This is a genomic window from Pseudomonas sp. NPDC088444, from assembly GCF_044900175.1.
Taxonomy (GTDB): domain Bacteria; phylum Pseudomonadota; class Gammaproteobacteria; order Pseudomonadales; family Pseudomonadaceae; genus Aquipseudomonas.
Map to the genome: position 1 here is coordinate 114,590 of NZ_JBJDNK010000012.1, position 56,798 is coordinate 171,387.

General features: G+C 60.8%; 51 protein-coding genes, 3 pseudogenes and 1 riboswitch (1 of these 55 cut by a window edge). Of the genes and pseudogenes, 33 read left to right on the forward strand and 21 right to left on the reverse strand.

The annotated features are described in order from the left end of the window. Positions 1-867, reverse strand: the 5' portion of a protein-coding gene (locus tag ACI2KB_RS22945; protein WP_404638257.1) for a LysR substrate-binding domain-containing protein. It extends 30 nt beyond the left edge of the window; only the first 867 of its 897 coding nucleotides appear in the window; its start codon is at positions 865-867; its stop codon lies off the left edge, out of view. A gap of 103 nt (positions 868-970) precedes the next feature. Here ACI2KB_RS22945 and ACI2KB_RS22950 point away from each other — a divergent pair, with 103 nt between their 5' ends. From ACI2KB_RS22950 to ACI2KB_RS22965, 4 genes are all read left to right on the forward strand, one after another. Further along, positions 971-1,786: a 2OG-Fe(II) oxygenase gene (locus ACI2KB_RS22950; RefSeq protein ID WP_404638259.1), complete on the forward strand. Its 816-nt coding sequence runs from the start codon at positions 971-973 to the stop codon at positions 1,784-1,786. Between the two features lie 75 nt (positions 1,787-1,861). Next, positions 1,862-2,719: a transporter substrate-binding domain-containing protein gene (locus tag ACI2KB_RS22955; RefSeq protein WP_404638261.1), complete on the forward strand. Its 858-nt coding sequence runs from the start codon at positions 1,862-1,864 to the stop codon at positions 2,717-2,719. A 294-nt stretch (positions 2,720-3,013) separates the two neighbouring features. Then, the gene (gene proP, locus ACI2KB_RS22960) at positions 3,014-4,516 is read left to right on the forward strand and encodes a glycine betaine/L-proline transporter ProP (protein ID WP_404638263.1); all 1,503 of its coding nucleotides are present in this window, start codon (positions 3,014-3,016) and stop codon (positions 4,514-4,516) included. A 340-nt stretch (positions 4,517-4,856) separates the two neighbouring features. After that, positions 4,857-5,348: a GNAT family N-acetyltransferase gene (locus ACI2KB_RS22965; RefSeq protein ID WP_404638265.1), complete on the forward strand. Its 492-nt coding sequence runs from the start codon at positions 4,857-4,859 to the stop codon at positions 5,346-5,348. 12 nt (positions 5,349-5,360) lie between these two features. On the opposite strand, the gene ACI2KB_RS22970 is transcribed toward ACI2KB_RS22965, so the two are convergent. After that, positions 5,361-6,068 (reverse strand): tRNA (adenine(22)-N(1))-methyltransferase, encoded by a 708-nt coding sequence (locus ACI2KB_RS22970; protein WP_404638267.1) that lies wholly within the window; start codon positions 6,066-6,068, stop codon positions 5,361-5,363. A 203-nt stretch (positions 6,069-6,271) separates the two neighbouring features. Between ACI2KB_RS22970 and ACI2KB_RS22975 the strand changes: the two genes are divergently transcribed. From ACI2KB_RS22975 to ACI2KB_RS23010, 8 genes and pseudogenes are all read left to right on the forward strand, one after another. Further along, positions 6,272-6,418: a FecR/PupR family sigma factor regulator gene (locus tag ACI2KB_RS22975; protein ID WP_404638383.1), complete on the forward strand. Its 147-nt coding sequence runs from the start codon at positions 6,272-6,274 to the stop codon at positions 6,416-6,418. Beyond that, positions 6,391-6,519 (forward strand): annotated as a pseudogene (locus ACI2KB_RS22980) (GNAT family N-acetyltransferase); the annotation flags it as partial. The gene ACI2KB_RS22975 and the pseudogene ACI2KB_RS22980, both read left to right, overlap by 28 nt. Positions 6,520-6,638: 119 nt before the next feature. Next, entirely contained in the window at positions 6,639-6,962 is a 324-nt protein-coding gene (locus tag ACI2KB_RS22985; RefSeq protein ID WP_404638269.1) for a hypothetical protein, read from the forward strand. Positions 6,963-7,409: 447 nt separating this feature from the next. Then, positions 7,410-8,813, forward strand: coding sequence for a sodium:solute symporter family protein (locus ACI2KB_RS22990; RefSeq protein WP_404638271.1), 1,404 nt, complete (start codon positions 7,410-7,412; stop codon positions 8,811-8,813). A gap of 66 nt (positions 8,814-8,879) precedes the next feature. Beyond that, positions 8,880-9,833: a 2-hydroxyacid dehydrogenase gene (locus ACI2KB_RS22995; RefSeq protein ID WP_404638273.1), complete on the forward strand. Its 954-nt coding sequence runs from the start codon at positions 8,880-8,882 to the stop codon at positions 9,831-9,833. A gap of 287 nt (positions 9,834-10,120) precedes the next feature. Further along, positions 10,121-10,765, forward strand: coding sequence for an HAD family hydrolase (locus tag ACI2KB_RS23000; RefSeq protein WP_404638275.1), 645 nt, complete (start codon positions 10,121-10,123; stop codon positions 10,763-10,765). 82 nt (positions 10,766-10,847) lie between these two features. Continuing rightward, on the forward strand, positions 10,848-12,068 hold the full coding sequence (locus ACI2KB_RS23005) for a putative DNA modification/repair radical SAM protein (protein WP_404638277.1): 1,221 nt from the start codon (positions 10,848-10,850) through the stop codon (positions 12,066-12,068). Next, on the forward strand, positions 12,065-12,928 hold the full coding sequence (locus tag ACI2KB_RS23010; RefSeq protein WP_404638279.1) for a TIGR03915 family putative DNA repair protein: 864 nt from the start codon (positions 12,065-12,067) through the stop codon (positions 12,926-12,928). The genes ACI2KB_RS23005 and ACI2KB_RS23010 overlap by 4 nt, the downstream gene beginning before the upstream one ends. A 13-nt stretch (positions 12,929-12,941) precedes the next feature. On the opposite strand, the gene ACI2KB_RS23015 is transcribed toward ACI2KB_RS23010, so the two are convergent. Beyond that, positions 12,942-13,982 (reverse strand): alpha/beta hydrolase family protein, encoded by a 1,041-nt coding sequence (locus ACI2KB_RS23015; RefSeq protein ID WP_404638281.1) that lies wholly within the window; start codon positions 13,980-13,982, stop codon positions 12,942-12,944. Between the two features lie 409 nt (positions 13,983-14,391). Continuing rightward, the gene (locus ACI2KB_RS23020) at positions 14,392-14,997 is read right to left on the reverse strand and encodes an FMN-dependent NADH-azoreductase (RefSeq protein WP_404638283.1); all 606 of its coding nucleotides are present in this window, start codon (positions 14,995-14,997) and stop codon (positions 14,392-14,394) included. A 333-nt stretch (positions 14,998-15,330) separates the two neighbouring features. Here ACI2KB_RS23020 and ACI2KB_RS23025 point away from each other — a divergent pair, with 333 nt between their 5' ends. Beyond that, complete coding sequence (locus ACI2KB_RS23025; RefSeq protein ID WP_404638285.1) at positions 15,331-16,254, forward strand: LysR substrate-binding domain-containing protein; 924 nt, start codon at positions 15,331-15,333, stop codon at positions 16,252-16,254. On the opposite strand, the gene ACI2KB_RS23030 is transcribed toward ACI2KB_RS23025, so the two are convergent. After that, the gene (locus tag ACI2KB_RS23030) at positions 16,251-17,354 is read right to left on the reverse strand and encodes a hypothetical protein (RefSeq protein ID WP_404638287.1); all 1,104 of its coding nucleotides are present in this window, start codon (positions 17,352-17,354) and stop codon (positions 16,251-16,253) included. The genes ACI2KB_RS23025 and ACI2KB_RS23030 overlap by 4 nt on opposite strands. Positions 17,355-17,565: 211 nt before the next feature. Between ACI2KB_RS23030 and ACI2KB_RS23035 the strand changes: the two genes are divergently transcribed. Beyond that, positions 17,566-17,910, forward strand: coding sequence for an MmcQ/YjbR family DNA-binding protein (locus tag ACI2KB_RS23035; RefSeq protein WP_404638289.1), 345 nt, complete (start codon positions 17,566-17,568; stop codon positions 17,908-17,910). A 41-nt stretch (positions 17,911-17,951) separates the two neighbouring features. On the opposite strand, the gene ACI2KB_RS23040 is transcribed toward ACI2KB_RS23035, so the two are convergent. Both ACI2KB_RS23040 and ACI2KB_RS23045 read right to left on the reverse strand, forming a co-directional pair. Further along, a complete protein-coding gene (locus tag ACI2KB_RS23040; RefSeq protein ID WP_404638291.1) occupies positions 17,952-18,404 on the reverse strand; it encodes a DUF1294 domain-containing protein in 453 nt (150 codons plus the stop codon). 4 nt (positions 18,405-18,408) lie between these two features. After that, the gene (locus ACI2KB_RS23045; RefSeq protein WP_404638293.1) at positions 18,409-19,239 is read right to left on the reverse strand and encodes an undecaprenyl-diphosphate phosphatase; all 831 of its coding nucleotides are present in this window, start codon (positions 19,237-19,239) and stop codon (positions 18,409-18,411) included. Positions 19,240-19,564: 325 nt separating this feature from the next. On the opposite strand from ACI2KB_RS23045, the gene pnuC reads away from it, so the two are divergent. Continuing rightward, the gene (pnuC, locus tag ACI2KB_RS23050) at positions 19,565-20,128 is read left to right on the forward strand and encodes a nicotinamide riboside transporter PnuC (RefSeq protein WP_404638295.1); all 564 of its coding nucleotides are present in this window, start codon (positions 19,565-19,567) and stop codon (positions 20,126-20,128) included. 6 nt (positions 20,129-20,134) lie between these two features. After that, positions 20,135-20,671: an AAA family ATPase gene (locus ACI2KB_RS23055; protein WP_404638297.1), complete on the forward strand. Its 537-nt coding sequence runs from the start codon at positions 20,135-20,137 to the stop codon at positions 20,669-20,671. Positions 20,672-20,820: 149 nt separating this feature from the next. On the opposite strand, the gene ACI2KB_RS23060 is transcribed toward ACI2KB_RS23055, so the two are convergent. Beyond that, entirely contained in the window at positions 20,821-22,140 is a 1,320-nt protein-coding gene (locus tag ACI2KB_RS23060; RefSeq protein ID WP_404638299.1) for a sigma 54-interacting transcriptional regulator, read from the reverse strand. A 390-nt stretch (positions 22,141-22,530) separates the two neighbouring features. Between ACI2KB_RS23060 and ACI2KB_RS23065 the strand changes: the two genes are divergently transcribed. Beyond that, entirely contained in the window at positions 22,531-22,797 is a 267-nt protein-coding gene (locus tag ACI2KB_RS23065) for a hypothetical protein (RefSeq protein ID WP_404638301.1), read from the forward strand. A 50-nt stretch (positions 22,798-22,847) separates the two neighbouring features. Here the strand turns inward: ACI2KB_RS23065 and ACI2KB_RS23070 are convergent, their stop codons facing one another. From ACI2KB_RS23070 to ACI2KB_RS23095, 6 genes and pseudogenes are all read right to left on the reverse strand, one after another. Continuing rightward, positions 22,848-23,396, reverse strand: a complete 549-nt coding sequence (locus ACI2KB_RS23070) for a VWA domain-containing protein (RefSeq protein WP_404638303.1) — start codon at positions 23,394-23,396, stop codon at positions 22,848-22,850. 110 nt (positions 23,397-23,506) lie between these two features. Beyond that, positions 23,507-24,514 (reverse strand): ATP-binding protein, encoded by a 1,008-nt coding sequence (locus ACI2KB_RS23075; RefSeq protein ID WP_404638305.1) that lies wholly within the window; start codon positions 24,512-24,514, stop codon positions 23,507-23,509. An 87-nt stretch (positions 24,515-24,601) separates the two neighbouring features. Next, on the reverse strand, positions 24,602-28,366 hold the full coding sequence (gene cobN, locus ACI2KB_RS23080; RefSeq protein ID WP_404638307.1) for a cobaltochelatase subunit CobN: 3,765 nt from the start codon (positions 28,364-28,366) through the stop codon (positions 24,602-24,604). 3 nt (positions 28,367-28,369) lie between these two features. After that, positions 28,370-29,434 (reverse strand): cobalamin biosynthesis protein CobW, encoded by a 1,065-nt coding sequence (gene cobW, locus ACI2KB_RS23085; RefSeq protein ID WP_404638309.1) that lies wholly within the window; start codon positions 29,432-29,434, stop codon positions 28,370-28,372. Positions 29,435-29,554: 120 nt separating this feature from the next. After that, positions 29,555-29,776, reverse strand: a riboswitch (cobalamin riboswitch). Positions 29,777-29,827: 51 nt separating this feature from the next. Then, complete coding sequence (locus ACI2KB_RS23090) at positions 29,828-30,238, reverse strand: response regulator (RefSeq protein WP_404638385.1); 411 nt, start codon at positions 30,236-30,238, stop codon at positions 29,828-29,830. After that, positions 30,233-31,525 (reverse strand): annotated as a pseudogene (locus tag ACI2KB_RS23095) (ATP-binding protein); the annotation flags it as partial. The gene ACI2KB_RS23090 and the pseudogene ACI2KB_RS23095, both read right to left, overlap by 6 nt. Before the next feature lie 468 nt (positions 31,526-31,993). Here ACI2KB_RS23095 and ACI2KB_RS23100 point away from each other — a divergent pair. Then, positions 31,994-32,821: a formate/nitrite transporter family protein gene (locus tag ACI2KB_RS23100; protein WP_404638311.1), complete on the forward strand. Its 828-nt coding sequence runs from the start codon at positions 31,994-31,996 to the stop codon at positions 32,819-32,821. Between the two features lie 76 nt (positions 32,822-32,897). Next, a complete protein-coding gene (gene moaA, locus ACI2KB_RS23105; protein WP_404638313.1) occupies positions 32,898-33,896 on the forward strand; it encodes a GTP 3',8-cyclase MoaA in 999 nt (332 codons plus the stop codon). Positions 33,897-33,974: 78 nt separating this feature from the next. On the opposite strand, the gene ACI2KB_RS23110 is transcribed toward moaA, so the two are convergent. Then, entirely contained in the window at positions 33,975-35,663 is a 1,689-nt protein-coding gene (locus ACI2KB_RS23110) for a NahK/ErcS family hybrid sensor histidine kinase/response regulator (RefSeq protein ID WP_404638315.1), read from the reverse strand. After that, positions 35,647-36,810 carry an alcohol dehydrogenase-like regulatory protein ErcA gene (gene ercA, locus ACI2KB_RS23115; RefSeq protein WP_404638317.1) on the reverse strand — a complete coding sequence of 388 codons (1,164 nt, stop codon included), beginning with the start codon at positions 36,808-36,810 and terminating at the stop codon, positions 35,647-35,649. Before ercA ends, ACI2KB_RS23110 begins: the two co-directional genes overlap by 17 nt. A gap of 380 nt (positions 36,811-37,190) precedes the next feature. Between ercA and purU the strand changes: the two genes are divergently transcribed. The 7 genes from purU to ACI2KB_RS23150 all read left to right on the forward strand — a co-directional run bounded on the left by purU (position 37,191) and on the right by ACI2KB_RS23150 (position 45,388). After that, a complete protein-coding gene (gene purU, locus ACI2KB_RS23120) occupies positions 37,191-38,057 on the forward strand; it encodes a formyltetrahydrofolate deformylase (RefSeq protein ID WP_404638319.1) in 867 nt (288 codons plus the stop codon). Continuing rightward, complete coding sequence (folD, locus tag ACI2KB_RS23125; protein WP_404638321.1) at positions 38,054-38,965, forward strand: bifunctional methylenetetrahydrofolate dehydrogenase/methenyltetrahydrofolate cyclohydrolase FolD; 912 nt, start codon at positions 38,054-38,056, stop codon at positions 38,963-38,965. The genes purU and folD overlap by 4 nt, the downstream gene beginning before the upstream one ends. Beyond that, positions 38,947-40,188, forward strand: coding sequence for an FAD-dependent oxidoreductase (locus tag ACI2KB_RS23130; protein WP_404638323.1), 1,242 nt, complete (start codon positions 38,947-38,949; stop codon positions 40,186-40,188). Before folD ends, ACI2KB_RS23130 begins: the two co-directional genes overlap by 19 nt. A gap of 12 nt (positions 40,189-40,200) precedes the next feature. Further along, a complete protein-coding gene (locus ACI2KB_RS23135) occupies positions 40,201-40,503 on the forward strand; it encodes a sarcosine oxidase subunit delta (RefSeq protein ID WP_404638324.1) in 303 nt (100 codons plus the stop codon). Then, on the forward strand, positions 40,500-43,397 hold the full coding sequence (locus tag ACI2KB_RS23140) for a 2Fe-2S iron-sulfur cluster-binding protein (protein WP_404638326.1): 2,898 nt from the start codon (positions 40,500-40,502) through the stop codon (positions 43,395-43,397). Before ACI2KB_RS23135 ends, ACI2KB_RS23140 begins: the two co-directional genes overlap by 4 nt. 1 nt (position 43,398) lies before the next feature. After that, the gene (locus ACI2KB_RS23145) at positions 43,399-43,974 is read left to right on the forward strand and encodes a sarcosine oxidase subunit gamma (RefSeq protein WP_404638328.1); all 576 of its coding nucleotides are present in this window, start codon (positions 43,399-43,401) and stop codon (positions 43,972-43,974) included. 634 nt (positions 43,975-44,608) lie between these two features. Continuing rightward, positions 44,609-45,388, forward strand: a complete 780-nt coding sequence (locus tag ACI2KB_RS23150) for an IclR family transcriptional regulator (protein ID WP_404638330.1) — start codon at positions 44,609-44,611, stop codon at positions 45,386-45,388. A gap of 15 nt (positions 45,389-45,403) precedes the next feature. On the opposite strand, the gene ACI2KB_RS23155 is transcribed toward ACI2KB_RS23150, so the two are convergent. The 5 genes and pseudogenes from ACI2KB_RS23155 to ACI2KB_RS23175 all read right to left on the reverse strand — a co-directional run bounded on the left by ACI2KB_RS23155 (position 45,404) and on the right by ACI2KB_RS23175 (position 48,891). Beyond that, positions 45,404-45,943: a methylated-DNA--[protein]-cysteine S-methyltransferase gene (locus tag ACI2KB_RS23155; protein ID WP_404638332.1), complete on the reverse strand. Its 540-nt coding sequence runs from the start codon at positions 45,941-45,943 to the stop codon at positions 45,404-45,406. A gap of 109 nt (positions 45,944-46,052) precedes the next feature. Beyond that, a pseudogene (locus ACI2KB_RS23160) lies at positions 46,053-46,653 on the reverse strand (putative adenosine monophosphate-protein transferase Fic). Then, positions 46,653-46,820 carry a YhfG family protein gene (locus ACI2KB_RS23165; protein ID WP_404638334.1) on the reverse strand — a complete coding sequence of 56 codons (168 nt, stop codon included), beginning with the start codon at positions 46,818-46,820 and terminating at the stop codon, positions 46,653-46,655. Before ACI2KB_RS23165 ends, ACI2KB_RS23160 begins: the two are co-directional and overlap by 1 nt. A 45-nt stretch (positions 46,821-46,865) precedes the next feature. Then, complete coding sequence (locus tag ACI2KB_RS23170; RefSeq protein WP_404638336.1) at positions 46,866-47,546, reverse strand: hypothetical protein; 681 nt, start codon at positions 47,544-47,546, stop codon at positions 46,866-46,868. A 208-nt stretch (positions 47,547-47,754) separates the two neighbouring features. Continuing rightward, a complete protein-coding gene (locus ACI2KB_RS23175) occupies positions 47,755-48,891 on the reverse strand; it encodes an MFS transporter (RefSeq protein ID WP_404638338.1) in 1,137 nt (378 codons plus the stop codon). Positions 48,892-49,264: 373 nt separating this feature from the next. Between ACI2KB_RS23175 and ACI2KB_RS23180 the strand changes: the two genes are divergently transcribed. The 7 genes from ACI2KB_RS23180 (at position 49,265) to ACI2KB_RS23210 (ending at position 56,684) form a co-directional block, all read left to right on the forward strand. Next, complete coding sequence (locus ACI2KB_RS23180) at positions 49,265-50,248, forward strand: aliphatic sulfonate ABC transporter substrate-binding protein (protein ID WP_404638340.1); 984 nt, start codon at positions 49,265-49,267, stop codon at positions 50,246-50,248. Then, a complete protein-coding gene (locus ACI2KB_RS23185) occupies positions 50,245-51,069 on the forward strand; it encodes an ABC transporter permease (RefSeq protein ID WP_404638342.1) in 825 nt (274 codons plus the stop codon). The genes ACI2KB_RS23180 and ACI2KB_RS23185 overlap by 4 nt, the downstream gene beginning before the upstream one ends. 333 nt (positions 51,070-51,402) lie before the next feature. After that, positions 51,403-52,419, forward strand: a complete 1,017-nt coding sequence (locus ACI2KB_RS23190; RefSeq protein WP_404638344.1) for a LacI family DNA-binding transcriptional regulator — start codon at positions 51,403-51,405, stop codon at positions 52,417-52,419. A 105-nt stretch (positions 52,420-52,524) separates the two neighbouring features. Then, a complete protein-coding gene (locus tag ACI2KB_RS23195) occupies positions 52,525-53,322 on the forward strand; it encodes an AP endonuclease (protein ID WP_404638346.1) in 798 nt (265 codons plus the stop codon). Continuing rightward, on the forward strand, positions 53,315-54,295 hold the full coding sequence (locus ACI2KB_RS23200; RefSeq protein ID WP_404638348.1) for a sugar kinase: 981 nt from the start codon (positions 53,315-53,317) through the stop codon (positions 54,293-54,295). The genes ACI2KB_RS23195 and ACI2KB_RS23200 overlap by 8 nt, the downstream gene beginning before the upstream one ends. Positions 54,296-54,369: 74 nt before the next feature. Continuing rightward, positions 54,370-55,686 (forward strand): MFS transporter, encoded by a 1,317-nt coding sequence (locus tag ACI2KB_RS23205; RefSeq protein WP_404638350.1) that lies wholly within the window; start codon positions 54,370-54,372, stop codon positions 55,684-55,686. A 14-nt stretch (positions 55,687-55,700) separates the two neighbouring features. Beyond that, the gene (locus tag ACI2KB_RS23210) at positions 55,701-56,684 is read left to right on the forward strand and encodes a 2-hydroxyacid dehydrogenase (protein WP_404638352.1); all 984 of its coding nucleotides are present in this window, start codon (positions 55,701-55,703) and stop codon (positions 56,682-56,684) included. Positions 56,685-56,798: the final 114 nt, after the last annotated feature.

The following is a 56,798-nucleotide window of genomic DNA, read 5'->3' on the forward strand; positions in this document are numbered from 1 at the left end:
TTGCACGTTGGCACGCTTGCGCTTTTCGGCGGGTACAAAGGCGCAATAGGGATGCCCGAGGGGCAAGGACCTCGACGACAGGACGATCAGCCGCCCCGCCGCCAGATCGGGTTGAGCAATGAGTTTCTGCCCCAGCGCAATCCCGCAGCCTTGCCGCGCCAGGGTGATCGACAGGCTGGACAAACCGGAGCGCCGTCCCAGTGCAGGGTCCGGTGGCGCTTGCCCCACTTCGCTGGCGTACCAGTCGCTCCAGGTCGGGTGGGACGCATAGTTCGCACCCCATTGCGTGTGAATGAACAGGCTTTGGTGAATCCGCGACAGATCAAAATCGCCGTTGCCGTGGCGATACCACAGTTCGGGTGCGCACAACGGCACCACATGATCGTGGGCCAACGGGATCGCCTCCAGCGCGGGATAGTGGTAATCGCCGTAGCTGACGCGAATGTCGATGTCGTGCCGGGCCAGATCCACCGGGTCATCTTCGACACGCACGTCCACTGACAACTGCGGATGGCTCTCCAGCAACAGCGCCAGCTTCGGCGTCAGCCACACTTCGGCGAGAGAAAACGGCACGCTGACGATCAATCGCGTGCGCATCTCGCCCTCCAGCAACCGAACGGTCATGGCGGCAAGCTCACCAAGGGCGCGCGACGTCTGCGCAAAGACCGCCAGCCCGGCGTCGGTCAAGGACAGACGATTGCCGTTGCGCACGAACAGCTTCTTGCCGAAGTATTCCTCCAGATGGCGCACCTGCTGACTGACCGCCGCCGCAGACACCCCTAACTCCTTTCCAGCCGCCGCAAAGCTCGACAGGCGTGCAGCGACTTCGAAGGTTCGCACGGCATTCAGCGGCGGTAACGTGTTCACGGCAACCTTCCTTAAGTTTTGCTGTGGGGAGGCTAACAATTTTTGCCGTTGTTGCGAAGGTTTACGCAGGTTAGGTTAATTCCACACCTAACAGGAGGCCAACATGGGCACCGTCATCAACCTGCAGCGCTATCCACTGGACCGACCTGACAGCGCTGAATGGCACGCGCTGGTAGAGGCGTCTCGCGCGGAACTGGCGCGCAATGGCATGTTCAGTCTTGAAGGCTTTATCCAGGCAGACGATGTCGCACAAGCCGCGCGACAGATTCAACCGACCATGGATGCCGAATCCCACACTCACAAGCGTTCTCACAACATCTACTTCAAGCCGGACATTCCGGAACTCCCTGCCGGGCACCCCGCCCTGGCGAAGGTTGAAACGGTCAGCCACACCCTGTGTGCCGACCAGTTGAAGGACAGCCTGGTGACCGCGGTCTACGAGTACCCGCCGCTGGTGGCCTTTCTCAGCGCGGTGATGGACAAGCCCGCGCTGTATGTGATGGCCGACCCGTTGGCGCGGGTCAATGTGATGAGCTATCGCGAGGGCGAGACCCTGAACTGGCATTTCGACCGTTCGGAATTCACCACCACCTTGATGCTGCAATCGCCTGAAGCGGGCGGCGAGTTCGAATACCGCACAGACCTGCGCAGCACCGACGATCCCAATTACGACGGCGTGGCCGAACTGTTGCGCGGAAACGACCCCAAGGTGCAGAAACTGCGCCTGAGCGCTGGCACTCTGAATGTGTTTCGTGGGAAAAATACTGCGCACCGGGTGACACCGGTACAGGGTCAGCGGGAGCGCATGGTCGCGGTGTTTTCGTACTACGAGAAACCGGGCGTGGTCTTTTCGACCGAAGAACAGACCGGTTTTTATGGGCGCGCCGTGGCCCTGAGCACTGAAGAAACAGCGGCGTAAAACATAACAATAACGCTCGGCTTTTGACCTAGTTTGACCCTGCCAGTCCTTCCAAAACATGAATTGGGGAAACACATGGGCCACACCTGTAACGTCACAAAAAAAATCATCGCCTGTGCGGCACTGGGCAGTCTGCTGACCTTCGGCAGCACCGCATTCGCCAAAGAGTGGACGTCGGTTCGGGTCGCCACCGAAGGCGCTTACGAGCCGTGGAACATCACCCTCCCGGGCGGTGAAATTTCCGGCTTCGAGCCTGAATTGCTCAAGGATATCTGCGCGCGGATCAAGCTGGAGTGCAAGCTTCAGGCTCAGGATTGGGATGGCATGATCGAAGGCCTCAACCGGGGCAAATTCGACGTGCTGATGGACGCCATCGTGATCACCCCGGAGCGTGAGCAGGTCGTCGCGTTTTCCATTCCTTACGCCAACACGCAAGCGGTGTTCGCCAGCGCCGACCCTGCGCTGATCAAGAGCATGCCCAGCAATGAAGTAATCAAACTCAGCGGCGATCCTGTGGCTGACAAAGCGGCTATCGACAAGATGAAGGCGCTGGTCAAGGGCAAGATTCTGGGGATTCAGTCGGGCACGGCCTACACCGACTTCGTGAAGAAGAACTTCGGTGACATCGCGGATATCCGCGAGTACAAAAAATCCGGTGAGCACTTGCTGGACCTGACCTCAGGCCGCATCGACTTCGCTTTTGACGACGTGACGTTCTTCACCTCCGCACTGGAAAGCCCCGATAACAAGGCCGTGCAGATGATCGGACCGAAAATCGGCGGGCAGATCTGGGGGCCGGGTGAGGCGCTGGCGTTCCGCAAGGACGATAACGACCTGCGCGAAAAATTCAACGGCGCGCTTCAGGCGGCACTGGAAGACGGCACTGTGAAGCGTCTGTCGGAGAAGTGGTTCAAGGCCGATATCCGGCCTTGATGACTATCGACTGGCCAGGCGACTCAGTTCGCCAGGCCCGCCACATATTCCTGCCTGACACTGATGCCTTGTGGGAGCGAATCATTCGCGATAGCGGTTGTTCGGCCAGCAGATCTTCATCGACTGTACTGGCCGATCACGAATGAATTCGCTACCACAGGACTGTGCTCGAACACTAAAACCGAGCTGCCACTGAATTTTTTCGTGTCGTTTTGTATCTGATCGAAAAGAACGATGCCATCACACCGACAGCATCGACGTCATGCACCACCGATCAGCAATCGAGTGACCCGAATGAAATCAGGCAAGAAAAAAGTCCAGCCCATCGGGCTGAAAGACATCACCATCGTTGACGACGCGAAGATGCGCAAAGCGATCACCGCTGCGGCGCTGGGCAATGCGATGGAGTGGTTCGACTTCGGCGTGTACGGCTTCGTCGCCTACGTGCTGGGTAAGGTATTTTTCCCGGACGCCAGCCCCGGCGTGCAAATGATCGCTGCACTGGCGACCTTCTCGGTGCCCTTCCTCATCCGTCCCTTGGGCGGTGTATTTTTCGGCGCGCTGGGAGACAAATACGGCCGACAGAAAGTCCTCGCCGCCACCATCGTGATCATGTCCCTGAGCACCACGGCCATCGGTCTGATCCCCTCCTACGCGTCCATTGGTATCTGGGCGCCGATTCTGTTGTTGTTGGCAAAAATGGCTCAAGGCTTTTCGGTCGGAGGCGAGTACACGGGCGCTTCGATTTTTGTCGCCGAATACGCACCTGACCGCAAACGCGGCTTTCTCGGCAGTTGGCTGGACTTCGGCTCCATCGCAGGTTTCGTCCTCGGCGCGGGCATTGTGGTACTGATTTCGGCAGTGATTGGCGAAGACAAGTTTCAGGAGTGGGGCTGGCGCCTGCCGTTTTTCCTGGCCCTGCCGCTGGGCATGCTCGGGCTGTACTTACGTAACGCGCTTGAGGAAACGCCTGCCTTCCAGCAGCACGTGGACAAACTCGAACAGGGCGACCGCGAAGGCCTGTCCGGCGGACCGAAAGTCTCGTTCAGGGAAGTCGCCACACAGCATTGGCGCAGCCTGATCACGTGTATTGGAATCGTGGTCGCGACCAATGTTACGTATTACATGTTGCTCACGTACATGCCGAGCTACCTGTCCCATAACCTGCACTACAGCGAGAACCACGGCGTGCTGATCATCATCGCGATCATGGTCGGCATGCTGTTCGTGCAGCCTCTGATCGGGTTCATCAGCGACAAGATCGGCCGCAAACCCTTCATCATCGTTGGCAGCATCGCGCTGTTCATTCTGTCGATTCCGGCGTTTCTGCTGATCACCAGCGGCAAGATCGGGTTGATCTTTGCAGGCCTGCTGATCCTCGCCGTGGTGCTCAACTTTTTCATTGGAGTGATGGCTTCCACCCTGCCCGCGATGTTTCCGACCCACATTCGCTACAGCGCGCTGGCCAGCGCCTTCAACGTCTCAGTGCTGATCGCCGGTTTGACGCCGACCCTTGCGGCATGGCTGGTGGAAACCACCGACAACCTGTACATGCCCGCGTATTACCTGATGGTCATCGCGGTGATCGGCCTGGTGACCGGCGTGACCATGAAGGAAACCGCCAACAGGCCTTTGCGCGGTGCCGCGCCAGCGGCTTCGGACATCGCAGAGGCCCGCGAACTGCTGCAAGAGCACCACGACAACATCGAACAGAAAATAGAAGATATCGACGCGCAGATTGCCGAGCTGGAAGCCAAGCGCAAAGAGCTGGCGCAGCAGCACCCGCGTATCGACTGATGCACCGTCGCACGGGCCGCTTCATCCGGGTGTGCCCTGCGTCCCGTCGGGTTGGCGGCCAGGCATGCTGCGAAGGTTTCCGGGGGCTCGCGCTCGATCTGACCCCACACCCCGTCTTCGAAATCACATTGCCCGGCGACACCACGTTGACGCGAATACGGTCGCGGCATTGGGCATCAGCGGCCCGGCGGAGCGTCTCCCGGTTTCACAGATGCCACGACGCGCCTCGTCCGTCATGCGCAAGCTGTTCGATGTCGCCAGGTGCTGAGCGGCTGTAAAAATCCAGCACAGCACCGAAGAGTTTTCTATCATGCGCTCCTGCCCACTCAACGAGACCGCCATGAATGCCCCCCTCTTCCGCACGGCTACCCTGGCCGACGTCGACCGCTGTTTCGAAATTGAAACCACCGCCTACGAAGGCGACGAGGCGGCCACCCGGGAAAAGATCGCCACCCGCATCGCGCAGTACCCCCAAGGCTTCCTGATCATGGCGCTGGAAGGCGAAGTGATTGGCTTCATCAACGGCGGCTGTGCCCATGAGGTGGTCATGTCCGACGAGGCGTTCAAGGAGCTGGTGGGTCATGACAGTGATGCGCCGAATGTGGTCATCATGTCGGTGGTCATCGACCCGGCGCATCAGGGCAAGGGCTACGCCAGCCTGATGATGCGCACCTTCATCGAACGCATGCGTGCGATGCACAAGCGCACCATTCATCTGATGTGCAAGGACCGCCATGTCGAGCTGTATGCGCGCATGGGCTATGAGTACGTGAAGCCTTCCGAGTCAGACCATGGCGGCATGGCGTGGCATGAGATGGTCATGACGCTCTGAAGCCGTTTGGCCTTATCGAGCAGCAGCGCCCAGCATGGCACTGATCGATTCGGCTTCTTGGACAATCGCCCGCACCTTGTCTGGCGGCACCGGCTGACGGGCGCGGGCGAAATCCTCCAGCGTCTGCTGCCTGCGCTTGAGCAGGCGCTGCCATTTGAGCAAAAACGCCGGGCTGCGAGACTTCAGAAGCAGCGGGCCGAAGTACAGTTCCTCGGCACTGTAGGTCACAGGCCCCGAACGTTCGGCAACGATGAGGTCGTAGTCGAAACGGTGCTCGTGCAGCACCTCCTCATGGACAATCCGATACCCCTGATCCATCAGCCATTGGCGCAACGGCGGCTCACCTCCGTTGGCCTGAAAAATCAACGCTTCCTGCCCGCTCAAACGCTCTCGCCCACGGTTGAGAATGTCGCGAATAGTCTCGCCGCCCATGCCGCACATCGTGATCGCGTCGATGCGATCACGCGGCTCGATGGCCGTCAGACCGTCGGCATGGCGCACAACGATTGACGTTTCAAAGCTGTTTTCGCGAACCGTGCGCAGTGCTGCATTGAACGGCGTCAGCGCCACCTCGCCTGCCACGGCAAATTCAATCAGCCCACGACGCATCAACGCCACCGGCAGGTAGGCGTGGTCGGAGCCGATGTCGGCAAGGCGCGCCCCCGCAGGGACGCGCGCGGCGACGCGCTCCAGGCGTGCGGATAAGGTGTGTTCGTTCAACGGCGATCTCTGACTGAAGGTCCGGCAAGGCGGCCGGACCGGGGCGCGGAGTTTGGGTAACTTCCCGTGCTCGCGCAACCCTGCGATATCGACACGGTATTGATAATAATTATCAACAACTATAGAGTCCCGCGCCTCCACCCTCTCGACGGACCTGTCATCAGACCCTTTTCTTTCAGGCAGCGCACCACCAGGATGAGGCTCTGGACTGGTTGCTGCGCTTGCAGCAGGCACCGGGGGACATGGCAGTGCGCAACGCATTCGAACAGGGGCGCGATACCGATGAAGCCAACGCCAAGGCCTTTCGCAAGGCTGAGCAGTCGCCATTCGCCGTTACACCCATGAGGTGATGACCGAGAACCTCGGGATCGACGGCACGCTTGGCTATCAGGAAACCCACCGCGCGACCCAGGATGGGTTCGCCCGGGTGTTCATGCGCAAGGCGTTGTGAAGCCTCGTTTGTAAAGTTGACCCTTTACTCAACTTTTACGGAACGCAGACCTTTCTTTACATCGATTCGGTGTTTCATAGATCCATGGCGAACCCAAACACATCGCCTGAGGAGACACCATGATTTCGAAGATGACAAAAGCCTTGATCCTGTCCGGTTGCCTGGTCGCTGCGGGTGCCGCATCAGCCAGTGACCGCGACGTCGTTGTGCCAGTCATCGCCGGGGCCGCAGTGGGTGCGGTATTGGCCACGGTGATCAGCGGCGCGGGCCACGATCACCACCGCCCTGAGTATCGGGATTATCGACCACAACCGCGTTATCAGCCGGTGTATCAGCCCGTCGCTTACGTGCCGGTCCGTCCTCGCCACTACGCACCACCGCCTCCTCCACCACATGGCTATTACGACCGTGGTTGGGGCCATCGTGGAGAAGGTCGCTGGTAACCGCTCAGGCAGTGCCTCACAGACCGCCGTCCGCAATGACGGCGGTTTTTTTGCGCCTGAAAAGTCAACACGCCCCGCCTGAAATACGAAGGATTGACCAGCGGCCCTTGATTCATGTGCGCGCAAGCGTACGATTGCACTGCGTTGTACGATGACGTATAACGAATGCTTCGTATTGAGTTGCCCACCAGCATTAATCACGAGCCTCTAATAAAAATGAAAAGACACACACCCCTCTCTTCTGCACCCTCAATCCAGCCTGATAACGCCTGCGCCCCGCGCTCTCACGGTTTCTCTCCGGGCAACTGACCGCGCCCATCGGCCTCATCTCGCCGGGCAACACCTCGCCCAAGCTTTTTGTGTCGTCATACAACGACCGCTCGCCGACCGGGCATCGGTTGCCCGAATCAGCCTTTCACGCCTCCCAGTAACGGGAACGGAGAGAACATGGACCCAAGAATAACAATCATCCTGTGCCTGACCGCAGGCTACTTCGTTGTCATGTCGTACATCGGTTATGCCGTTCGCAAACACGCCAAAAGTAGTGAAGGCTTCACCAGCGGCGGCCGCAGTTTTCCGCCCTTTCTGATCGGCGCCCTGCTGCTGTCTGAATTCATCGGCAGTTCGGTGAGCATCGGCACGGCGCAGAAAGGTTTTGAAGCCGGGATTTCCGCCGCGTGGAACCTGGTTGCCCTGTCGCTAGGCTTCCTGTTGCTCGCGCTGGTGCTGGCGAAGAAATACCGTGAGACCGGCCTGAACACGATTTCCGGCATCCTCGCGCAGAACTACGGCCAAGGCACCCGCTATGCGGCCTCAGTGCTGACCATCTGCGCCCTGAGCATTGTGTCGGTCGCGCTGTACGCCAGCGGCGGCGCCGTTCTGGCAGCGGTACTGAACATCGACAAGACCGTCGCAATCCTGCTGGTCGGCGTGGTCACGGTGTTTTACGTCAGCATCGGCGGCATGCGTTCGGTGGTCTACACCAACTTCGTGCACGCGGCGATCAAGTACATCGGCATTGTGCTGGCCTTGGCATTCGCCTTGAACGCCACGGGCGGCATCGGCGCCATGCAGGCCAAGCTGCCCGCCAACATGTTCGACACCACCGGTGTGGGCTGGGGCCAGATTTTCGCCTGGATGATCGGCGGCATCGGCTCGATCTTCGCCACTCAGTACGTGATTCAGGCGCTGGTAAGCACCCCGGACCACAAGACGGCCAAACGCGCCTGTTTCTACGTATCGTCGCTGATGATCCCGTTCGGCATCATGGCGGCCCTGATCGGCATGGCCAGCGCTTATCTTTACCCCGGCATCAAATCCATCGACGCCTTCCCTGCGCTGATCGCTCACATGCCCACCTTCTCGGCCAGCATTGTGGTCATCGGCCTGGCCGGCGCGCTATTCGGTGGCATCTCGGCCAACACCATGGCCTCCGCCACGCTGGTGCTGAAGGACTTCTACGACCCCTTCTTCAACAAGGAAAAGAACGACCGCAAGTCGGTGATCTTCATCCGTACAGCCATCGTCGTCATCGGCTTCCTGCCGCTGATTCTGGCGCTGTTCGCCGACAAGATCCTGCTGATTGCCTTCCTCGGCAAGGCGCTGCGCGCCACCCTCGCAGTGATCGTGCTGATGTGCTTCTACGCACCGAAATTCGGCACCGGTCGCGGCGCGCTGGCGGGCGTGATTCTGTCGGTCATCTCCACCATCGGCTGGTTCCTGGCGGGTAACCCTTACGGCATCGACAGCTCGTACTTCGCGCTGTTCGCGCCCCTGCTGACCATGGCCATCGCCGAACTGCTCAAATCCGGGCGTTCCGAAGCCCAACCTGTGTTAAACAAGAACGGCTGACACGTCATTCGCGGCTGAAATCAAGGCGTGGTCCGATTGGCAGGGCCGCGCCGCAAGGAGGAAACAATGAGCGACAAGAAAGCCGAAGTGCTGGTCTGGGGCCCGATGCATGCCGCCCTGACCGAAAACCTGAATCGCGACTTCACCGTGCACAATCGCTGGGAAATCAAGGATATCGCCGCCTGGGCTGCCGAGCATGGCGCTAACGTGCGCGGCGTGGTCACCAGCGGCGTCTATGGCACCGACAACGCCGTACTGGATCGCCTGCCGAACCTGCAAGTGGTCAACAGCTTCGGCGTCGGCTATGACGCCGTCGACACCGCCTATCTCGCCCGGCGCGGCATCAAGCTGAGCAATACCCCCGACGTGCTGAACAACGCCGTGGCCGAAACCGCCATGGCCTTGATGCTGTGCGTCTCCCGCCGTATCAGCGAAGCCGAGCGCTTCGTCCGCGCCGGACAATGGGGCACCGGCAAATTCCCGCTGGGCAACGACCTGTGCGGCAAGACCTGCGGCATCGTCGGCCTGGGCAAAATCGGCAAAACCATCGCCAAACGCGTTGCAGCCTTCGACATGGACATCGCCTATTACCGTCGTGGCCAGGCGTATTCCGACGTTTCTTACACTCACTATGGCGACCTGATCGAACTGGCCAAGGCGTCGGACTACCTGATCGTCATCGTGCCAGGCGGCGCCGACACCCAGCACCTGATCAACCGTGACGTTCTCAAGGCGCTGGGGCCAAAGGGCTATCTGATCAACGTCGCTCGCGGCTCTGTGGTCGACGAACAGGCGCTGGTCTCCTCACTGCTGGAATCGGAAATCGCCGGAGCCGGGCTGGACGTGTTTGAAGACGAGCCGAATGTGCCCGCTGAACTGACTCGACTGGACAATGTGGTGTTGACGCCGCACATCGGCAGCGGCACGCATGAAACCCGTCAGGCGATGGCGGATCTGGTGTTTGCCAACGTCAGTCGGTTCTTTGATGAAGGTGGGTTGGTGACACCGGTTTCACTTTAAAGCTCGAACGCTCAGGCTGTGGCTGACTGCGACTGACTTGCCGATGGTGTTGGCTGGCCGATCGCTTTCGCCAGCAAGCCGGCTCCTACAACGATAGCGCCGGGTCCAGACCTCAGGTTCGACGCCTGACCTGTGGGAGCCGGCTTGCTGGCGAATACGATCTGTCATTCAGTCCATCTGTGACTGGTCCACCGCACTGACCACAGGTCAGCAACCTCCCCTCCCCGCCAACTTTTCGGGATAATGCCGGTCCAACCGCCCCGAACACGAGCACGGGAGAATCCTGTTTGAACATCGCTGGCGTCATTTTTGACTGCGACGGCACTCTGGTGGACAGCGAACGTCTCGCTGCCGGACTGCTGCGCGACATTTTGCAAGAACATCAGGTCATGCTGACCGTCGACGAGGTATTGGCACGCTTTCGTGGCGTACAGTTTGCGCTGTGCATGGAAGGCCTGTGCCGCGACTACCCGTGGTTGCCCAACATCGAGATCGTCAACAGTTTTCGGGCTCGCACGCTGCCGTTGCTTCAGGAGAAGCTGGAAGAAATGCCCGGTGCGGTGGAGTTCGTTCGAGGGCTGTCGCTGCCCAAGTGCGTGGCCTCCAACGGCCCACGCAGCAAGATCGAGACGTGCCTGAGCACAGTGGGTTTGCTGGATGTGTTTCACGGCCTGATCGTCAGCGCCTATGAAGTCGACGCGTGGAAGCCCTCTCCTGTTCTCATCGAACACGCAGCGGACCTGCTGGGCCTCAAACCCGATGAGTGTCTGTTGGTAGAGGACAGCATTCCGGGGGTTCAGGCGGGTCTCAGTGCGGGTGCTCAGGTGGCAGGTTATGGCGATACGGATTTTTCCGAGTTCGTCGATCACGCCAATTTTCATCCGGTGAAAAACTACGGCGAGCTGAGAGAACTGGTTCAGAGGATCAGTTAACGCCGCTGTCATCCATTCAATTGGCCCTTGTTCATCACGACCGAACTCGATACTGTATATAAAAACAGTATCGAGAAATGTCATGCAGCTGATCGACAAGCTGAGCATCCTCGCCGACGCGGCCAAGTACGACGCCTCCTGCGCCAGCAGCGCGGCCCCCAAGCGCAGCTCCGAAGGCAAATCCGGCATTGGCTCCAGTAACGGCATGGGTATTTGCCACAGCTATACGCCGGACGGACGCTGCGTTTCGCTGCTCAAGGTGCTGTTGACCAACTTCTGCCTGTACGACTGCCAGTATTGCGTCAACCGCCGCTCCAGCGACGTGCCGCGGGCGCGTTTCAGCCCTGAAGAAGTGGTCACCCTGACCCTGGATTTCTACCGCCGCAATTGTGTCAGCGGGCTGTTTCTCAGTTCCGGGATCATTCGTTCAGCGGACTACACCATGGAACAACTGGTCCGAGTCGCCAGGCTGTTGCGCGAAGAGCATGAATTCCGCGGTTATATCCACCTCAAGACCATTCCCGAAGCGGATCCGGCGCTGATCGAAGAGGCCGGGCGTTATGCCGACCGGCTAAGTGTGAACATCGAACTGCCCACCCAGACCGGCCTGCAAACGCTGGCCCCAGAGAAAGAAATGGGGTCGATCAAACAGGCGATGAAGACCATCTACACCGGCCAGCAAACCGTGCTCAACGAGCCAAGAGCACCGCGCTTCACCCCGGCCGGTCAAAGCACACAGATGATCGTCGGCGCCGATGACACCGACGACAGCACCCTGCTGCACACCGCCGAGTCGCTGTACGGCGACTTTCGCCTCAAGCGCGTCTATTACTCGGCCTTCAGCCCCATTCCTAACAGTCCCAAGAGCGTGCCGCTGGCCGCGCCGCCGTTGCTGCGTGAACATCGGTTGTATCAGGCGGACTTTCTGCTGCGTGGGTATGGCTACAGCGCCCATGAACTGCTGTCGGGACCAGGGCATCTGGCGCTGGACATCGACCCGAAACTGGCCTGGGCGCTGGAACATCGCGACACCTTCCCGCTGGATCTTAACCGTGCGGAACCGGCGATGATCGCGCGCATTCCCGGAATCGGCATTCGCACCACGCAACGGCTGGTGGAATTGCGTCGTCAACGACGCATTCGCTATGAAGACCTGACCCGCCTGCGTTGTGTACTGAGCAAAGCCAAACCGTTCATCATCACCAGCGACTATCACCCACGTCAGGCGGAAACCTCCAGCGTGCATCTGCGCGAACAACTGCGGGACAAGCCTCAACCGCAACAGATGGCGTTGTGGGCATGATTACGCTCGATTGCGATGACCTTTTTGACACCTGGCGGCAACAGGCCCGATGGCTGCTGAGCCATCAGGTCAACCCGGATCAAGTCAGCTGGAGTGTGCGCGAAGACGCCGACTTGTTCGACAACGACGATCAATACCCGGCGCAGATGGGCCCATTCCAGGCGCGCGTGCCGCTGGCGTTACTGGAATTGCTGCAAAACGCCGCTCAGTATTGCGGCGCGCAACGCTGGAGCCTGCTGTATGAAGTACTGTGGCGGGTCAGCCATGGTGACCGCACGGCCATGTTGGCGGGGGACAAACTGGGCAGCGAGCTGCACCGACGCTTGAAACAGGTCAGCCGCGAAGCCCACCACTTGCATGCTTTTCTGCGCTTCATTGCCCTGCCCGTCGACCCCAACCCCAAAGATCTGGCGGTCAAGGCGGCATTGCTGGACATGCAGACGCTGCCCGAGTACGTCGCGTGGCACGAACCGGCTCACCACATCCTGCGCACCGCCAGCGAGCATTTTATCGGGCGTCTGGGGCGCCATCGCTGGATGATCGCCACGCCTGACGATGGCGTGTTTTACGACGGCCAGCAGCTCATTCACAAACGTCAGTGCCCGGAAGCGTGGAAAGCGCTGGCCCGCAATGCCGATGACCCGCATGGCGAACTGTGGCTGACCTACTACAGCCACATTTTCAACCCGGCGCGGCTCAATCCCAAGGTCATGCAGGGGCATTTGCCGACACGGTTCTGGAAAAACCTGCCGGAAGGCCCGCTGATCCCGGCGTTGATCAGCGAGGCACGCACGGGCAAGCAGCGGGATGGCCAGGCCCGGCAGATTGCCGAGCGGCGGGGCAAGGTGATTCGCAGGTAATTCAGCGCACGGTTTACTGGCGATGCAACGCCGTCTGCATGCCTGCGGTGTTCATTGGAGAGCCCAGCGCGGTGCCGAAAAACTCAACGGCGTCGTTGCTGAGGTTGCGGTGAATGTCTTCGCGGTCCACACCCATGGCGTCAGTACACAAGCCCGGCGTGGTCGCCCGTTGCATGTCATCGCACGGCGCCATGAACACGAAGTGCCCGGCTCCGGCGAGTAATTTGAAGTCAGTCACTTCCGGCAGCTTGCTTGCCAGCGCCTCGGCGTTCTTGTCGATGGCGAGGATTTCATCGCCGTCGCCGCTGTAGAGCAGCACCGGCACATGGATGTCTGACAGGGTATGGCGGCCGAACATCAGGCCTAGCGGCGCCATCAGCATCAGCGCACCGACCCGAGGGTCTGCTTGCGCATGCAGGTCGTCCCGGTCAGCCAGCAACTCGCCTTGAGTCTTGCAGGCATCGATATCCTGTGGTCGTTGCAGGCAGTAGTTGCGCAGCCGCTGCAGATCAGGCTTGGCGCCTGCGAGAATCAACGCGGTCTCGCCGCCTGCCGAGTAGCCAATCACACCGACGCGCCGGGCACTGATGTAGGGCGACAGCATCGGATCGAGCAAGGCGGCACTGATCGCTTCGGAAATCTGCATCGGGCGCCCGTAAAGATTGCTCAGGCTGCCGAGACGGCTGTGGTCCAGGTAGTTGTCGCCGGGATGGAACACCGCCACGACAACGAAGCCGCGACGAGCGAGGGAAGTGGCAATATCATGCTGCGCCAAAGGCGTACCGGTGTTGCCGTGGGACAGCATCAACATCGGGAAACGGCCCATGGCGACGGTTGCATCTTCGGTGGCCTCGATCGGGTAGCCCTGAACGCGGGTGATCTTGTCCGGGTCCGTGGAAGGATAGAAGGCATAGGCATGCATGGGCCGCGAATCCAGCGGATCGAGGAACGTCAGCTCGTGAAAACCCACGTTCCAGTTCTGCCGTTCGCTGGCCTGCACCGAAATCAGGCTGCTTAACAGGCCAATCATCATCACTGCACAAAGACGCATCATTGCAATGCCCCTCACCCTTCCGATCCCTGCCTGCCCGTTCGGCCCCCATTGGCCTGAACGCCTTGTAAACCGTTGCCTGTGGCTATCTGACAACCCTTCATCGATAACATTCACAGCGCCACTTAGATCATTAGTGCACAAGACGGGCCAAACTCGAACACATCGGGAAAACTGGCCGAGCATCAAGCGACACTGGCTGAATCAGCGGCCATTTTACTGCCCTTCGCCAAAGGTTACGCGCAAAGTAACCGCAAAGCCTGTCGGCTGACTGAACACGTGTGAATCAATGCCCCGGAAAGCACGAAAGCCCCGTCACCTTTCGGCGCAAGGCCTTGGGTGACGGGGCTTTCGGTGTCACGGATCGCTACTGCTCACGCCACTCAACGGCTGGCAGGTGCGCCCGTTCGGCTCAGGCGAACAGGGTTTCTTCAATGTGCTTTTTCGCGGCACTCATCGCGTTGGTGCGAGGCTCGTCACCGTAGGCCAGGCCGTGGGCGAATACGAATTGCAGATCGGTCACGCCGATGAAACCGAACAGCACTTTGAGCAGGTCTTCGTGGCCGACGCTGGTCGGTTGGCCCTGATGCAAGCCACCGGCGGTGGAAACGATGATCACCTTCTTGCCTTTGCACAGGCCTTCAGGACCGGCTTCGGTGTAGCGGAAAGTGCGGCCAGCAACGGTGATGCGGTCGATCCAGGCTTTCAACTGGCTTGGAATGGTGAAGTTGTACATCGGCGCGCCGATCACCACCACGTCCGAGGACAGAAACTCTTGCAGGGTGGCTTCGTTGGTTTCCACTTCCAGTGTCTGTGCAGCATCGCGGCCTTCAGCCGGGGTGCCAGCGGCGGCCAGAGTGGCGCCGGAGAAGTGGCTCAGCGCATCGCTCGCCAGGTCGCGGTAAACCACTTCGGTGCCCGGTTGGGTGGCGACGAAAGACTGAACCACGCTGCGGCTCAGTTGGCGCGAAGCAGAGTGGTCGCCGAGAATGCTGGAGTCGATGTGCAAAAGTTTCATAACGTGCTTCCCAAGTGAGAATCGCCACAGGGCGATCAGATGGGGATCATCCTACCGTTCCAACCAATAACTGATTAGTCGGCAAAAATGCGATGCTTTGTCCTATCAGCAGGACAATCCAGTCTGCGCAGCCATGACACCTCATCGCAATGCATGGGCATCGATGCCCAGACGGATCATCTTGTTATAGAAACCTCCCCGCGAAACATTGAGAATCTGCGCGGAAATGCGCACGAAGCGCTTGGATCGCACGCTGCTCACGCTAGCACCGCTTTTTGTCCATAATGGCGAGCCCCCCTATATTGACGTCACAGCGCTCTGGAATCCTGACCCGTGTCGAATGGCGACCCTCGAAACCTCAATGACCTGTTTTATTTCGCCAAAGTGGTCGAATCCGGCGGATTCGCTGCAGCAGGGCGTCTGCTGGGCATTCCCAAATCCCGGCTGTCCCGGCGTATCGCGGAGCTAGAAGAGCGCCTTGACACGCGACTGCTGCAACGTACTACGCGCAAGCTCCAACTCACGAGCCTCGGCGAGCGCTATTTGCGCCACTGCCAAGCCATGCTGCTGGAGGCGGATCTGGCAGACGAGATGGTGGCCAGCGCCGCCAGCGTGCCTCGTGGCCCGTTGCGCGTCAGCAGCCCCGTCGGCCTGGCCAGCCAGTTTCTGACCCCGCTGGTGAGCGAGTTTCTGCTGAAATACCCGCAGGTCGAGCTGGATCTGCTGCTGGTGAACCGCCGCGTCGACCTGATCAACGAAGGCATCGATGTCGCATTGCGGGTACGGGAGGCGGAAGACGAAGAACCCAACCTGATCACCCGACGCTTGCGTGAGGCCCGTACCGAAGTGGTGGCCTCTCCGGACTTCGCCGCGACGCTTGATTTGAAGCATCCGCGGGACTTGACCACGCTGCCCTTCCTCGGCGCGCTGGACCCGGACCGTTTAGCGCGAACCCGCCTGTATAACAACAACGGACAACGCTTTGAACTGGCCATGCCTGCACGGCTGGGGGTCGAGGATTTCGGCATGCGCAAGCACGCCGCGCTGGCCGGCCTGGGATTTACCGTGCTGCCCATGATGTACTGCGAAAGCGAGCTGGCAAACGGCACGCTAGTACAGCTGTTGCCGGACTGGCACTGCCCGCCCGCCTGGCTGCAGGCCGTTTACCCTCATCGGCGTGGCGTATTGCCCGCCGTCAGGGCATGGCTGGAACATCTGGAACACGCGTTCAACCAATGCGGTGACCGCCCGCTCTAGGAAGAGGATAGCGACACATTGGAGAGATCCAGCGGCGCAGCCCCGGTAAAGTGCCGATACAGCACCACTGAGCGCAGCATCAGGGCGACACGACGCTCGTAGGCACTGGGTGCGCATTTGGCGTACGCGTCCAGCTCGCGCCGGATCCGCCCTTCACTGTCGGTGACGACAGCCTGGGCGGCCCGGTCGGCGCAGGCAGGCAAGGAATTGCGAAGCCGCACGTTGATCAACAGCTCTTCCGCCATGCCCTCACCCGCAGGCACGACGGCCAGGCTTTTTTCCCAGTAAGTCTGTAACCAGGAGGCGAACAGCCAGCGCTGGCCAGCCTTGTTGCGCAACGCGACGCGAATCCAGGTCCTGAAGGTCTGCCAGTCCAGCGAGGTCAGCAACGGGTTACGGTATTTCTCGCAATAACCGACATTGTGCGAGTTGTTGAAGTGTTTGAAGGGTGCCCCTTCCAGATCGACATTGATTGCCATCGGCGCACAGAGGCCCGCCGCACGCAATTGGCCATAAATGCTATCGTTCCCCGGATACAGCGCCCGATCGGTCAGGCGCTGAAACGCAGCCTTGTGCTCAGTGGGCACCAGACCGCTGTTCAGTACATAGGCCATGAATGCAAACAGTTCATCGTTATCGATGTGCGCGATCCCTACGCCACCGACCCCATAGCTCATCAGGTGCTTGCCCGTGTTTGCGCTGGTCTGGGCCTTCCAGTCGCTGCGCGCCGGATCGTCAGGCAGGCCCTGCGGGTTGTCGATCCCCCACTGTGCGACCCCCAACGTCAAGGCCAGCAGGCCCAAACCGAGTTGCGCGTTCCGGTCTTGAGGATGGTCGCGAAAGGCGAGCATCAGGTCTTTGACGAACCCGGCATCAAGGGACTCGCCCTGCGTATCGTCATCGGCAGTCGCCGACCAACGCCCTCGCTCAAGGATGTAATCGAAAGCCGCGTCAGGGAGTGCCAGTTCCGCGGCACCCGCCTGCGGTAAAAGATTCACCCATTGCGCGCCTCGCCAGCTCAAACCGACAGCGGTCTCTGCCGCCCATGGCAGGCCCAGCGCTGCGCCGCCGAGAAGAATATCGCGTCGTGTCAGAGGCATCGCCTGTCTCCGGAATTCCTACTCTGTAGCGCCCCCTACACACGACATCAGTTGGCTCATCCGGGTGTATAGCAGAAGCTTCGAAGGAAAAATACCGGGCTGTGCCATTCAAATGAGGGCAGCAGAGCAACACAGCGGGCCGGACAAGCGACAACGTCAGGTTTCTGTTAAAACGTCTCCACCAGCTGAACCTTATTCAACAGGATGCCGTATGGATATCGAGGACGTAGCGCGGTTTTGTCTGGCGCTGCCGGGAGCAAGGGAAGATTACAAATGGGGTGGTGTGCGAGTGTTTTCCATCTGCGAGACCAAGATGTTCGCCGTCATGGGTCTGGCGGGCAATGACCTGTCATTCAAGGTGGGGCCAGAGCTGTTTCTCGGTTACGTCGACCGCCCCGGCATACGCCCTGCCCCGTATCTGGCGCGGGCACACTGGATTACCCTCAGCGTGCCCTTCGCCATGGGGGACGAAGAGTTGCGCGGCCTGCTGACCCGCTCGCATCAACTGGTGGTGAGCAAACTGCCTAAAATCCGTCAGGTGGCGCTCAAGTTATGAGCGCACCCTCGATTTAACACAGGCGCATCTTCAGACACGCCTTAATAGAAGTGCCGCGCGAGAAAGTTGCCGCCCAACAGCACCCGGTCCAGCCAATACAACTCGTGCAATGACACGATCAGCCAGAACATCAGTTGATAGGACACTTTGCGGGTCTTGTGGCGAAACACTTGTTGCGCCAACAGCGCGCCGGGCCAGCCACCCAATACTTCCAGCCCGTGCAGCAGCTTTTCGGGCGTACGCGCCCCCTGCAAACGCGCCTGCTTCTTATCGTGGCCGTACAGCCCGAATGCGAGCAGGCTCATCACCGGGTACACCGTCAGCGCCAGCCATGAGCCGCCGCGCAGCGCATAAGCGATGACGCCGTACACCGGCAAGGCGCACAGCACGATCAGCACCGCCAGCTTGAATTTGAGAAACCGCACCGAGGTTTTCTCGCTGCGGCTTTGGGCACTGCCCTTGCGGTCAGGGCTATGGTTGAAACGTTGATTCATCGCCTCAGGCCTGCACGCTGGACCAGTCGACCCAACCGAAGCACCAAGTGGCCAGAATCAGCAGGCCGAAGGCAATACGGTACCAGGCGAACACGGCGTAGCTGTGGGTAGCGATGAATTTAAGCAGGCCGCGCACCGCAATCATCGCGAAGATGAATGAGGTGATGAACCCCACTGCAAACACCGGGAAGTCCCCCGGCTGAAACAGATCGCGGTATTTGTAGCCCGAATAGACGGACGCGGCGACCATCGTCGGCATCGCGAGAAAGAACGAAAATTCGGTGGCCGCCTTGCGCGACAGGCCGAACAGCAAGCCGCCGATGATGGTCGAGCCAGAGCGCGAAGTGCCGGGAATCATCGCCAGGCATTGGGCGAAGCCAACCTTCAGCGCATCGCGCCAGGTCATTTCATCGACGGTTTCGGCATGAATCTCGTGCTCACGGCGCTCGGCCCACAGCATGATGAAACCGCCAATGACCAACGCCGCTGCAACCGTGATCGGATTGAACAGGTATTGGTGAATCAGATCGGAAAACATCACCCCCAACACCACCGCAGGCAAAACCCCGATGATCAGGTTCAGGGTAAAGCGCCGGGCCTGGGGCTGGGTCGTCAGTCCAGTGGTGACGCTGAGGATCTTGTTCCGGAACTCCCACATCACCGCCAGGATCGCACCCAACTGAATGATGATGTTGAACGCCATCGCCCGTTCACCACCAAAGCCGATGAGGTCGGCCACAATGATCTGGTGTCCGGTGCTGGAAATCGGCAAAAACTCCGTCAAACCCTCGACGATACCCAGTATCAACGCCTGTGCGGCGGTCCAAAGATCCATCATTCCCCCAAATGGAACCCGCTCATGGCAAGGCTCTCTTGATATGTTTCGAGCACTGTTCGGCGCACGATAAACCGTTGGATGTAAAAAACGCATGAACAGTCAAGACGACGTGCAGTAGCACGCAAGGGCGGCGATCCTACCAGACCGTCACAACGAACGCTCTAGCACGGCCCCGGCCTCGCTGTCTTTGACCTTCGCGCCCCTCAGTGCGGCCACATTCGCCGCTGGCAGGTCTGCGCCCGTCCTCGAATCCTCTCGCCACAACCGTGCATAAACCGCATACAATCGCCGCCCCAATACGTATCCCTTCACAGGAGTTTTCATGTCCGGCCTCGAACTGTTCGCCGCTGCACTCGGTGTGATTGCCGTCTGGCTGACGGTCAAGCAGAACCCGTGGTGCTGGCCGATCGGGCTGGTGATGGTGTTGCTCTACACCTGGATCTTCTTTGACGTAAAACTCTACTCGGACATGCTGCTGCAGGTTGTCTATGCGGTGTTGCAATTGTATGGCTGGTGGCAATGGACACGCCGTGGCGAGGTCGTCGACGGACGCCAGGTCACCTCGTTGAAGGGTGGCGCTCTGGCGCTGAGCCTGGTAATCGGCGCCATCGTCAGCCTGGCGTTGGGGGCAGCCATGGCCCATTTCACCGACGCTGCACAACCGTGGCTCGATGCCGCCCTGACCGGCTTCAGCCTCGTCGCACAGGTGTGGATGGCACAGAAACGCGTGCAGTGCTGGCCGCTGTGGATTGTGCTGGACGTCATCTTCGTGGGGCTCTTCCTTTATAAAGCCCTGTACCTGACAGCGGCCTTGTATGCATTGTTCACGCTGCTGGCCGTGCAAGGCTGGCGTGACTGGCGTGCAGACCCGGCACTGGCGCGCTGATCCCACATGAAAATTCTGGTGTTGGCAGGCCCCGAATCCAGCGGCAAGAGCTGGCTGGCCGAGCAGATTCAAACGCGCTTCGGCGGCGAACTGGTGAGCGAATACGTCCGGCATTTCATGGATCAGGAACAACGCGATACCTGCTATGCCGACATTCCGGTCATTGCACGGGGTCAACTGGCATGGGAAGACGAAGGCAGGTCCCATGCCCCCGAACTGCTGATTCTCGATACTCATCTGCTGAGCAACATCCTGTGGAGCCAGACGCTGTTCACCGACTGCCCGCCGTGGCTGGAAACCGAACTGCTCGCCCGCCATTACGACCTGCATCTCCTGCTCTCGCCGGACGGGGTCGACTGGGTTAGTGATGGCCAGCGATGCCAGCCCTTGCTGGCCGAACGTCAAGCATTCTTCAACGCCAGCCGGAACTGGCTGCAACGGCATCATCAGGTCTTTGAAGTGATCGACGGAAACTGGAGCTACCGCAGGGTCCGGGCATTTGAGGCGGTGGCGCGGTTGTTGGCTAGCCACACAACCTCATGATTGCTCTTGGGGGAGCCGGCTTGCTGGCGAATCCGGAAGATCAGTTAGCCAATCGTTGAATGACAGCCCCTTCCGCCAGCAAGCCGGCTCCCACAGAGATACGCGCTCAACTGGAACATTCGGCGCACGGAAAAACCCGCATAAGACGACTAGCGTATCTGATGCTTGTGCAACAACCGATAGAACGTCGGCCGTGAAATACCCAGTACCTTGGCCGCGACACTGAGATTGTCACTGTGCCGAGTCAACACATCGCACAGCGCCTGACGCTCGGCGCGGCACTTGTACTCATCCAGCGTGCCCATGCTGGAGCTGATCTCTTCTTCGCCCAACAACCCCAGATCGAACGCCTCGATTTGCCTGCCTTCGGCCAGTACCAGACCACGGCGCACGCGATTTTCCAGCTCGCGCACGTTACCCGGCCAGTCATGCTTGCCCATGGCCACCAGTGCATCCTGACTGAAATTGCGCGGACGACGCCCGGTTTCCTGGCTGTAGAAATGCGCGAAATGATTGGCCAGCAACGCCAGATCACCGTGCCGCTCGCGCAATGGAGCGGTTCCCACTTGCAGCACATTGAGGCGGTAGTACAGGTCCTCGCGAAAACGCTTTTTGCGAATGGCCGACTCCAGGTCGATATGGGTCGCAGCCAGAATGCGCACATCCACGGGCACTCGCCCCTGCGCCGTTTCGACGTGCCGGTCCTGAAGGAAACGCAGCAAGTTGGCCTGGACGTCCAGCGGCAGGTCACCGATTTCGTCGAGGAACAGCGTGCCCCCGTTGGCGGCCTCGATGCGCCCGGGCTTGCGTGGCTGGGCATCATTGAGGCTGTCGTCATCGTAACCAAACAGCTCGGCCTGCAATTGCTGCTCCGGGATGGCACTGCAATTGATCGACACGAACGGTTGGTTCCGCCGTTGGGATTGCTGGTGCAGAGTGCGCGCCACCAGCTCCTTGCCGGTGCCTGTTTCACCCCGGATCAGCACCGGAGACTCCGTGGGCGCCAGCTTGGTCAACAAGCGGCGCAATTCACGAATGGGTCGGCTCTCGCCCAGCATCTCGTGTTCAGGCCCGTTGCCATAACTGGCCCCTTGAGCGCGCAGTCGCGCCATGCCGTACGCCCGACCCAAGGTGACCTGCACGCGGGCGACGTCGAACGGCAAGGTGTGAAAATCGAAAAACCACTCACAGACGAAATCCCCGATCAGCTCCCGGCGCAGATCCTCAACGGTCAGCACGGCGATCCATTCGGTGTTGCTGCGAGTGATCAAATCCTTGATGAGTTGCGGCTGCTCAAAATGCTGAGGCATCAGACGAATCAAACCAACGTCACAGGAATGAGACACTGCAACGTCCAGCGCGCAGCTGTCGACCTCCCAGCCCGCGATGCGCAGGCCGGGAATCAAACGCAGACATTCTTCGCACGGTTCGACAATTAACAGGCGACGGATCGATGCCAGTTCATGCATATGGAGTTCCTTGGCGCCAGGATTCGAAGAGTATTTCGCAGGGAAAATAGTTTTAGAAACAGTGTCTTGGCGACTCTGGTTGTTACATTAGCAAATATTTGACACGCGCTTGGACCGTTTCACTATAAGCCTAAGATCGAAACGTGCTTAGACCTGCCAAAAACGCATTAAAGAGGGAATCAAGCGGATGAATCAGCGCTGTAACACGTATTTGCGCCGCAACAGTGCAGTCATGGCGTGTCACGAAAGGCAGCGAAGATGTAAATAAATTGAAAAAAGTTGAAATCTCTTGTGACTTATCCCCCGGCGCAGGTCATCAGTACACGTATCCAACCGCTCGGGAAGCCCGCCGACGGGGATTGAATTGATACGGGCACTTGAGGACATTCCATGAACGCCCCTTTGCGCTTTAACGATGCTTTGCTGATCGCCGGTCACGCCTTCGAACCCTTCCAGTGCGTGGCATGGTCCCCACAGGATGGCAATGGCGAACTGAGCCTGACCGTGGTCGATCGCACCAGCACGCGTATTGGCCGCAAACAGATCCCGAGCAGCGCCTACTCCGATCCGAAGCAACTGGCTCATGCGCTGGAACAGGCCCGGGCTGAAATCAGTGACGAAGGCTACCGTCTGGAACCCTGGACCATGCCTGCCTGAGTTGCCCTCTGCCTCGACGCGTCGTCCCTGCACCCGGCCGGGACGCGTCGTCAGAGCAGGTCGTCGATGTGCCGGTACTCGGCCTTGAGCTGATTGGCAACCTGCAACGCCCTGCCCAGCCTGATCGGCCCCCGCTCGATGTCGATCACCACGCTGAGGCTGCCCATCGGTTCGAGGGAGGGAACCTCCCTGACCCGGCCATCGGTGACGATCACCACGCGCTGCGTCTCACCGGGATATCGCGTGCGACGTTTGCCCAGCCACTGACTGGCCTGTTCGATGGCCTCGAACAACGGTGTTCCCCCACCAGCACCCAACGCTTCCAGCCAAGGCTGCAAGGCCGTCCCGGCTTTCAACCCCTGATGTTGCCAACGCGCTGCGCCGCCACTGGCCGTCAACAATGCCAATCGGGCACGCTGACGATAGGCATCGTCGAACAACTGCGCCAGCAGCCCTTTCGCCTGACTGAGCGCCTGATGACGCCGCGTTGACGCCGATGCATCGACGATGACCAGCCACAGCGTCTGCTCACGTCGGGTGCGGGGCTGCCGGACCAGATCGGCACGACGCTGCGGGCGACCGAGCAACAGCGTTGGCAACCACGCGATCGCACCCTCGACGCCAGAACGGCACGCACCACTTTTACCGCCGCGGAGTCTGCCCGGTCGGGGGCTGGCATCCGCCTCCTTCGGCTGGCGGGGGCGGATGCCTAGGGCTTTTTTGGCCAGACCGGCACTTCGCGACGAACGCCCGTACTTACGGCCTGCGCAGGCATCTCTCCCCAATGGCCCTCGCCCGGCGCCGACGATGAGGCCGGTGACGCTGACGGGCTCTGCGCAGGCGACGACGCGGGTGGCTGGGGCGCCTGCTCACGACGGCGGTGACGCAGGGCGAATTCGGCCACCGCATCGATATCGTCAAGGGCAATGGCCGACGCTCCGCGCCACGCGGCATGGGCGCGTGCAGCCCGCAGCCACACCAGATCCGCTCGCAGACCGTCGACACCCGCCGCAAAGCAGCGCTCAGTGATGATCGCCAGGCTCGTGTCATCCAGCGCAATACCCGACAACGCCCCCCGTGCGGTCTCGCAACGGGCCTTCAAGGCCTGCTGCTCGCCCGCCCACTGCTGACAGAACGCCTCGGGGGCCGCGTCGAAATCCAGCCGACGGCGAATGATCTGGCCACGTTCATGCGGCAACGTTTGCCCGCTCAACGCCACGTTCAGTCCGAAACGGTCCAGCAACTGCGGACGCAGTTCGCCTTCTTCGGGGTTCATGGTGCCAATCAGCACGAAACGCGCCGGATGGCGATGGGAGATACCGTCGCGCTCCACCTGATTGACTCCACTGGCCGCCACGTCCAGCAACAGGTCGACCAGATGGTCCGGCAGCAAGTTGACTTCGTCGACGTACAGCACGCCGCCATCGGCCTTGGCCAATACCCCCGGCGAAAACCGCGCACGGCCTTCGCCCAGCGCGGCATCCAGATCCAGCGTGCCGACCAGCCGTTCTTCGGTGGCCCCCAGTGGCAGCGTGACGAACGGCCCGCTGGCCAGCAGATCCGCCAGCCCTCGCGCCAGCGTGGACTTGGCCATGCCACGCGGTCCTTCGATCAGCACTCCGCCAATCTTCGGGTCGATGGCGGTCAGGCACAGCGCGAGTTTCAAGGCGTCTGCGCCAACGACTGCGGCAAGGGGGAAATGTGGGGTGTCGGTCATGGTTGGACTCGGTTGATGCATCATCAATCTGGGCTCACGCAGTACGCCTCTGCCTAAGCGGGCAGAATCGAACGAAGCGGCGCGATCTCATGTTTCTTCTATATCCAGCAGCAGGTTCTCCAGCGCCTGCCGGTACTCACCCGGCTCCTGCCACAACCCCCGCTGCTGCGCTTCGAGCATACGTTCGGTCATGTCCCGCAGGGCCTCGGGGTTGTGATGCTGGATGAACTCACGGGTTGAAGGGTCGAGCAAATAGGCGTCGGCCAGTAACGCGTACTGATGATCGTCAATCAGCTCGGTGGTCGCGTCGAAGCCAAACAGAAAGTCTACCGTCGCAGCCATTTCGAACGCGCCTTTATAGCCGTGGCGCTTGGCCCCTTCGATCCACTTCGGATTCGCCGCCCGCGAACGGACTACGCGGTTCAGCTCTTCCTTCAGGCTGCGCACCTTCGGTAAGTCGGGCTGGCTGTGGTCGCCATGGTAGCTGGCCACCTTCTCGCGGCCCAGGCTTTCCGCCGCCGCGAGCATGCCGCCCTGAAACTGGTAATAGTCGTTGGAATCCAGCAGATCGTGCTCGTGGTTGTCCTGATTCTGCATCACGGCCTGCACCTGGCTTAGACGCTTGGCGAAGTCCCGCCGAGCGGGCGTGCCTTCGTCCGCGGCGCCATAGGCATACCCCCCCCAATTCAAGTAGACCTCGGCCAGATCCTCGCGGCTTTGCCACAACCGTCCGTCGATCGCACCCTGCACCCCCGCACCGTACGCCCCCGGTTTGGCACCGAAGATCCGCCAGCCCGCCTGTCTGGCCGCTTGTTCGGCGCTCAGCCCCTCGCGCGCGTATTGCTCGCGCTCCTGACGCACGCGGGCGGCCAGTGGGTTCATGTCATCGGGTTCATCCAGTGCCGCCACCGCTTGTACAGCGGCGTCGAAAAGAAGAATCAGGTTGGCGAAGGCATCCCGGAAGAAACCGGACACCCGCAGCGTGACATCGACCCTGGGCCGGTCCAGCAGGCTCAGCGGCAGAATCTCGAAATCGTCGACCCGCTGGCTGCCCGTGGCCCACACCGGACGCACGCCCATCAACGCCATCGCTTGCGCGATGTCATCGCCACCGGTGCGCATGGTGGCGGTGCCCCAGACCGACAGGCCCAGCTGGCGCAGGTCATCACCGTGATCCTGCAAGTGCCGCTCCAGCAACAGGTTGGCCGACTGGAAGCCAATGCGCCAGGCGGTCATGGTCGGCAGGTTGCGCACGTCCACCGAGAAGAAATTGCGCCCCGTCGGCAGCACGTCCAGACGCCCGCGACTCGGCGCGCCGCTCGGCCCCGCCGGGACGAAGCGCCCCTTCAATGCATCCAGCAGGCCCTGCATTTCGGCTGGTCCACAACCGTCCAGCCGGGGCGCCACGCTGTCTTTAATGGCCGCGACGATGAACGCCAAGTCAGCGTTTTCAAGGGAATCGACATCATGCGTGCCATCGAGCACGCGCTCGATCAAACGAGCGGCGTACAACTCCAGTCGCTCGCGGGCATCCCCCAGCGTGCGCCAGGGATCCGCGCTGACGTCGCGTAAAACCTGCGGCTGATCGCCCTGCCACGGATCGCCCAGATTGCAGTCCAGCGGGTCGAAATCCAGCGCCAGCGCCTGAGCCAGCGCTCGCAACAGGCTCGCATTGGCGCCACGCCCATCCCCTCGGGGCACCCGCAAAATCGCCAGCAAGGTGTCGATGCGCAAGCGCCCGCTGGGGGATTCACCAAATACGTGCAGGCCATCGCGAATCTGCGATTCTTTCAGGTCGCACAAATAGGTATCGAGACGGGGCAACCAGATCGCCGCGTCAGTGTCGCTGTCGAGGTTTTCATCCAGCGCCAGTTCGCGGTCGATGTGGGTCTCGCGCACCAACGCCAGAATGTCCCGTTGCAGCTCGCGAGCACGCCGAGGATCCAGCAACTGCGCCTCGTAATACTCGTCGGCCAGCAGCTCCAGATTGCGCAGCGGACCGTAGGTTTCGGCCCGAGTCAGCGGCGGCATCAAGTGATCGATGATCACCGCCTGCGTACGACGCTTGGCCTGCGCACCCTCGCCCGGATCGTTGACGATGAACGGGTAGACGTTCGGCAGCGGGCCAAGGATCGCGTCCGGCCAGCACTGCTCGGACAAACCGACGCCCTTGCCCGGCAGCCACTCCAGGTTGCCGTGCTTGCCGACATGAATCAGCGCATGGGCGCCGTAGCAGCGACGCAGCCAGAAATAGAACGCCAGATAGCCATGGGGCGGCACCAGATCCGGGTCGTGGTACACCGCGCTGTGATCGACGTGATACCCCCGCGCCGGTTGAATGCCGACGAAGGTCAGGCCAAAGCGCAGCCCGGCGATCATCATCCGGCCATTGCGGCACATTGGATCGTTATGCGGCAAACCCCAGCGCTCGATCACCGCATTGCGATTGGCTTCTGGCAACGCGTCAAACGCCGCGAGGTACTCGTCCATCGCCAGGCTTTGGTGGCACGGGCGTTGATCGAGGCTGTCGGGATCATTGGTGACACCGCCGAGCAAGCCGTGAATCAACGCCGTGCCGCTTTCCGGCAGCCCCTCGACGGGGTAGCCCTCATCCTGCAACGACCTGAGAATGTTCAGGGCCGCCGCCGGGGTGTCGAGCCCTACGCCATTGCCGATGCGGCCATCACGGGTCGGGTAGTTGGCCAGAATCAGCGCCACACGCTTGTCGGCATTGGCCGTGCGCGCCAGCAGCACCCAGCGCCGCGCCAACTCGGCGACGAAATCCATGCGCTCGGGCTGGGCGCGGTAGCACACCACGTCGGACTGGCTGCGCTCGCTGCGCCAAGCCAGGTCCTTGAAGCTGATCGGCCGACTGATGATGCGCCCGTCCAGCTCGGGCAGCGCGATGTGCATCGCCAGGTCGCGCGCGCCCAATCCTTGTTCGCTGGCCTGCCAGCCCGGTTCGTTGTCCTGGGCACAGATCGCCTGGATCACCGGGATATTTCGACGAAACGGTCGTAAATGCGGTGCCTCGGGCGTCGACTGGGCAAAACCGGTGGTGTTCAGGATGATTTCGCAGTCGACCTCATCCATCCAGTCCTGCACGGCATCGAGACAGGCAGGCTCTTTGAGGCTGGCGACAGCGATGGGTAACGGATTCAGCCCTTGGGCCATCAGTCGTTCGCAGAACACGTCGATGAACGCGGTGTTGGCCGCCTGCAAGTGCGAGCGATAGAAGAGCACAGCGGCCACGGGTTGACTGGCGTGCCATTCAACCTGCCAGTCGCTGAGCGATGCATTGCCCTTGCGCGGGTGATAGATCGCCACGCGGGGCAACGCCTGCGGCTCGCCCCAGGGGTACTCGCGCCCTAGCCACCGACTGGCCAGACAATTGAAAAGCTGCAAGGCGTTGTGCTTGCCGCCTTGGCGAAGGTAATGCCAGAGGCGCTCGCGGTCTTGCGCAGGTTCGGTGCTCAGGTCGCTGAGTTCAGGGTCCGGACGGTCATCACCGGGCACCAGAATCAGCTTGATGCCACGCGCGGCCAGTTCCACCAGGCGCTCCACGCCGTAGCGCCAATAACCGATCCCGCCGTGCAGCGAAATCAGAATGATCTTGGCATGACGCAGCACCTCGTCGACGTACAAATCGACCGAAGCGTGGTTCTGCACCTGCATGGGGTTGGCCAGGCGCAGACTGGGGTAATCGTCCGGCAACTGCTGCGCGGTCTCCGCGAGCAGCGCCAGATGGGAGTCACCGCTGCACAAAATAACCAGATCGGCAGGGGTCTGACCGAGGTCCGCGATGCTGTCGTCGGGGACGAAGCCACCGGGCTGGGTGCGCAGCAAATGCATGGGTTAACCCTGAATGGCTTCGCGCAGTTGGGCTTCGAGCACGGCGGCGTCCAGGTCCTGGCCGATCAGCACCAGACGGCTTTCGCGGGCCTCGTCGGCCTTCCAGGCGCGGTCGAAGTGCTTGTCGAAGCGCGTGCCGACGCCTTGCACCAACAGGCGCATTGGCTTGCCCGGAATCGCCACGAAGCCTTTGACCCGCAAAATGCCGTGCTGCACCACCGCCTGAGTCAGCGCATCAAGCAACAAGGCTTCGTCGGCTTGCGGCAGGGAGATGGAAATCGAATCGAAGGCGTCATGATCGTGATCGTCGTGGTCATCGCCATCGTGATGGTCGTGATGAGTCTTGCGACCATCGATGTGCACTTCGGACTCTGCACCCAGGCCCAGCAATACGCTCAACGGCAACTGCCCTTTGCTGGCCTCGATGACTTTCACCGCAGGTGGCAGTTCTTCCGCGACCTCGGCACGCACAGCAGCCAGTGCATCGGCGTCCAGCATGTCGGCTTTGTTGAGGATGACCAGGTCGGCGCTGGCCAGTTGGTCGGCGAACAGCTCATGCAATGGCGACTCGTGGTCCAGGTTTGGGTCGAGCTTGCGCTGGGCGTCCACTTGATCCGGGAAAGCTGCGAATGTACCGGCCACGACGGCCGGGCTGTCGACCACCGTGATCACCGCGTCGACGGTGCAGGCGTTGCGGATTTCCGGCCACTGGAAGGCTTGAACCAGCGGCTTTGGCAGGGCCAGACCGGAGGTTTCGATGAGGATGTGATCCAGATCGCCGCGACGGGCGACCAGTTCCTGCATCACCGGGAAGAACTCTTCCTGAACGGTGCAGCACAGGCAACCGTTGGCCAACTCGTACACGCGACCGGTGGCCTCTTCCTCGGTGCAACCGATGGTGCATTGCTTGAGGATTTCGCCGTCGATGCCCAACTCGCCGAACTCGTTGACGATCACCGCGATGCGACGCCCTTCGGCGTTGTCGAGCATGTGGCGCAGCAGCGTGGTCTTGCCCGAGCCGAGAAAGCCGGTGACGATGGTGACGGGAAGTTTGGCCAGTGATTTCATGGTTGCCCTCAGGCGCAGCGGCGGGCAAACAGGACGAGAACTGCAAGGCCGTCGCAGTCGACAGGCAAGCCGTTCGATTCGCCACCGGATCACCCCGCCCGGTTGTAATGAGAATACGTGGACGTGACGTCCGTTCGAGGCAGGTCTCCTGGCTCACGGTGGCGAATCGGCTGGCGGTTGCCAGTGATCACGCATTCATCGCGCCTTCCCGCTCGCGCAGTGGCTGTGCAATGAACATGACCGTTTACAGTTGCGGGGGCAGCTGTGGCTTGTACCACATTCCCTTCTTAGCGCCGACGCCTTGACAGAGCGGATCGGCGAACCTCAAGTGCGCAAGGCTACGCAGTGGCTTGACGAAGGTCAATGCGCAAGCGGAGCGAACCCGGCGCACCGCTAGTGCAATAACGCTTCAATCCCTTCGACCAGGCATTGCAGACTCACGGGCTTGTGCAGCACCACGGCGTCCGCTTGGCATTCAGCGCGCACCGATTCCAGGTCCGCATGGCCGGTGAGCAGCAAAATGGGCAGACCGGGCCTGATTTCCCGCAACACCCGAGACAACGCCACCCCGCTGAAATCTCCCATCGCGCAATCGCTGACCACGATATCCGGCGCGCGCTGGCGAATGGATTCGATCGCCTCAAAGCCACTGGACACCGACGCCACTGAATAACCTGCGTCGACCAACAGATGGGTCATGACCTCGCGCAAAGAAGCGTCATCGTCGACCAACAGCACGTTCGCACGGCTGGCCGGGATTTCGGCGCTGGCTTGCCCGGACGTCTGCACGATTGACTCATTCACGCCATCGCGAACCCTCAGCAGCAGGGTCACGGTGGTGCCACCGGCCATACCGCAATGGAGGGAAACGGTGCCACCCGCCTGCGCGGCAAAGGCTGACACCTGCGACAACCCCAGCCCGGTGCCCTTCCCCGCCTGTTTGGTTGTGAAGAAAGGTTCGAAGACCTGCCGGGCGATGGCTTCCGGAATGCCTGGCCCGTCATCTTCGACCGTCAATTGCAGGTACAGCCCATCGGCCAACGACTCATGCTCGGTCAGGGCCACCAGCGAAGTCGCCACACGAATGCTGCCCGCACCGCTCATCGCATCTCGCGCGTTGACCAGCAGATTGAGCACTGCGGCCTCCAGTTGCGTGGCATCGCACAAAACCAGCGCCGGCGCAGGCTCCAGTGCGAAGCGAAGGCTGACGTCCGGACTCAGGACACGGCCGAACAGCTCTTCGAGGTTGCGCAGTTGAGCGCTGACATCCAGCAACCTTAACGCCGATGAGTCCTCCCGCGTGAATGCCAGCAGTTGTGCGATCAGCGAAGCGCCCTTGCTCACCGCCTGAAGGCCCACCGAGGCCCAGCGGCGGACATCCGCGGGTTTTTCCGCCTTGCGTTCGACGAATTGCAGGCTGGCACTGATCGCCTGCAGCAGATTGTTGAAATCATGGGCGATGCCGCTGGTGAGCTGACCGATGGACGAAATCCGCTGGCTTTGACGCAGTCCGGCATGGACGTGCTGGTCATCGCCCAGCGCGTCGATAACCTTGCGACTCAAGCTGCGGGTCTGCTCGTCTTTCAAAAGGCTGAACTCACGCAACTGCATCAGCGCCGAGGTTTGCCGGGCCAGGGCTTTCAACGCAGACACCTGCCGAGCGTCCAGTGTGCGGGGCATCCTGTCGATGACGCACACGGTGCCCAACACGAACCCTTGATCCGTCACGATGGGCGCCCCGGCATAGAACCGTATGAACGGCTCGCCCAGCACCAACGGATTGTGGGTGAAGCGTTCATCCTGAGTGGCGTCCTCGACGATCAGCAATTGGTCGGGCTCAAGAATCGCGTGGGCACAGAACGCTTGGTCGCGGTGGGTTTCGCGCACTGGCAGGCCAACGCACGCCTTGAACCACTGGCGCTCTCGGTCGATCAGCGAGACGAGCGCGATGGGCGTGGCGCAAATCGTCGACGCCAGCGCAACGATGTCGTCGAAAGCCCGCTCCGGAAGGCTGTCCAGAATATGCAGACTCTCCAGTGCCTGGATACGTCGGGCTTCGTCAAGCGGTAGCGGCGCGGGGCGATGGGTCATGGGTTCACGCTGATCGGGGAAGTCTGGCGGGCGGCGGTACGGGATATCCGATCAATATTCGAGCAGCGGGTTCCGTACCGGATCGCATCATGCCCATTCGCCGCCAGTGCTGGCAAACCGGAGAAGTTCGGGGTCGATCCGTCGGCCACTCAGTGATTGATTCGACAGGCGCCATCGGTCGCGGAAAAAACAGCGCGCCCCTTTCGATAGAGCGCATCGATGAATTCATCGGAACAAGCGATTGGACGCTCTAGCATCGGATCGGTAGCTTGCTCATCAACTGAGTACGTCTTTTTCGACGTTTCTGCGATGCGACCTGAAGTCGCACACCAACACCCTCAAATGGATTGGCGCCGTGCCCGCTGGCACGTTCGCGCATCAAGACCGGACGCTTGACCCCATCATTAATCGTTGCCTGACATGCGACCTCGTGTCGTGTTGTCGGCCATTGCGTGCGAGTTTGAAAACATGTCCATCAATACGCCCCAACAGATCGCCGAGATCACCATCGAAGCCGGGGTCAAGAAATCGCACTTGCCGATCGCCTCGATCCTGGTGCTGGGTTTCCTGGCCGGTGCCTTTATCGCATTGGGTTTTCTGCTGGACATCCACGTCAGCACCATGATTCCAGGTTCGTGGGCCTCGTTCGGCAACCTGCTGGGCGCGGCCGTGTTCCCGATTGGTCTGATCCTGACCATCCTGGCGGGCGGTGAATTGCTCACCGGCAACATGATGAGCCTGCCCACTGCGTTGTTCGCCGGGCGCATCACGCTGGGTGCTGTCGCCCGCAACTGGGCACTGGTGACCTTTGCCAACCTGATGGGCGCGCTGTTCATCGCCTACTTCTTTGGCCACGTGCTGGGCCTCACCGAAGGCGCCTATCTGGCCAAGACCGTGGCCATCGCCAAAGCCAAGGCCAGCGCCGATTTTGGTCAGGCATTCATCTCCGGCATCGGCTGCAACTGGCTGGTGTGCCTGGCGGTCTGGCTGTCGTTCGCCAGCAAGGACGTGACCGGCAAGATCATCGGCATGTGGTTCCCGATCATGGCATTCGTGGCCATCGGCTTCCAGCACGTGGTGGCCAACATGTTCGTGATTCCTGCGGCGATATTTGCCGACGCGTTGAGCTGGGGCGACTTCATCGAGAACTTCTGCGCCGTGTTCCTGGGCAACGCGGTGGGGGGTGCAATTTTCGTCGGTCTGGCGTATTACGTGTCTTATTCGAAGGCCGCACAGGCCTCACTGACCGGTGAAAACGCTGCTTCTGCCGAACAACCGGTCAGCCAGAAGATTTAACGATTCAGCGGCGAGCTTCGCCCTTCGTGAAGCACGCCATGAGCCTCTGCCACGCAACACGCTGCCGAGAACACACATGTCGAACCGGGTCCTGATTGACGGGTATTCACGCAAAGTCGATTACGTTCGGATGTCAGTGACTGATCGCTGCGACTTTCGCTGCGTGTACTGCATGGCCGAGGACATGACGTTCCTGCCACGCCAACAGATTCTCTCCCTCGAAGAAATCCAGCAAATCGCCGAGCGCTTCGTGGCGTTGGGCACGAAAAAGATTCGTCTGACCGGTGGCGAGCCGCTGGTGCGCGCCGGGATCGTCGGGTTGTGCAAAAACATCGCCGCCCTGCCCGGTCTGCGCGAACTGTGCATGACCACCAACGGTTCGCAACTGGAAAAACTCGCCGCCCCTTTGTTCGAGGCAGGACTCAAGCGCCTGAACATCAGCCTCGACAGCCTCGACCCCGCCCGTTTCAAGGAGCTGACCCGTACAGGGGATTTGAACAAGGTCATCGCCGGAATCGACGCGGCAAACGCGGCCGGATTCACCCACACCAAACTCAACTGCGTGGTGATGCAGGGCCGCAACGATCACGAGATCAATGACCTGGTGGCCTTCGCCATCGATCGTGGCCTGGACATCACGTTCATCGAAGAAATGCCGTTAGGCATTATCAGTGAACACAGCCGCGCCGAGTCGTTTTTCTCCAGTGAACAGGTGCGCGAGCGCATTGCCGAGCGTTACACCCTGGTCAACTCCGCCGAGTCGACCCAAGGTCCGTCGCGCTACTGGCGGCTGGCGGAAGCACCCGACATTCGCGTCGGCTTCATCTCGCCTCACAGCCACAACTTCTGCGCCACCTGCAACCGGGTTCGGGTCACCGTTGAAGGGCGTTTGTTGCTGTGCCTGGGCAACGAGCATTCCGCCGACCTCAAAGCCGTGCTGCGCGCCAACCCCGGCCAACCGGAAAAACTGGAAAACGCCCTCATCGAAGCGATGAAGCTGAAGCCCTACCAGCACAACTTTGAGATCAGCGACGATGTGCAAGTGGTGCGGTTCATGAATATGACGGGGGGGTGAGCCCGCGTCACCTGCCTGCTTCTGATTCTGGGCGTAGCCCGTAGGAGCGTGGCTGCGCTCAGAATCCAAAGTCAACAACTACCCCAACAACTGACTCACCACCGCCCTCAACTTCCCCGGTTTCACCGGTTTGTTCAGCAGCGGCGCATTGAGCGCTTGCAGCGCGCGCCTACAGAGGTCGGTGCGGTCGGCGGTGATCATCACGCAAGGGATCTCGACAGCAAAGTGTTCGCGAAGGTTGGCCACGACGTCGCAGCCCAACACGCCATGGTCGAGGTGGAAGTCGAACAGGATCAACTCCGGCGCGCGCCCTCGCAGTACCTCCAGGCAAGAGACTTCATCAGTGGCGGTCAGCACTTCACACCCCCACTGCCCCAGCAACCCGGCCATGCTGTCGAGAATGCTGATTTCGTTGTCCAGCACCAGCAAGCGACGCCCCGGCAGCGGGTTGCCGATACTCGGCTGGTGCTGCACGACCACATTGACCGGCATCGGTTTTTCTTCGGACAGCGGCACGTCGAAGGCAAACACCGAGCCGCGGCCCGGCTGCGAGCGCACCTGCACGCGCCCCCCCAGAATACGCCCGATGCGCTCGACGATGGCCAGCCCCAGGCCCACCCCTTTTCGATCCGCGGCCCGCCCGACGTCCAACTGGTTGAACTCCAGAAAAATCGATTCCAATCGGTCGGCAGCAATACCGCGCCCCGTGTCCCAGACTTCAATCTGCAACCGCTCCCCACGCCTGCGCGCACCCAGCAGGATGCTGCCACGCTCGGTATAGCGACACGCATTGCTGAGGAAATTGCGCAGTATTCGGGTCAGCAGGCGGAGGTCGGTGCGAATCGCGAACTCACCCATGTGCGCGCGTAACGTGAGGCCTGCGGCGGCGGCCACCGGCTGAAACTCTGAAACCAGCGGCGCCATCACCTCGTCCAGCCGATACAGGTTGATGTCCGGCTGAATCGAGGCGCGGTCGAGCTTGGCGATATCCAGCAGATCGGTCAGCAGGTCTTCCGCGCCCTCAAGTGCCTGATGAGTACGTTCAACCAACACCCGCTCGGCATCCGGCAAGTGGCGCTCGCGCAACGTCGAAATCAGCAAACGCGCGGCATTCAGGGGTTGCAACAAGTCGTGGCTGGCGGCGGCGAGGTATTTGTCCTTGCTGTGGTTGGCGGCCTCTGCGGCGTCACGGGCATCACGCAGATTGAGATTGGCTTCCAGCAGTTCATCGGTGCGCTCCGCGACTCGCATTTCCAGTTGATCGTTGAGTTCCTGCAACCGCTGTTGCGCCAGCTTGCGTTCCGTGATGTCGGCCACAAAGCCTTCGTACACCCCGTCTTCATCAGGCTTGAGCAACAGGTTCATCAGCACATCGACGTAACTGCCGTCCTTGCGTCGCAGGCGGGTTTCGTAGCCTTGCACGCTGTGTTCGCGCTTGAGCACCTCGGCGATCACGTCCATTTCGGCCTGCCCGCCGACAAACAACGTGCTGGCCAGATCATTGAGGGCCAGCAGTACATCGTGTGGGTCGCCGTAACCGAGCATGCGCGCCAGAGCCGGGTTGGCCGCCCGTACCCCCTCATGCAAGCGGGCCTGAAAAATGCCGTGCACCGCGTGTTCGAACAACCATTTATAGCGATTGCGCTCGTTTTCCAGCTCCGCCAGACGCAGGGTCAATTCCGGGTAGTGGCTCTTGCGCGTCGAGTGGTTGCCCAGCCCGAGCAGGGCCGTGAGCGCACCCTGGCGGGGATCAGAGGGCTTCGCCATACACCACTTCCACGTCACGCTGGCTGGAGGCACGGGGATTGGTCAGGATGCACGGATCGCCCATCGCATGCTGGGACAGAAACGGAATGTCACTGCTACGGACCCCATGCAGGCCCAGGGTTTGGTGGAAACCGATCTGATGCTTGAGCGCGATCAGGTGTTCCACCAACCGCTTGCTGATCGCCGCATGATTCAAGCCGCGGCAATCGATGCCCAGGGTTTCAGCAATCACTTTGAAACGGTCCGGTGCCGAGCTGTAGTTGAAGGCCACTACGTGCTCGACCAACACCGCGTTACACAGGCCGTGGGGCAAGTCGAGAAAACCGCCGAGGCTGTGGGACATGGCATGCACAGCCCCGAGAATTGCGTTGGAGAACGCCAGCCCCGCCTGCATGCTGCCGAGCATGATTTTCTCACGCAGGGCGATGTCGGCCGGATTGGCGATCATCTGCACCAGATTGCCGTTGATCAGGCGCATGGCTTCCAGTGCGTGGGGGTCGGTCAGCGGGCCATGACCGGTGGAGACGAACGCCTCGATGGCGTGAACCAGCGCGTCGATGCCGGTGCAGGCCGACAGGAACGGGTCCATGCTCAGGGTGGTTTCGGGGTCGATCAGCGCGACATCGGGCACCACCGCCTTGCTGACGATGGAAAACTTCATGCGTTCCTGTTGATCGGAAATGATCACGAACTGCGAAACATCCGCCGAGGTGCCTGCGGTGGTCGGGATCAGGATCAGCGGCGGGCTGGGCACACGAATGGTGTCCACGCCTTCGAACTCAAGAATGCTGCGCCCATGGGCCACGGCAATGCCGATGGCCTTGCCACAGTCCATGGGGCTGCCGCCGCCGACGGCCACGATCACGTCACAGCCGTGCTCGCGATAGAGGTCAGCACCACGCATGACTTCCTCGACGCGAGGGTTGGGCGAGACCGCGCTGTACAGGAAGTAATCGAGACCTTGCTCTTGCAGACTGGCTTCGACATCGGCTACCCAACCGGCCTCGATCACGCCGGGGTCGCTGACCACCATGACTTTACGCGCGCCGAACGTGCGCGCGTAGTTGCCCACGCTGTGACGGCTTCCGGCACCGAAGATAATTTCCGGGGAGACGAATTTTCGCAGCAGGTTGAGGCTCTGGCTCATATCAGGCGCTTGCTTGTTTTTATTTGAATGAGAGCGCCAGCCTAGAGCATCTGCAAGGCAATGCAATACCACTTTGGTGCCCAAAAAGGCCGTACGCCAAATCCGTAGCATCATGGCTTGCCTGCGGCGGCATACGTGATGCCGCTGCCGTTGGCAAACCCTATGACTACAGCGGGCATGCGAGTCTAATTTTCCTGTCAGTTAAAAAACTTTCTAAATTTAGCTAGACGCGTCATTTCCTTTCGCCTATAAAACCTCCTTCGAGAATATTTAATTCCTGATGGGAATTTTTATTCACCCACGAAAACATCGTTCACCCCTGAATTTTTGCGCTGATCACCGCCCTGAACCGAACGGCCGCCACTTCCAGAGGAATTGCCATGCAACACGAAAAGAACCATTTCATTCTCAAGATCAGTTGCCCGGCCACCTCCGGCATCGTCGCAGCGGTCACTTCGTACCTGGCGGGCAACGCCTGCTACATCGGTGAAATGGCGCAGTTCGACGACGAATTCAGCGGCAAATTTTTCATGCGTGCCGTGTTCCGCTTCAACGACGGCCACACCGGCGACATCACCGCTCTGCAAAGCGGCTTCGAAGACGTCGCCAAAGCCTTCGATATGCAATGGGAGCTGCACGACACCCGCGAGCCGATGCGCGTGCTGTTGATGGTGAGCAAGTTCGACCACTGCCTCACCGACCTGCTCTACCGCTACCACAAAGGCGAGATGGACATGACCATCACCGCCATCGTGTCCAACCACCTTGACCTGCGCCCCATGGCCGAGCGTGAAGGCATTCGCTTCATCTACCTGCCCGTGACCAAAGAAACCAAAGCCCAGCAGGAAGCGGCGCTGATGAAAGTGGTCGACGAAACCGGCACCGATCTGGTCGTGCTCGCGCGTTACATGCAAATCCTCTCGGACGACCTGTGCAAGCAGCTCTCGGGCCGTGCCATCAACATTCACCACTCCTTCCTCCCCGGTTTCAAAGGCGCCAAGCCCTATCACCAGGCTTACGAACGTGGTGTGAAGCTGATCGGCGCCACCGCCCATTACGTCACCAGCGATCTGGACGAGGGCCCGATCATCGAGCAGGAAGTGCAGCGCGTGGACCATGTCTACCTGCCGGATGATCTGGTCGCCACCGGCCGTGATACCGAAACCGTGGCGCTGTCCAAAGCCGTCAAATACCACCTGGAACATCGGGTCTTCCTCAACAACGACAGAACGGTGATCTTCCGGTGAACAGCTCAAAACTGATCGACGGCAAAGCCGTCGCTGCCCGCGTACTGGCGCAGGTCAAAAACGATGTGCAGGCGCTGAAGCGCGATGGCATCGAACCGGCGCTGGCGGTGATTCTGGTGGGTCAAGACCCGGCCAGTCAGGTGTATGTGCGCAACAAGATCCTGCGCGCCGAAGAGGCCGGGATTCGTTCACTGGAATATCGCTTGAGCGCGGACACCACTCAAGCGCAGTTGCTGAAACTGATTGCCGAGCTGAATGACGACGACAGCGTCAACGGCATCCTTCTGCAACTGCCGCTGCCCGCGCAGATCGAAGAAACCCGCGCCTTGCAGGCCATCGCGCCGGGCAAGGACGTCGATGGTTTTCACAGTGAAAACGTCGGCGGCCTGAGCCAGGGCCGCAACGTGCTGACACCGTGCACCCCCAGCGGCTGCATGCAACTGCTTGAAGACACTTGCGGTGATCTGTCCGGCAAGCATGCGGTGGTCATTGGCCGCTCCAACATCGTCGGCAAACCCATGGCCGCGCTGCTGCTCAAGGCCCACTGCTCGGTGACCGTGGTGCATTCGCGCAGTGTCGACGCCCAGGCCTTGTGCCGTCAGGCCGACATCGTGGTCGCCGCCGTCGGTCGGCCACGTATGATCGACGCCCGTTGGCTCAAGCCCGGCGCGGTGGTGATTGACGTCGGCATCAACCGTATTGAAGAAGATGGCCGCAGCCGTCTGGTGGGCGATGTGGACTTCGACAGCGCCCTGCCCCACGTCTCGGCCATCACCCCGGTGCCCGGTGGCGTCGGCCCGATGACCATCGCCTTTCTGATGAAAAACACCCTGATCGCTGCCGTGCAGCAAGCCCACGCACAAGCCCAACCTGCGTCGTCGGAGGCCCCATGCCTTTCAATCTCCTGAAATACGGGCTCAGCGCGGAGTACCCGGTCGAGGTCGACCTGCCAGCGCCCAAAGAACTCAAATCCTCCTATGACGTGGTGATCATTGGCGGCGGTGGCCATGGCCTGGCCACGGCGTATTACCTGTCCAAGTACCACGGCATCACCCATATCGCGGTGTTGGAAAAGGGTTATCTGGGCGGCGGCAACACAGCGCGTAACACCGCCGTGATCCGCTCCAACTACCTGACCAGCGAGGGCGTGCGTTTCTACGCAGAATCGGTGCGGATGTTCGAAGGGCTGTCCAACGAGTTCGACTTCAACATCATGTACTCCCATCGCGGCCAACTGACCCTGGCTCACACCGACGCCACGGTGCGCTCGTTCCGCCAGCGCGCCGAAGTGAACAAGCATTTCGGTGGCCGCACCGAGATGATCGACCGCCAGCAAATTCGCGAACTGGTGCCGACCCTCAACCTCGATCCGGGCCACCTGCCAGTGATCGCAGGCCTCTGGCACATCGACGGCGCCACCGCACGCCACGACGCCGTGGCCTGGGGTTACGCCAAACAGGCCGCCAAGCGCGGCGTGGAAATTCATCAGCTCACCGAAGTGCAGGAACTGGTGATCGAGAACGGCAGCATCACCGCCGTGAAGACCAATCGCGGCACGATCAAATGCGGCTGCGCGGTACAGGCCGTCGCGGGCATGAGTTCGCAATTGATGAAGAAAGCCGGGATTCGCTCGCCGATCCAGACCTTCCCGCTGCAAGCCATGGTCACCCAGCCGTTCAAGCCGTTTCTCGACCCGCTGGTGAGTTCTTCTGCCCTGCACTGCTACGTGCAACAGACCAGTCGCGGCGAAGTCGTGTTCGGCGGCGGCTCCGACCCTTACCCGCTGTTCAACACCCGCTCCACGCTGGACTTGAAAGAAAGCCTGCTGGCCCACGCCATCGAGATGTTCCCGTTCCTGGCGAACGCCAAGCTGATGCGCCAGTGGGCCGGCATCACCGACATGACCCCGGACTACAGCCCGATCATGGGCCTGTCGCCGGTGAAGAATTACTACCTCGACGCAGGCTGGGGCACCTGGGGCTTCAAAGCCACGCCGATCTGCGGCAAGACCATGGCCGAACTGGTCGCCAGCGGCGGCACGGTGCCGGATCTGATCAAACCGTTCGGTCTGGAGCGTTTCTCGACCTTCCAGCAAGTCAACGAAATGGGCGCTACCGCGGCCAGCCACTGAGGAAAGCGGAATATGAAAGTCATGAATTGCCCGCTCAACGGGCCGCGCAACATCAGCGAGTTCACCTACGGCGGCGAGTTCAAGCAGATGCCTGATCCACAGACCTGCACCGACGCCGAATGGGCCGATTACGTGTTCAACAGCGAGGACATTCTGGGCGTGGTCCGCGAATGGTGGATGCACAACCCGTCCAGCTACTGGTTCCTCGCCGAACGCCACACCGGCAGTGACGAAATCCTGCACACCTTCGACCCCAAAGAGCTGTTCACCGCTCGCGTCGACTTTACCCTCCCTGCCAGGGAGACCGCGCAATGAGCCGCCTCTCTGCTCCCATGGGCCTACTGATCGACCGCAATCAGCCCCTCACCTTCAGCTTCGACGGCAAGCCGTATCAGGGTTTTGCCGGGGACAGCATCGCCAGCGCCCTGCTCGCCAATGGCCGCTTTTTGCTGTCACGCTCGTTCAAGTATCACCGCCCGCGTGGCCCGTTGACCATGGCCGGGCAAGACGCCAACACCCTGGTGCAACTGCCGAGCGAGCCGAATGTGCTGGCCGACACACACCTGCTGGAAAACGGCGTGCAAGTGACCGGGCAAAACTTCAACGGCTCGCTGGACAACGACAAGGACGCCTACCTGGGCAAGTTCTCCAAGTTCATGCCGGTGGGCTTTTACTACCGCTCGTTCTACAAGCCCAAGGGCGCGTGGAAGCTGTGGGAGCCGATCATTCGCAAGAAAGCCGGGCTTGGCGTGCTGGACCTGAAATTCCAGCCCGAGTATTACGACAAAGCCTATCTGTTCGCTGATCTGGCCGTGATCGGCGCAGGCCCTGCCGGTTTGCAAGCCGCGTTGACCGCTGCCAATGCGGGCGCGAAAGTGCTGCTGATCGAGCAACAACCGATTCTCGGCGGCTCGCTCACTTATGCGCGCTTCGACATCGAAGGCCAGCGCGCCGAAACCCTGCGTCGTGAACTGGTGGATGCCGTCGAAGGCCACGCCAACATTCAGGTGTTGAAAAAGGCCACCTGCAACGCCTGGTTCACCGACAACTACCTGCCGGTCATTCAAGGCAAGCGCATGTACAAGGTGCGCGCGACGCAATGCCTGATCGCGAGCGGCTCGTTCGACCAGCCGGTGATCTTCCGCAACAACGATTTGCCCGGCGTGATGCTGAGCAGCGCGGCTCAGCGCTTGATGAAGCTGTATGCAGTCAAGCCAGGCCGGCGCGCTGTGGTGTTGACCGGCAATGATGACGGCTATCTGGCTGCACTGGATTTGCATGATCAGGGTGTGGCCGTTGCTGCGGTGGTGGACATGCGCTCAGGCCCGTCAGACCGAGCGCTGTCGCCAGCCTTGGAAAAGCGCGGCATCCCTTGCCACCTCGGCAGCACGGTCTATGAGGCGCTGCACGAAAAAGGCATGCGCCACGTCAGCGGCGTCGACATTCGCAAAATCACCGGGCAGGGCCAGGTCACCAACAGCGGCCTGATCCTCGATTGCGACCTGCTGTGCATGTCCGGCGGCTACATGCCGGTCTATCAATTGCTCTGTCAGGCAGGCGGCAAGCTGGCCTATGACGATCAACTGGCCGAGTTCACCCTGAGCGGTTTGCCGCAAAATCTTCGTGTAGCAGGCTCGGCCCATGGTTATCACGCGCTGGACAACGTGCTGGCGGACGGCATTCATGCCGCCGCCGAAATCGTCACCGCGCTGGATCTGGAACTGACCGCCAAGCCGCTGCCGATGCGCAGTGAAGCCCAAGTCAATTTCCCGTGGCCGATCTTCCCGCACCCCAAGGGCAAGGACTTCGTCGATTTCGATGAAGACCTGCAAGTGCGCGACATCATCAACGCCACCAAAATCGGCTACCGCGACGTGCAACTGGTCAAGCGCTACTCGACAGTGGGCATGGGACCGTCCCAAGGGCGCCACTCTGCCCTGCCCACCGCCCGGTTGGTGGCTTCGGCCACACAGCGCAGCGTCAGCGAAACCGGCGTGACCACCGCCCGTCCGCCATTCGAGGCCGAGAAGCTGGCCCACGTAGCCGGTCGCGCCTTCGACCCGTACCGCCAGACGCCGATGCACAAACGCCATCTGGACGCAGGCGCGAAAATGATGCCCGCCGGGATCTGGCAGCGCCCGGCCTACTACGGCAAGCCGAGTGAACGCGATAAGTGCATGCAGGCCGAAGCACTGCACGTGCGCAACAAGGTCGGCATCATCGACGTCTCGACCCTGGGTGGTCTGGACGTTCGCGGACCGGACGCCGCCGAACTGCTCAATCGCATGTACACCTTCGCCTTCCTCAAGCAGCCGGTAGGCCGCTCGCGCTATGCGCTGATGACCAACGAGCATGGCGTGGTGATCGACGACGGTGTCTGCGCCCGCTTCGCCGAGAACCATTTCTACGTCACCGCCACCACCAGCGGCGTCGACCGCATCTACCAGCAGATGCTCAAGTGGAACGCGCAATGGCGCCTGAACGTCGACATCGCCAACGTCACCGCAGCCATCTCGGCAGTCAACGTGGCCGGTCCGGATTCGCGCAAGGTGCTGGAGAAAGTCTGCAGCGATCTGGACCTGTCCGCCGAGGGCTTCCCCTACCTGGCTGTGCGCCAGGGCACCGTGGCCGGGATCAAGGCGCGGCTGCTGCGGGTCGGTTTCGTCGGTGAGCTGGGCTATGAAATTCACGTCCCGGCGCGCCATGCGCTGAACCTGTGGGACGCCTTGATGGAAGCGGGCAAAGCCTTCGACATCCGCCCGTTCGGTGTCGAAACCCAGCGCCTGCTACGTCTGGAAAAAGGCCATGTGATCATCAGCCAGGACACCGACGGCATGACTCACCCGGCGGAAATCGACATGGGTTGGGCGGTCAGTCGCAGCAAGCCGTTCTTCGTCGGTCGGCGCTCGGTGGATATCCTCGAAGCCCAGCCGCAGAAGCGCAAACTGGTGGGGTTCGTACTGCCCAAAGCCAGCCCACAACCGCTGGAGGGGCACCTCGTGTTGAAGGGCCCGGACATCAGCGGCAACGTGACGTCCTGCGAATACTCACAATCCCTCGACCGCATCATTGGCCTGGCCTACGCCGCCTTCGATCAAAGCACGCCGGGGCAGCAGATTCCGATCCGTGTGGAAGATGGTGTGGTCGTCCAGGCCACCGTGGTGAAACTGCCGTTTTTCGACCCTGAAAACCAGCGCCAGGAGCTCTGACATGTCCAGTCTCAATACCGAACACCCTATCGCCCCGGCGCCGGTTCACGTCAGCTCGATGGCGCAATGCGTGCTGACCGATCTGACTGACCTGCCACGGGTTGGCTTTCGCGGCATGCAGAGCGCGGAGTACCTGCAAGGCCGCGGATTCGTTTTGCCAGACACGCCTAATCGGGCGGTGACGCAAGCCGACAGCAGCCATGTGGCGCGCCTGTCGCAGACTGAATACCTGATCCTCGGCAGCGTGCTGGACAGCGGCGAGCGCATCGCCGATGAAGAGGCGCGGTGGGAGCTGGACCACAGTGCCAACTATCTGCTGCCTCGACAGGACAGCCATGCCTGGCTGCAGTTGAGTGGTGTGTGCATCGCTGACGTGATGGCCAAGCTGTGCGGCGTCGATCTGCGGCTCAAAGCGTTTGGGGCGGGTGCAGTGGCCCAGACCTCGGCGGCACGGATCAACGTGATCGTGGTGAATGTGGGCGGCGATTCGCAGCCTGCGTTCCAGATCCTGTTCGACCGTGCATCGTTGGACTACTTCAAAGGTGCAGTGCTGGATGCGATGGCGGAGTTTGGTTAAGCGCGAACGCCGTTGCCGTCGATTATGATCCTGCTTTTGCTCTTGCTTTTGGGACGCGCCCTCACAGTCGCCGCAAATCGCGACTTGGGTGCAGGCCGAGTGCAGGCGCCGCGGAGTGGGTCGAGCCGCAGGATGCGGCGAGAGCGCCGGGACAGGGACGTCCGTTTCGGCGCGTGCCCACGGAGCGGGGCCGGAGCGAGGGAACCCGGCGAAGGAGGGCCAAACCAGGAGCCTGACCTTTTGGTTACTTTTGGGGCGTTTGCCAAAAGTGACCCGCTGTAAGAGCGGAACCGATATCCGCACCGCCACTTAAACGGATATGCCCCCAATTTCGGTGTCGCCAACTACTCAGCTAATCGGTCCGAATTTCCATGGCGGATCCGTTCACGCGGTTGACGCTGATTCACCTTTCCGCCCTTACGGCGGGTCACTTTTTCCAGGAGCCGAAAAAGTAACCAAAAAGGCCCTGCTCCTGGTTGGGTTCCTCCTTCGTCGGAATACCCTTACTCCGGCCTGCACCCAAGTCGCGTTCGGCGGTGTCTGGACGTTTTGTGTACGAAGAGCAAAAGCAAGATCAAAAGCAAATGCGGCAGCGGCAGCGGCAGCGGCAGCAAAATTTGAGAGGGAATGCACCATGAACATCATCGAATCACCCGACAAAGACACCGACTACAGCGTCCCCGCCCTCGCCCGTGGCCTGAGCGTACTGGCCATGTTCGACGCTCGCACCCGCAGCCTGAGCATGCAGGAAATCGCCTCGCGCCTCGGCGTGACCCCCTCAGCGGTGTACCGCATTCTGTTCACCTTGACCGACATGGGTTACCTGAACAAACACAACACCCAATACGAACTTGGCGCCCGGGTGATCAGCGATGGCTTCAGCTACCTGGCCAGCCGCGACATCGTCGAGGTCGCCATGCCGCATCTCAACGACTTGCGAGACCGCACCTCACTGTCCTGCCACCTGAGCATTCGCGAGCAGACCGACAGCCTGTACCTCTACCGCGCATTCGCCGCCCAGCGCCTGTCGGTGAACATCCCGGTGGGCACCCGTATCGCCTGTCACTGCACGGCCATGGGCCGTATGTTATTAACGGCACTGAACGAGGCCGAATTGGGGGCGTTGTACCAGCACATCCGCCTGGATGACTACCCGACACCCGCTCCCCGAACCCTGCCCGAATTACAGGGGCTGATCGCCGAAGACCGGGCACAGGGCTGGGTGCTGCACCGCTCCGATTACTCGACCGCCATTGCCACATCGGTGAAAGATCACACGGGGTTGGTGACCGCCGCGATCAACCTCTCCGGCCCCGACGCGGTGATGGACCCGGACGGCGCTCGGGAGCGCTTTCTGGCGTTGCTGCTGGAATGCAGCATGAAGATCAGCCGGGATCTGGGCTTTCGCGATTGAGTACCGCGTTGCCCCTCAAAACAGTGAAGCCTGCCCCGACTGTTCATCGCGACCACGTTTTTTCACTGGCTGCGGCATGCCCCCTTCCAGCGTCAACAACAACGCCTTGGCCTCAAGCCCCCCTGCGAATCCGGTCAACGAACCGGAGCTGCCAATCACCCGATGGCACGGCGTCACGATGGAAATCGGGTTCTTGCCATTAGCCGCCCCCACCGCGCGCACGGCCGCAGGATTGCCAATCTGCCTGGCAATGTCCAGGTAACTGCGGGTCTCGCCAAAGGGAATGGTCAGCAACGCTTGCCAGACCTGTTTCTGAAACTCGGTGCCATGAAAGTCCAATGGCAGATCGAACTGGTTGCGAGTACCCGCGAAATACTCGGCCAGTTGTTGCTCGGTCTGATTCAGAATCTCGCTGCCCTGATCCTCATCCATCTCGCCCAGCAGCACGCGGTCAGGCCGGTCGTTCTCCCAAAGAACAGCCGCCAGCGCCGGACCTTTGGCAATTAGCTTCAACTGCCCGACCGGGGAATCGATAAAACGGTATGTGAAGGTCATGAACAGGCTCCTCTTGTCGCAATGGGAGCCATGTTACCGGGAGGTGGAGGGAAAGCCATCGGGTTCTTGCGATGGAATTCTGCAACTGTCTACGCAGGACCGCTATTTTCTATTCGTCAGGCAACTGACCAACACATTGATCAAATATTTTTTTCGAGTCCCCGGTAATCACACATCACTGCCGCAACATTTGCAGGAATCCATTCACTCTCTTCGATCTGCCACCAGTCCACAGAAAAGCCGGCATTGATGATGATCTGCTCGAACAGAATCCGCTGGGCCCGCCCATTGCCTTCACGAAACGGGTGAATCACGTTCAGGTCACCGAAGGCTTCTGCAATACCGTTGATCAGCAACTCTCGCGAGCACCCAACGAACCAGCCAGACCTTTCCATTTGGCTGAAGATTTTGGTGGCTTCGGGAATGATACGATCGGGAGCGCAGAACAGCGTCTGGTCTTTGCGAATCTTCACCGATCGAATGTCACCGGCCCAGTCGTAAAGATCGGTAAACAGCGCTTGGTGAACGTGTTGAAGAGTCTCTAGCGAGTAAGGTGCAGGCTCAAAACCTATGGTGCTGGCAGCGATCTCAGACAGTTCACGCTCAGCCTGATCGAGAGTGGCCTCGTCTTTCAGCTCAAGCTTGTTTCGCAGAACAGTGGTACCTGGGTAGCAATAAGGGTCGTCCCCTACACCATACTTGTCAGTCATCAACCGGCTAGCTGGCGATACTTCGCCAACACCATTTCACGTGAAGGAAGCGGTTTGACCGCATCAGACGGCGCAGTATCGAACCCTTCCAGCCGGAGGCTGGCAAGGTAGTTGGAACGGCGTGCTTGCGCGTAACGTTCGCGTTTTTGCTGAAGGGTCTGGCTCATTGGATTGGCTCTGTGTGCGTCACGGACGGAGTGTAGCAGCCCCTCTCACGTCGGACACCCCACCGCGCCGTCGTTCAGGTTCTGTTTGTAATTCTCGTACTGCAGCGTGGCCTTGCCGTTGTTCCATTTCAGGGTCAGGACCAGCACGGAGTCGAAGTCGTCGCCGGTCCAGTCCTTCACCAGTTTCAAGTCCTTGCCCGAGGCCTCTTCGGCGACTTTATTGATCAGCTCGGGCAGGTAGCCGTGGGACCAGGCGGTGTAGATGGTGGCGTCGTGGTATTTGTCGCGCATCAGCTCGTCTGCCAGGTCGCTGGTGTCGTTGGCCGCAAAGTCGATGTTGACCGGCAGGCCAAGCTTGATCGCGCTGGGGCCGACGGTCATCAAGGGTCGTAGGTAGCTGTAGGAATGGTCGCCTTCCCCCTCTTCCACATGGCGGCTGGGATTGGCGGCGAAGATGAAATCGGCTTTGCCGAAGGTGTTCGGCAGCACCGTGGACAGGTCGATGGCGCGGTTCAAGCCCTGGCAGTTGAGTTGGCCGAGGCCCATGTCAGGTTTTTCCGCGTGGCGCAGAAACACCAGGGTTTGGGTGCCATTCTTGGGTTCGGCGTGCACGCCCTTGCCTGCTGCGAACCAGAACACCGCAGAGCCGAGCAGCAATAACGGCAGGGAGAAACAGGCAAGGCGTTGCAGAGGGGACGAGGAAGCAGCGGTTTTGAAAAAAGTCATGATGGCCCGGGTTCTGATGTGGAGAGCGTGTGCGCCCTGTGCAACATCCCTGTGAGCTGGCTTTTTGCTGGCGAAGGCAGCCTAGCGAAGCTTTATGTCCGTATGAAGAATGACCATCAGAGGGGAAATCGCTTGAGAGGTTGCATGCAACCCCATGATTTATCGGATCAATCGCCGAACGGTCGGTAAGCGAATGTTTCAGCAATGCTCATGCCGCGGCTTCGCTGGCCTTGTAACGGCTGCACACGATGGCGCTGATCACCACGGCAAGACCCGCCAGGCTGTACACCCACGACGGCGACGCCATGGGCAGCAAGACCCCGGCCAGCAACGGCCCGACACCCGCGCCAACATCACGCCAGACCGCGTTTCCCGCCAACGCCTGAACCCGCGCCGCGCCCGGGTTACGCTCAGCCACCAGAGTCGTTACCAGCGGCAATTGCAATGCCCGAAGAATCAACACACTTCCCGCGCCGATGATCAGCCAGTGGAAACCAAACGCCGTGAGCGCCAGCGTGGTCAACGCAGAAAACACCACCAACATGCGCACGGCGCCATAAGCGGCAGCGACGCGACCGCCCAGAGGACTCAACAGCATTTCCGAGGCGTAACGCAGGGCCAGCAAGACCCCGGCGATGAACACTGCGTTGCCCCCCAGAACCGACTGCGCCTGCAACGACAGACCGAAAATGAACAGCCCGTCCAGCGCGACGCCTTCAATGAATGACCACATGGCCACACTGTCCGGCGCCTTGAAACGTCGCCCGCCCGCACTGGGCATGGCGTGGGGAATGTTGGGCAAGCCTCTGGCGACCAGCAACGCAGCCAGCGAGAAGAACGCCAGAATCAGGAAAATCACCCGCGGGCCAAAATGCAGGCTGATCAGCGCCCCCAGCGGCAAGGCCAACATCGGGCCGATGGCAATGATGGCCCGGGACGTGCCCGATCGGCGTGCCGCTCCGCCCGGTTCGGAAGTCGCCAGCGCCTGAGTCGACAGGTTCAACGCGCCGAAGGTCAGGCCCCACCCAAGACGCAGGATCAATAACCACCAAAAACCCACGAAAAACGAGTTGCCGAAAGCGCACATTGCCGACACCAGCGCGGCCAGCATCACCGTAGGACGATCACCATGCCGGGCGTAGAAACGCACCACGTAGCTGTAGCCGAAAATACGCACCAGCCGGTTGGCCGCCAGCAGAATCCCCGCTTCCGGCAGGCTGATGCCGAATGCATCGGCATTCATGGGCAGCAGCAGGTACAACAGGACATCGCTGGGCAGGCACAGGCTGAGAACGGTCGCCGAACGGCGTGAGGCGGCGTCAGCATCTCGGGCAGTGGCAGACATGCGCAGAAAGGTCCTGTAACACAATTGAAAGATGCAGCATGCAGAACGCGGAGGGCTGCTGACAATGTTTATCTTGTGCGATTCCTGTAATCGTCCGACGTACCGGCAGCAGCGCTCTTAAGTACGCCACCGCAGACAAGCCATGCTGTTACATAAGGTCTACTCAGTGTTTGCCCAGCAACAGTTGCTCAGCAGATTGCTGTATGAGCAGCGGCCGTTATTCGAAAAGCATCCCCAAATTCCCGCAAAGCACCGAAATTCGGTCATGGCACAGAGCCTGCAATATTCCGGTTAATGCAGGATGACTCGCGTTGACTGCTGATTTCGACATAAGCAGCCCTGTGCAGCTTCCGCCTCTCGACTGGACCTGATCATGACCGCGTTCCCACGTTTGCCCACCTCTCTGAAGCTTCTGGCCGGTGCGCTGGCCCTGACCCTGCAACCCTTTGCCCAAGCTGCCGAAACGCCGCCCGCAGAAGTGCACCTCGACTACGCCTACTACTCACCTGTCAGCCTTGTACTCAAACACTTTGGCTGGCTGGAAAAAGCCTTGCCCAACAGCAAAGTGACCTGGGTTTTCAGCCAGGGCAGCAACCGCTCGCTGGAATACCTGAACAGCGGCGGCGTGGACTTCGCCTCCTCCGCCAGCCTGTCCGCCGTGCTGGCCCGTGCCAATGGCAGTCCGATCAAGTCGGTGTACGTCTACAGCCGCGCCGAATGGACCGCTTTGGTGGTGCGCAAGGACTCGACACTTAAAACCGTCGCCGACCTCAAAGGCAAGAAGATCGCCGCCACCAAAGGCACCGACCCGTACCTCTTCACCCTGCGTGCCTTGCAGCAAGCCAAGCTCGGCAAGGACGACGTCGAACTGCTGCACCTGCAACACCCGGATGGCCGTATCGCTCTGGAGAAAGGCGATGTCGACGCTTGGGCCGGTCTCGATCCACACATGGCCGCCAGCGAGATTCAGGCCGGCTCGCGTCTGCTGTACCGCAACAAAGACTTCAACAGTTACGGCGTAGTTAGCGTCACCGAGCGCTATGCGAAAGAACACCCGGAAGCGATCAAAACCGTGCTCGGCGCGTACGAAAAAGCCCGCGAATGGTCGCTGAAAAACCCTGAAGAACTGGCGAAATTGCTGGCCAGCGAATCCGGCCTGCCACTGGACGTCGCCAAACTGCAATTGACCCGCACCGATATCAGCAGCCCGCAACTGACCGAGAAGGACGTCACCGCATCCAAGGCTGCTGCGCCGATTCTGCTGTCCGAAGAACTGGTGCGCAAAGGCACCAACGTCGACCAGGTCATTGATCAACTGATCGACCCGAGCTTTGGCAAGGCCGTTGTCCAGCCATGAGCAGCTCCCGCGTTGAAGCGCTGAAGACCAGCAATACAGAATCTGCCAGGCTGCCGGTCCGATGGCGCCCACGCCTCAAGGGCCTGGCCGTGCCGGTGGCGATTCTGGTGTTGCTGGAAATCGTTGTGCGCATCGGCTGGGTACAGTCTTATCAAATGCCCGCACCCAGCGAAATCTTCAGCACCTTGACCGACCTCGCGAACGGGACGTTGTGGAAACACATCGGTGCCAGCGTGGTCCGGGTGTTCAGTGGCTTCGCCATCGGCGCGGGTCTGGGACTGCTGTTTGCCGCCTGGGTGGGCCTGAGTCGGGAAGCCGAAGCCTATCTGGAGCCAACGTTCGCTGGCCTGCGGTCGATCCCGAGCCTGGCGTGGGTGCCTCTGTTGCTGTTGTGGCTGGGGATCGGCGAGACGTCGAAGATCGTGCTGATCGCCATTGGCGCATTCTTTCCGGTGTACTTGAACGGCGTCGCAGCCATTCGTGGCATCGACCGCAAGCTGGTGGAAGTGGGCCGGATGTACCGCTTCAGTCAGCGACAGATGATCGTCCACCTGTTCCTGCCTGCGGCGCTGCCCGGCCTGTTCACTGGTCTGCGCTCGGGGTTGAGCCTGGCGTGGATGTTTCTGGTGGCCGCCGAGCTGATCGCGGCCACCAAAGGGCTGGGTTATCTGCTCAGCGACGGCCGCGAAACCTCGCGCCCGGACATCGTGCTGGCGGCGATCATCGTGCTGGCCCTGCTGGGCAAGTTGAGCGATGGCGTGCTGGCGCTGCTGGAGAAACGCTTTCTGGCGTGGCGGGATACGTTCAAGGGCAACGCGTGATACCACGAACGCGATAACACCTGTGAGAAGTTGCCCGCTGTCCAAACACCGCGATAGCGCGCAGCAAACACCCTAGTCTGTGGGAGTGAGCTTGCTCACGATACGTTCTGGCCGTCACAACGGCAGCGACTGACCGAACGCTGTCGTGAGCAAGTTCACTCCCACGCATTGCTCCCGGCCACTACCCAGCATCTTACCCTCACCACCTTTCATCCGATCCCGAGTTGACGGCGCTCGTCGTTTGGTGTTTCCTGAAACCGGTTTCAGAGCAACGCATGCTCACCACCACACACGTGAAAAACGCCTGCTGACAACTCCAATAAGGGCCAGGCCATGAACAGCATTCCGACGCGCACCCGCGTTACCATGAACGACGTCGCCGACATGGCGGGTGTCTCCAAAGCCAGCGTCTCGCGTTTCATCGGCGAAGATCGCCAGCTTTTGTCCGAAGCCATCGCCCGGCGCATCGAACACGCCATCGAAACCCTCGGCTACCGCCCCAATCAGATGGCCCGCGGGCTGAAACGCGGCCGTACCCGCCTGATCGGCATGCTGGTGGCCGACATCCGCAACCCCTATTCCATTGCCGTGATGCACGGCGTCGAAACCGCCTGTCGCAAGCACGGTTACAGCCTGGTGGTGTGCAACACAGACCGCGACGACGAACAGGAACGCCTGCATCTGGCCGCTCTGCGTTCGTACAACATCGAAGGCCTGATCGTGAACACCCTCGGCCACCATCTGGACGAACTGCGCGAGCTTCACGACGAACTGCCCATGGTGCTGGTGGATCGCAAGGTGGATCAGTTGCAGAGCGATCTGGTGGGTCTGAACAACATCGGTGCCGTGAACCAGGCCCTCGATCATCTGCAACAGTCAGGCTACCGCGACATTCTCATGGTCACTGAACCTCAGGACGGCACCAGTTCGCGGACTGAACGCGTCGACGCCTTCAACGTCGGCATTGCCCAGCGCCCGAATCTGCGCGGCCAGGTGCGTGAGACCGGCGACGTGCTGGCCGACCACCTGCGCACCTTCCTCAACGATACCGGTCACGGCCCCAAGGCCCTGTTTACCGGCAACGGCGTCGCCACCCTCTGCGCGACCCGGCACTTGCACGATCTGGGCTGCCACCTGTTCGACGACATCGGCCTGATCGCCCTCGACGAACTGGACTGGTATCCACTGGTGGGCAGCGGTATCACCGCCCTCGCCCAACCGACTCACGAGATCGGCGTCACCGCCTTTGAGTGCCTGCTCAATCGCCTGCGCGGCGATCAGGAGCCGGTGCGGCTGTACGACTTCCCGGCTCAATTGATCGTGCGCGGCTCGACCCGCCAGCGATCCTGAATCTCTAACATCCCTACCGCAGGTCAGTCGCCCCGTCGATTTGAAGAACTTTGTTCGAACCCTTCATTCGAACAGAAATGAAACCGGTTTCAGAGGACAACAATAATGAACCGATTCCCCGTTGCCATCAGCCTGGGCGCCTACGGTGCCGACTTCGTCCGCGAGCGCGGCCAGGCCCATTTCATTCCGCTGCTCGCTGACGCTGGCGTGACTCGCATCGAGTTGCGCGAAGAGCTGTTCACCGGTCGCGAAGACTTCCCGGCGCTGGGCGAGGCAATTCGCACCCAAGGCCTGGAATGCCTGTATTCAGCCCCGCTGGAGCTGTGGCTGGAGGACCAGCATCAACCCAACCCAGAGCTGGAACCGACCCTGCAACGGGCGACCTTGTGTGGTGCGGCCTGGTTGAAGGTGTCACTGGGCCACCTCACCGACGACAGCGACGTCGCTGCGCTGGCTGATCGTCTGGCCCGTTACGACGTGCACCTGCTGGTGGAAAACGACCAGACCCCGCAAGGCGGCCGCATCGAGCCCTTCAGCCGTTTCTTCGCCCGGATCGACGCCCTGCAAATGCCCATCGGCATGACGTTCGACATCGGTAACTGGATGTGGCAGGCGCAATCGGCCAGCGCCGCCGCGCAGCAACTGGGACGCTACGTCGAGTACGTGCATTGCAAGGCCGTGGCGCGCAACGCGGCGGGCAAACTGATTGCCGTGCCACCGCGTCAGGCCGATCTGCACGTGTGGGAACAATTGCTCAAACACATGCCCGTCGGCTTGCCCCGCGCTGTGGAATATCCGCTGCAAGGCGATGACCTGCTGGAAGTGACCCGTGCTCAGGTCAACGCCCTCGCCCACCTCGGTCAGACTCATATCCAACCGATGCAGGAGCTGAGTCATGTCTAAGATCGACATTCTGTCCTTCGGTGAAACCATGACCATGCTGGTGGCCGAGCAGACCGGTGATCTGGCCACGGTGCGCACTTATGAAAAGCGCATCGCAGGTGCCGACAGCAACGTCGCCATCGGCCTGTCGCGGCTGGGCTTCAACGTCGCGTGGCTGAGCCGCGTGGGCGATGACTCCATGGGGCGTTTCGTCACCGATAGCCTGCAAGGCGAAGGCGTGGATTGCCGTCATGTAACGGTCGATGCATCGCACCCCACCGGTTTTCAGTTCAAGTCACTGGAACTGGAAGGTGCGGACCCGGTGGTCGAATACTTCCGTCGCGGCTCGGCGGCCAGCCACCTGTCGGTCAACGACATCGTTCCCGAGCTGCTGAAAGCCCGGCACTTGCACGCCACCGGCATTCCGGCGGCGCTGTCCGACACCTGCCGCGAACTGTCCCACGTGCTGATGACCCAGATGCGTGATGCCGGACGCAGCGTTTCTTTCGACCCCAATCTGCGACCTTCGCTGTGGTCGAACCAGACAACGATGATTCGTGAGGTCAATCACCTCGCCAGCCTCGCCCATTGGGTGCTGCCCGGCCTGGCCGAAGGCGAACTGCTGACCGGCTACGACACCCCCGGCGACATCGCGAAGTTCTACCTGGACGTGGGCGTTGAAGCCGTGGTGATCAAGCTCGGCGCGAAAGGCGCGTACTACCGCACTCACGACAACGAAGCCTTCGTGCCCGGCGTGCCAGTGGCCAACGTCATCGACACCGTGGGCGCAGGCGACGGATTCGCGGTGGGCGTGATCAGCGCGTTGCTGGAAAACCTCGATTTCGCCCAGGCCACAGCCCGAGGCAACTGGATTGGTAGCCAGGCCGTGCAAAGCCGAGGCGACATGGAAGGCCTGCCGACCCGGGCCGCTTTGCAAGCAGCGCAAACCGAAGCCACCCAAGGCGCTGCGGCGCCGCGACGACAAACCGCCTGATTTTCCGTTAGTTGCTTGCACACACCCGTTCCATCACCTGCTGCGACAAAAACAACATGCTCAGGGAGCCCGATATGGACACACTCTTCAACACCGTGAAACACGCTGGCCTCAAACGCCGCTGGCTGCTGATCATGCCGATCGTGTTCATCACCTACAGCCTGGCCTACCTGGACCGGGCCAACTATGGCTTTGCCGCCGCCTCGGGCATGGCCGAAGACCTGCACATCACCCCCGGCATGTCGTCGTTGCTGGGGGCCCTGTTCTTTCTCGGTTACTTCTTTTTTCAAGTGCCGGGGGCGATCTACGCGCAAAAGCGCAGCGTGAAGAAGCTGATATTCGTCAGCCTCATCCTTTGGGGCGGCCTGGCCACGCTGACCGGTATCGTCTCCAACGCCTACATGTTGATCGGCATCCGCTTCATGCTCGGCGTGGTCGAAGCGGCGGTCATGCCCGCCATGCTGGTCTACCTCTGCTACTGGTTCACCAAGGCCGAGCGCTCCCGCGCCAACACCGTACTGATTCTCGGCAACCCGGTGACCATGCTCTGGATGTCGGTGGTCTCGGGTTATCTGGTGGCGCATTTCAGTTGGCGCTGGATGTTCATCATCGAAGGCCTGCCTGCGGTGATCTGGGCGTTCATCTGGTGGCGTCTGGTGGACGAACGTCCGGCTCAGGCCGACTGGCTGACAGCCGATGAAAAAACCGAACTGCAAGCCCGACTGGACGCCGAGCAGGTCGGCATCAAGCCGGTGAAAAACTACGCCGAAGCCTTCCGTTCGCCGAAAGTCCTGCTGCTGGCGGCGCAGTATTTCTGCTGGAGCATCGGCGTGTACGGCTTCGTGCTGTGGCTGCCGACCATTATCAAGAAAGGCATGCAGATGGACATGGTCCAGGCGGGCTGGCTGTCGGCCCTGCCGTATCTGGCGGCCGTGATCGGGATGGTCGTGGTCTCCTGGGCATCGGACAAGACCCAGAAGCGCAAACTGTTCGTCTGGCCTCCTCTGCTGCTGGCCGCCTTTGCGTTCTATGGCTCGTATGCGCTGGGCACGGAGCATTTCTGGTGGTCCTACTCCCTGTTGGTGATCGCCGGGGCCTGCATGTACGCGCCCTATGGGCCGTTCTTCGCGATCGTCCCGGAAATCCTTCCCGCCAATGTCGCCGGTGGCGCCATGGCCCTGATCAACAGCCTCGGTGCGCTGGGTTCGTTCGCCGGTTCCTATCTGGTGGGCTACCTCAATGGCGTTACCGGCACCTTGAGCGCGTCGTACCTGTTCATGAGTGGCGCGCTGCTGGTTTCGGTGGTGCTGACCCTGTTGCTCAAACCGGATGCTGCCGCAAAGCCCCTGCGCGATGAACCCAACGTTCGTCGCACACCTGCGCATTCCTGATCGGAACGTTTCTGATGAAAAAACACGTTGTGCTGTACAAATCCCTGTCCGCGCCGTTGATGGCGCGACTGGAGACCGTCGCTCGGGTGACCCTGATCGACAACCCGAAAACCGCCGATGGCATGGCCCGCCTGCGCGACGCCGTGCCTGACGCCGATGGCCTGTTGGGCGCCAGCCTCAAGCTGGATGCGTCGTTGCTGGACCTGGCGCCAAAACTGAAGGTGATTTCCAGCGTCTCGGTGGGCGTCGACAACTACGACATCGCCGACCTGACCCGCCGTGGCGTTCTACTGACCAACACCCCGGACGTGCTGACGCAAACCACCGCCGACACCGGCTTCGCGCTGATCATGGCCACGGCCCGGCGCGTGGTGGAGCTGGCCAGCATGGTGCGTGGCGGACAATGGAAACAGAACATCGGCCCCGCGCATTTCGGCACCGATGTGCACGGCAAGACCCTGGGCATCATCGGCATGGGCCGGATCGGCGAGGCACTGGCCCAGCGCGGGCATTTCGGCTTTGGCATGCCGGTGATCTACCACAGTCACTCGCCCAAGCCAGCCGTGGAAGCGCGCTTCGGCGCGCAATATCGAAGTCTGGAGGCGTTGTTGGGCGAAGCGGATTTCGTCTGCCTGACCTTGCCGCTGACCGCCGAAACCGAAGGTTTGATCGGCGCCAAACAGTTCGCTCAGATGCGCCCCGAGGCGATCTTCATCAACATCGCCCGAGGCAAAGTGGTGGATGAAAACGCGATGATCGAGGCACTGCGCAAGGGGCAGATTCGTGCGGCGGGGCTGGATGTCTTCGAACAGGAGCCGCTGCCTGCCGACTCGCCGTTACTGACGTTCGACAACGTGGTCGCCACCCCGCACATGGGTTCCGCTACTCGCGAAACGCGAGAGGCCATGGCTCGGTGTGCGGTGGAGAACATGATCAGCGCGCTGAGAAGTGAACATCCCAAAGATCTCGTCAACCCTGAAGCCTGGCGCCGCGCCTGACCCTTCGGGAGACGCTATGATTGAGCGCATCGTTTGTGTCATGCGTGCGCCAGCTTTTGCTCTTCATATGCTCTTCATGCACAAGTAGCCCAGTCTGGACCATTGCGGATAGAG

Excerpts from the sequence above, each read along its gene's own strand:
- ACI2KB_RS22950 (WP_404638259.1), top strand. The coding sequence starts at position 971 with ATGGGCACCGTCATCAACCTGCAGCGCTATCCACTGGACCGACCTGAC.
- ACI2KB_RS22955 (WP_404638261.1), top strand. The coding sequence starts at position 1,862 with ATGGGCCACACCTGTAACGTCACAAAAAAAATCATCGCCTGTGCGGCA.
- proP (WP_404638263.1), top strand. The coding sequence starts at position 3,014 with ATGAAATCAGGCAAGAAAAAAGTCCAGCCCATCGGGCTGAAAGACATC.
- ACI2KB_RS22965 (WP_404638265.1), top strand. The coding sequence starts at position 4,857 with ATGAATGCCCCCCTCTTCCGCACGGCTACCCTGGCCGACGTCGACCGC.
- ACI2KB_RS22985 (WP_404638269.1), top strand. The coding sequence starts at position 6,639 with ATGATTTCGAAGATGACAAAAGCCTTGATCCTGTCCGGTTGCCTGGTC.
- ACI2KB_RS22990 (WP_404638271.1), top strand. The coding sequence starts at position 7,410 with ATGGACCCAAGAATAACAATCATCCTGTGCCTGACCGCAGGCTACTTC.
- ACI2KB_RS22995 (WP_404638273.1), top strand. The coding sequence starts at position 8,880 with ATGAGCGACAAGAAAGCCGAAGTGCTGGTCTGGGGCCCGATGCATGCC.
- ACI2KB_RS23005 (WP_404638277.1), top strand. The coding sequence starts at position 10,848 with ATGCAGCTGATCGACAAGCTGAGCATCCTCGCCGACGCGGCCAAGTAC.
- ACI2KB_RS23010 (WP_404638279.1), top strand. The coding sequence starts at position 12,065 with ATGATTACGCTCGATTGCGATGACCTTTTTGACACCTGGCGGCAACAG.
- ACI2KB_RS23015 (WP_404638281.1), bottom strand. The coding sequence starts at position 13,982 with ATGATGCGTCTTTGTGCAGTGATGATGATTGGCCTGTTAAGCAGCCTG.
- ACI2KB_RS23020 (WP_404638283.1), bottom strand. The coding sequence starts at position 14,997 with ATGAAACTTTTGCACATCGACTCCAGCATTCTCGGCGACCACTCTGCT.
- ACI2KB_RS23030 (WP_404638287.1), bottom strand. The coding sequence starts at position 17,354 with ATGCCTCTGACACGACGCGATATTCTTCTCGGCGGCGCAGCGCTGGGC.
- ACI2KB_RS23035 (WP_404638289.1), top strand. The coding sequence starts at position 17,566 with ATGGATATCGAGGACGTAGCGCGGTTTTGTCTGGCGCTGCCGGGAGCA.
- ACI2KB_RS23040 (WP_404638291.1), bottom strand. The coding sequence starts at position 18,404 with ATGAATCAACGTTTCAACCATAGCCCTGACCGCAAGGGCAGTGCCCAA.
- ACI2KB_RS23045 (WP_404638293.1), bottom strand. The coding sequence starts at position 19,239 with ATGGATCTTTGGACCGCCGCACAGGCGTTGATACTGGGTATCGTCGAG.
- pnuC (WP_404638295.1), top strand. The coding sequence starts at position 19,565 with ATGTCCGGCCTCGAACTGTTCGCCGCTGCACTCGGTGTGATTGCCGTC.
- ACI2KB_RS23055 (WP_404638297.1), top strand. The coding sequence starts at position 20,135 with ATGAAAATTCTGGTGTTGGCAGGCCCCGAATCCAGCGGCAAGAGCTGG.
- ACI2KB_RS23060 (WP_404638299.1), bottom strand. The coding sequence starts at position 22,140 with ATGCATGAACTGGCATCGATCCGTCGCCTGTTAATTGTCGAACCGTGC.
- ACI2KB_RS23065 (WP_404638301.1), top strand. The coding sequence starts at position 22,531 with ATGAACGCCCCTTTGCGCTTTAACGATGCTTTGCTGATCGCCGGTCAC.
- ACI2KB_RS23075 (WP_404638305.1), bottom strand. The coding sequence starts at position 24,514 with ATGACCGACACCCCACATTTCCCCCTTGCCGCAGTCGTTGGCGCAGAC.
- cobN (WP_404638307.1), bottom strand. The coding sequence starts at position 28,366 with ATGCATTTGCTGCGCACCCAGCCCGGTGGCTTCGTCCCCGACGACAGC.
- cobW (WP_404638309.1), bottom strand. The coding sequence starts at position 29,434 with ATGAAATCACTGGCCAAACTTCCCGTCACCATCGTCACCGGCTTTCTC.
- ACI2KB_RS23100 (WP_404638311.1), top strand. The coding sequence starts at position 31,994 with ATGTCCATCAATACGCCCCAACAGATCGCCGAGATCACCATCGAAGCC.
- moaA (WP_404638313.1), top strand. The coding sequence starts at position 32,898 with ATGTCGAACCGGGTCCTGATTGACGGGTATTCACGCAAAGTCGATTAC.
- ACI2KB_RS23110 (WP_404638315.1), bottom strand. The coding sequence starts at position 35,663 with ATGGCGAAGCCCTCTGATCCCCGCCAGGGTGCGCTCACGGCCCTGCTC.
- ercA (WP_404638317.1), bottom strand. The coding sequence starts at position 36,810 with ATGAGCCAGAGCCTCAACCTGCTGCGAAAATTCGTCTCCCCGGAAATT.
- purU (WP_404638319.1), top strand. The coding sequence starts at position 37,191 with ATGCAACACGAAAAGAACCATTTCATTCTCAAGATCAGTTGCCCGGCC.
- ACI2KB_RS23130 (WP_404638323.1), top strand. The coding sequence starts at position 38,947 with ATGCCTTTCAATCTCCTGAAATACGGGCTCAGCGCGGAGTACCCGGTC.
- ACI2KB_RS23135 (WP_404638324.1), top strand. The coding sequence starts at position 40,201 with ATGAAAGTCATGAATTGCCCGCTCAACGGGCCGCGCAACATCAGCGAG.
- ACI2KB_RS23140 (WP_404638326.1), top strand. The coding sequence starts at position 40,500 with ATGAGCCGCCTCTCTGCTCCCATGGGCCTACTGATCGACCGCAATCAG.
- ACI2KB_RS23145 (WP_404638328.1), top strand. The coding sequence starts at position 43,399 with ATGTCCAGTCTCAATACCGAACACCCTATCGCCCCGGCGCCGGTTCAC.
- ACI2KB_RS23150 (WP_404638330.1), top strand. The coding sequence starts at position 44,609 with ATGAACATCATCGAATCACCCGACAAAGACACCGACTACAGCGTCCCC.
- ACI2KB_RS23155 (WP_404638332.1), bottom strand. The coding sequence starts at position 45,943 with ATGACCTTCACATACCGTTTTATCGATTCCCCGGTCGGGCAGTTGAAG.
- ACI2KB_RS23165 (WP_404638334.1), bottom strand. The coding sequence starts at position 46,820 with ATGAGCCAGACCCTTCAGCAAAAACGCGAACGTTACGCGCAAGCACGC.
- ACI2KB_RS23170 (WP_404638336.1), bottom strand. The coding sequence starts at position 47,546 with ATGACTTTTTTCAAAACCGCTGCTTCCTCGTCCCCTCTGCAACGCCTT.
- ACI2KB_RS23175 (WP_404638338.1), bottom strand. The coding sequence starts at position 48,891 with ATGTCTGCCACTGCCCGAGATGCTGACGCCGCCTCACGCCGTTCGGCG.
- ACI2KB_RS23180 (WP_404638340.1), top strand. The coding sequence starts at position 49,265 with ATGACCGCGTTCCCACGTTTGCCCACCTCTCTGAAGCTTCTGGCCGGT.
- ACI2KB_RS23185 (WP_404638342.1), top strand. The coding sequence starts at position 50,245 with ATGAGCAGCTCCCGCGTTGAAGCGCTGAAGACCAGCAATACAGAATCT.
- ACI2KB_RS23190 (WP_404638344.1), top strand. The coding sequence starts at position 51,403 with ATGAACAGCATTCCGACGCGCACCCGCGTTACCATGAACGACGTCGCC.
- ACI2KB_RS23195 (WP_404638346.1), top strand. The coding sequence starts at position 52,525 with ATGAACCGATTCCCCGTTGCCATCAGCCTGGGCGCCTACGGTGCCGAC.
- ACI2KB_RS23200 (WP_404638348.1), top strand. The coding sequence starts at position 53,315 with ATGTCTAAGATCGACATTCTGTCCTTCGGTGAAACCATGACCATGCTG.
- ACI2KB_RS23205 (WP_404638350.1), top strand. The coding sequence starts at position 54,370 with ATGGACACACTCTTCAACACCGTGAAACACGCTGGCCTCAAACGCCGC.
- ACI2KB_RS23210 (WP_404638352.1), top strand. The coding sequence starts at position 55,701 with ATGAAAAAACACGTTGTGCTGTACAAATCCCTGTCCGCGCCGTTGATG.